The 57,671-nt window shown below is 64.7% G+C and carries 25 protein-coding genes, 2 tRNA genes and 6 pseudogenes (1 of these 33 running past the window's edge); 16 read left to right on the plus strand and 17 right to left on the minus strand.

Translation table 11 applies throughout. From position 1 onward, the window contains the following. From murJ to KIH79_RS12865, 3 genes are all read right to left on the minus strand, one after another. Positions 1–1,562: murein biosynthesis integral membrane protein MurJ (gene murJ / locus KIH79_RS07415; protein ID WP_236023691.1), on the minus strand; the 1,562-nt coding region annotated here is incomplete at its 3' end. Further along, entirely contained in the window at positions 1,559–3,718 is a 2,160-nt protein-coding gene (locus tag KIH79_RS07420; protein WP_338023127.1) for a DUF6049 family protein, read from the minus strand. The genes KIH79_RS07420 and murJ, both read right to left, overlap by 4 nt. A 1-nt stretch (position 3,719) precedes the next feature. After that, entirely contained in the window at positions 3,720–4,496 is a 777-nt protein-coding gene (locus tag KIH79_RS12865; protein WP_236023692.1) for an NUDIX hydrolase, read from the minus strand. A gap of 88 nt (positions 4,497–4,584) precedes the next feature. On the opposite strand from KIH79_RS12865, the gene KIH79_RS07435 reads away from it, so the two are divergent. Continuing rightward, positions 4,585–5,997, plus strand: coding sequence for a CCA tRNA nucleotidyltransferase (locus KIH79_RS07435; RefSeq protein ID WP_219058823.1), 1,413 nt, complete (start codon positions 4,585–4,587; stop codon positions 5,995–5,997). 65 nt (positions 5,998–6,062) lie between these two features. Here the strand turns inward: KIH79_RS07435 and KIH79_RS07440 are convergent, their stop codons facing one another. The 7 genes and pseudogenes from KIH79_RS07440 to KIH79_RS07470 all read right to left on the minus strand — a co-directional run bounded on the left by KIH79_RS07440 (position 6,063) and on the right by KIH79_RS07470 (position 15,240). Continuing rightward, positions 6,063–6,770 carry a LytR C-terminal domain-containing protein gene (locus tag KIH79_RS07440; protein ID WP_219058824.1) on the minus strand — a complete coding sequence of 236 codons (708 nt, stop codon included), beginning with the start codon at positions 6,768–6,770 and terminating at the stop codon, positions 6,063–6,065. Positions 6,771–6,858: 88 nt separating this feature from the next. Further along, positions 6,859–7,914, minus strand: coding sequence for a 4-(cytidine 5'-diphospho)-2-C-methyl-D-erythritol kinase (locus tag KIH79_RS07445; protein WP_219058825.1), 1,056 nt, complete (start codon positions 7,912–7,914; stop codon positions 6,859–6,861). Then, positions 7,907–8,869, minus strand: a pseudogene (gene rsmA / locus KIH79_RS07450) (16S rRNA (adenine(1518)-N(6)/adenine(1519)-N(6))-dimethyltransferase RsmA). Before rsmA (KIH79_RS07450) ends, KIH79_RS07445 begins: the two are co-directional and overlap by 8 nt. Before the next feature lie 135 nt (positions 8,870–9,004). Then, the gene (locus tag KIH79_RS07455; protein WP_219058826.1) at positions 9,005–10,816 is read right to left on the minus strand and encodes an aggregation-promoting factor C-terminal-like domain-containing protein; all 1,812 of its coding nucleotides are present in this window, start codon (positions 10,814–10,816) and stop codon (positions 9,005–9,007) included. 307 nt (positions 10,817–11,123) lie between these two features. Then, positions 11,124–11,197, minus strand: a tRNA-Thr gene (locus KIH79_RS07460). 417 nt (positions 11,198–11,614) lie between these two features. Beyond that, the gene (locus KIH79_RS07465) at positions 11,615–12,601 is read right to left on the minus strand and encodes a DsbA family protein (RefSeq protein ID WP_219058827.1); all 987 of its coding nucleotides are present in this window, start codon (positions 12,599–12,601) and stop codon (positions 11,615–11,617) included. A 206-nt stretch (positions 12,602–12,807) separates the two neighbouring features. After that, entirely contained in the window at positions 12,808–15,240 is a 2,433-nt protein-coding gene (locus KIH79_RS07470) for a serine/threonine-protein kinase (protein ID WP_219058828.1), read from the minus strand. 467 nt (positions 15,241–15,707) lie between these two features. Here KIH79_RS07470 and KIH79_RS07475 point away from each other — a divergent pair. The 5 genes and pseudogenes from KIH79_RS07475 (at position 15,708) to KIH79_RS07490 (ending at position 30,592) form a co-directional block, all read left to right on the plus strand. Next, a pseudogene (locus KIH79_RS07475) lies at positions 15,708–16,835 on the plus strand (ABC transporter ATP-binding protein). Between the two features lie 242 nt (positions 16,836–17,077). Continuing rightward, positions 17,078–18,511 carry a DUF4032 domain-containing protein gene (locus tag KIH79_RS07480; protein WP_219058829.1) on the plus strand — a complete coding sequence of 478 codons (1,434 nt, stop codon included), beginning with the start codon at positions 17,078–17,080 and terminating at the stop codon, positions 18,509–18,511. Positions 18,512–18,790: 279 nt separating this feature from the next. After that, positions 18,791–20,008, plus strand: a complete 1,218-nt coding sequence (locus KIH79_RS12870) for an Ig-like domain-containing protein (protein WP_236023693.1) — start codon at positions 18,791–18,793, stop codon at positions 20,006–20,008. Positions 20,009–21,395: 1,387 nt separating this feature from the next. After that, positions 21,396–26,117 (plus strand): Cna B-type domain-containing protein, encoded by a 4,722-nt coding sequence (locus tag KIH79_RS07485; RefSeq protein WP_274607629.1) that lies wholly within the window; start codon positions 21,396–21,398, stop codon positions 26,115–26,117. A gap of 134 nt (positions 26,118–26,251) precedes the next feature. Continuing rightward, positions 26,252–30,592 carry an InlB B-repeat-containing protein gene (locus KIH79_RS07490; RefSeq protein WP_219058831.1) on the plus strand — a complete coding sequence of 1,447 codons (4,341 nt, stop codon included), beginning with the start codon at positions 26,252–26,254 and terminating at the stop codon, positions 30,590–30,592. A gap of 170 nt (positions 30,593–30,762) precedes the next feature. Here KIH79_RS07490 and rlmB (KIH79_RS07495) read toward each other — a convergent pair whose 3' ends face one another. Continuing rightward, positions 30,763–31,758, minus strand: coding sequence for a 23S rRNA (guanosine(2251)-2'-O)-methyltransferase RlmB (gene rlmB, locus KIH79_RS07495; RefSeq protein WP_219058832.1), 996 nt, complete (start codon positions 31,756–31,758; stop codon positions 30,763–30,765). A gap of 78 nt (positions 31,759–31,836) precedes the next feature. On the opposite strand from rlmB (KIH79_RS07495), the gene KIH79_RS07500 reads away from it, so the two are divergent. Next, positions 31,837–32,049 (plus strand): hypothetical protein, encoded by a 213-nt coding sequence (locus KIH79_RS07500; protein WP_420829369.1) that lies wholly within the window; start codon positions 31,837–31,839, stop codon positions 32,047–32,049. On the opposite strand, the pseudogene KIH79_RS07505 reads toward KIH79_RS07500, so the two are convergent. Beyond that, a pseudogene (locus KIH79_RS07505) lies at positions 31,983–32,300 on the minus strand (MFS transporter); the annotation flags it as partial. The gene KIH79_RS07500 and the pseudogene KIH79_RS07505 sit on opposite strands and share 67 nt — an antisense overlap. A 156-nt stretch (positions 32,301–32,456) precedes the next feature. Between KIH79_RS07505 and rlmB (KIH79_RS07510) the strand changes: the two are divergent. Beyond that, positions 32,457–33,452: a 23S rRNA (guanosine(2251)-2'-O)-methyltransferase RlmB gene (rlmB, locus tag KIH79_RS07510; RefSeq protein ID WP_219058833.1), complete on the plus strand. Its 996-nt coding sequence runs from the start codon at positions 32,457–32,459 to the stop codon at positions 33,450–33,452. 170 nt (positions 33,453–33,622) lie between these two features. On the opposite strand, the gene KIH79_RS07515 is transcribed toward rlmB (KIH79_RS07510), so the two are convergent. The 5 genes from KIH79_RS07515 to KIH79_RS07535 form a co-directional block, all read right to left on the minus strand. Beyond that, entirely contained in the window at positions 33,623–37,963 is a 4,341-nt protein-coding gene (locus tag KIH79_RS07515; protein ID WP_219058834.1) for an InlB B-repeat-containing protein, read from the minus strand. Positions 37,964–38,097: 134 nt separating this feature from the next. Continuing rightward, positions 38,098–43,095 carry a Cna B-type domain-containing protein gene (locus KIH79_RS07520; protein WP_219058835.1) on the minus strand — a complete coding sequence of 1,666 codons (4,998 nt, stop codon included), beginning with the start codon at positions 43,093–43,095 and terminating at the stop codon, positions 38,098–38,100. Positions 43,096–44,206: 1,111 nt separating this feature from the next. Further along, complete coding sequence (locus KIH79_RS07525; protein ID WP_219058836.1) at positions 44,207–45,424, minus strand: Ig-like domain-containing protein; 1,218 nt, start codon at positions 45,422–45,424, stop codon at positions 44,207–44,209. A gap of 279 nt (positions 45,425–45,703) precedes the next feature. Continuing rightward, complete coding sequence (locus tag KIH79_RS07530; RefSeq protein ID WP_219058837.1) at positions 45,704–47,137, minus strand: DUF4032 domain-containing protein; 1,434 nt, start codon at positions 47,135–47,137, stop codon at positions 45,704–45,706. Between the two features lie 242 nt (positions 47,138–47,379). Then, positions 47,380–48,507, minus strand: coding sequence for an ABC transporter ATP-binding protein (locus KIH79_RS07535; RefSeq protein ID WP_219058838.1), 1,128 nt, complete (start codon positions 48,505–48,507; stop codon positions 47,380–47,382). 467 nt (positions 48,508–48,974) lie between these two features. On the opposite strand from KIH79_RS07535, the pseudogene KIH79_RS13225 reads away from it, so the two are divergent. From KIH79_RS13225 to KIH79_RS07570, 8 genes and pseudogenes are all read left to right on the plus strand, one after another. Beyond that, positions 48,975–50,498, plus strand: a pseudogene (locus tag KIH79_RS13225) (serine/threonine-protein kinase); the annotation flags it as partial. Positions 50,499–51,017: 519 nt separating this feature from the next. Beyond that, the gene (locus KIH79_RS12880; protein WP_236023694.1) at positions 51,018–51,407 is read left to right on the plus strand and encodes a hypothetical protein; all 390 of its coding nucleotides are present in this window, start codon (positions 51,018–51,020) and stop codon (positions 51,405–51,407) included. Positions 51,408–51,613: 206 nt separating this feature from the next. Further along, complete coding sequence (locus tag KIH79_RS07545; protein ID WP_219058827.1) at positions 51,614–52,600, plus strand: DsbA family protein; 987 nt, start codon at positions 51,614–51,616, stop codon at positions 52,598–52,600. A gap of 417 nt (positions 52,601–53,017) precedes the next feature. Further along, positions 53,018–53,091: transfer RNA gene (locus KIH79_RS07550), tRNA-Thr, on the plus strand. A gap of 307 nt (positions 53,092–53,398) precedes the next feature. Then, positions 53,399–55,210, plus strand: coding sequence for an aggregation-promoting factor C-terminal-like domain-containing protein (locus tag KIH79_RS07555; protein WP_219058826.1), 1,812 nt, complete (start codon positions 53,399–53,401; stop codon positions 55,208–55,210). A gap of 135 nt (positions 55,211–55,345) precedes the next feature. After that, positions 55,346–56,308 (plus strand): annotated as a pseudogene (rsmA, locus tag KIH79_RS07560) (16S rRNA (adenine(1518)-N(6)/adenine(1519)-N(6))-dimethyltransferase RsmA). Continuing rightward, positions 56,301–57,341, plus strand: a pseudogene (locus KIH79_RS07565) (4-(cytidine 5'-diphospho)-2-C-methyl-D-erythritol kinase); the annotation flags it as partial. The pseudogenes rsmA (KIH79_RS07560) and KIH79_RS07565, both read left to right, overlap by 8 nt. Positions 57,342–57,444: 103 nt before the next feature. Further along, positions 57,445–57,671 carry the 5' portion of a LytR C-terminal domain-containing protein gene (locus tag KIH79_RS07570; protein ID WP_219058840.1) on the plus strand. 481 nt of this gene lie beyond the right edge of the window, so the window shows 227 of its 708 coding nt (coding positions 1–227); its start codon is at positions 57,445–57,447; the stop codon falls past the right edge of the window.

Below are 57,671 nucleotides of genomic sequence, written 5' to 3' on the forward strand. Positions count from 1 at the left end.
TGCCCGCCGTCGGCCGCCGCGGCGTCGCGCGAACCGGCCGCCGCGCGATCGGCCGAGGACATCACGCCGAGCAGCGCATACACGGGACGTCGCAGCAGCACGCCGACGATCACCGCGGCCGAACCGGCGACGATCGCCTTGCCGTACGACGCGAGGATCCGGCGTCCGTCGAGACGCCCCTCGAACCGCCGTCGCAGCGACGGAATCAGGAACGGGAACGCGAGCAGGTGACCGACCGCGGAACCGACGCCGACGATCGCGACCCACATCGTCGGCGACGTCATCGCCGCGCCTCCCAGCACGAGCACGACGAACATCGCGTTGAACAGCAGCATGAACAGGAACGGCGTGCGGCCGTCCTCGAACGCGTAGAACGTGCGCTGGATGATCAGGTACGCGCTGGAAACGGGCAGGCCGAGGCCGAGCATCGTCAGCGGCGTGGCGATGAGCATCGCCTCCTTGACGCTCACTGACGGCAGCAGCGCGAGGATGATCGGCACCGGCATGACGATGAACGCGACCGTGAAGAACACCATGAGCACGCCCACGCTGCGCAGCGACTGGCTGAGCGCGTCGCGCGCGTCCGGAATGTCATGGTCGGCGATCGCGCGCGATATCTTCGGGAACAGGGCCGTCGCCACGGAGACGGCGATGAGCGAGTACGGCAGCATGTACAGCGTGAACGCGTTCTGGTACGTGGCGTTGCCGGCCACGTCGAGCATGTTCAGGCCCATCGTCGCGTGCGCCTGATCCGGTGCGGACGTGGTGATGTTCGTGGTGATGATGTTGACCAGCTGGTCGAGGATGACGATGCCGACGCTCCAGCCGGCCACCGATCCCATGGACTTGAGCCCGATGCCGGCCACGCCGAACCGCGGGCGGTAGCGGATGCCGCAGCGCGTGAGCGGCAGGAACAGGATCAGTGCCTGGAAGGCGACGCCCAGCGTCCACGTGCCGGCCGTGAGGGCCAGCTTGTTGGCCGTCCAGAATGCGACCGGCTGCTCGGTGGAACGGCCGAACAACACGATGAACGCGGTGAAGCCCGCGCAGCTGATCAGGTTCGCGCCCACCGAAGACCACGCGTACGTGCCGAAATGGTCCTTGGCGGCGAGAATCTGGCCGAGCACCGTGTACAGGCCGTAGAAGAAGATCTGCGGCATGCACCACAGCGTGAACGCGTTCGTGAGGGCCATCATCTCGGGGGTGCCGCGCACGTAGAGCATGGTGAGCAGCGGGGTGGCCGCGGCCATGATCAGCGTGATGCCGCCCAGCATCGCGATCGCCAGCGTGATGAGCTTGTTGAGCCGCTCCTCGGCGTCCTTCTGCTGCAGCGTGCGCACGATCTGCGGCACGAGCACCGCGTTGAAGATGCCGCCCGAAACGAGCGTGAACACGGCCTGCGGAATCATCGCGCCGGCCTGATAGGCGTTCGCCGCCATGCCGGTCGTGCCGAGCGCGGCCGCCAGCAGAATCGTGCGGACCTGCCCGGTCACGCGGGACGCCGCCGTGCCGGCGGCCATGATCATCGAATTGCGGCCGAGGGAGGAACTGCTGGAACTCATTCGTCGGGATCTTTCTTGCGATGGAACTGACGCCACAGGCCGAGCAGGCCGAGCACGACGGCGAATCCGATGATCACGAAACCGCTCATGTCGCTGATCTGCAGCACGCTGGTGATCTTCTTGGTCTGCGGCTCTCCGAACGCCTGCCCGTTGCGGTCTTGCAGCGCGATCGTCGCGTTTGCCGAACCGGACGTGGACACGCGGATCGAGAACGTGATCTGCGCCTCCGCATGCGCCGGAATCTCGGTTTCGGCGGTGCGCGAGGTGACGATCTCCATCGAATCGGTGATCGACGAGACCTTCACGTGCACCGCGTACGGGAGCGTGTTGCTCAGCGTGACCGGCATCTTCGCCGTTTCGCTGACCACCGTCAGCGATTCGGACGGGGTGATCGTCACGCCGCCGAGCAGACGGTCGACCAGACGCGCGGCGCCGTCCGTCATGCGTTTGGCGACGGTCGCGTTGCCGGACATCGCGTGCAGCGCGAGCGTCGACTGCGCGGCGAGCAGCTGGTTGCTCCACGCCGTCGACTTGCCGTCGGCGACGAGTACGGACGAAATGAACCGGCTGATCTGATCGCGGTCCGCGGCGAGCGTCGACAGCGTGCCCGTCAGCTCGTCCGACTGCGCGTCGGTCAGCTTCGTCGTCTCGTTCACCATGGCGAGCGCGTCGTCGCCGGACGCGAACGCATCCGCCCGGCTCAGCGTCGCGAGATCGGTCAGGTTCAGCCACGAGGCGTGCTCGGCCGCGCTCATCAGCGCGTCGACCATCGCGCCGTTCGCGTTCGCGTTCATGCACACCAGCAGGCTGCGCGTCGTGTACGGCTGCTCCATCTGATAGAACGCGCTCTGCGCGATGAACCGGGCGATGCGGCCCGCCATGCTGCCCTCGGCGTCGGCGCTCGCGCTCGTCGCCTTGCCCTGCGCGAGCCGGCTGAGCACGCGCTGCTGCGTGAGCACGGTCACGTCTCCCGCGTCGGTGGGCACGACGATTTTGCCCGTGTGCACGGTCGAATCGTCGCTGTTGTCGAACTCGTGGTTCGCGATCACGACCGAATAGCCCTGCCGCTTCGCCTGCGTGAGCGAGGCCAGCGACCAGTTCGCCCTGCCCTGCCACGCGACCACGTTCGTGGACGCCTTCTGGTCGCCCAGCGCCGAACGGTAATCGGCCAGCGCGGCGTCGGCGTTCCATGCGGAGCTCGTCACGCCGGCCGCCTCGTATGCGCCCGCGTTGTCCGAACCGTACGCGGACATGTCGAATCCGGACGGCTGCATGATGCCGTTGACCTGCGTGGGCATGTCCATTGCGTCCAGCAGTGTCGGGTCGGCGATGACCTGCAGCGTGGGATGCTTCGCGAGCAGCTGCTGGTAGACGCGGTCGGTTTTCGCCTCCTCGCCGAGCGTGACGATGGCCGAGCCGGCGTTCGACGAGCCGCTTGCCAGCGATTCGAACGCGGTGTCGCTGACCTGCCATGCGCCCGATCGCAGCGGCATGGCGATGGTCAGGTTGAGCGCCGGAGCGTCGATGGCGTTCATGCCGGCCGATGAGCGGGTCAGGAAGCTGTGCGTTTGCGCGAGCGGCCGGTCGCCGCTGACGTAGCTGACGAGGATCGGCTTGGGACCCCACGTCGCGATGCGTCCGAGCGACTCCTTGCTTGCCGAGACGGTCACGGACGCGGACGCGCCCGGCGTGAGCTCGGGCACGGAAACGCTGCCCAGATCGTCCATCATGGGGATGTTCGCGTCGCCCTGCGACCATTCCTGCATGTCGGTGCGCGAGTTGAAGATGTAGCCGAGATTCGCGGACAGGTTGAGCGTGCCGGCGTCCAGCGCGTCCTGCGAACCGTTGGACACGGTGGCTTTGAGCTGGTAGCCGGATGTGGCGGTGACGACCGCGGTGACCGCGTCGATGGCGATCGTGATGCCGGTGCCTTGGTCGTTGGTGTCCGTGCCGGTGCCGTCGGCGTTCGCGTCGTCGGCCGCATTGGCCGTGCCGGTATTGGTCGTGTCGGTCGTGCTGCCGTCCGTGTCGTCGGCGGACGCCGGCGTCGGCCATGCGACGAGCGCCGCGCACATCGCCACGGCGAGCGCCAAGGCCAGCAGTGCGCGCAGTGTCCTGGTGATCCGCGCGGTTGCGCGCGCTGCAGTGGGGTTCACGTCAAGCCTGCCTGTTCAGTTTCTTGGCATACAGCCATGCGATCTTGCGTTCATTAGGATAGCTGAGCACGCCGTCCAAATCCTCGAAGTCCACCCAGATCGCATCCTCGGCCTCATGGTCCGGGTCGCCGTCGACGCTGAGCTCGCCGCCCACCTGACGCAGCGCGAAATGATGGACGAGCTTGTGCACGCGCTGGCTCGTGCCCGTGAACCAGTAGTCGATGGTCGCGATCGAATCGACCACCTCGCCCAGAATGCCGGTTTCCTCGTGCACTTCGCGCACGGCGGTCTGCTGCGGCGTCTCGCCCTTTTCGATGTGGCCCTTCGGCAGGGGCCATTCGGGATGCGCGCTGCGGGACGTGCGAGGGATGATCGGCACGCGGGCGTGGCGGTCGAACGCGTGGCCGCCGGCGGAAGGCTCGCGGACGACGGGCAGGTCCTGCGCGTCGAGCGAGGCGAACGTGGTCGGGCCGTCCAGCGCGCGGCGCGGCGGCATGTTCGCGGGGGAAGGGCGTCGCGGATGCGGCGGCTCCGCGACGGCCGGCTGCTGCTCGGCCGGGGTGATCGTGCGGATTTCGACATGCTCGACGCGTTCGACCTGTTCGATCTGCGTCGCGGTGGATTCGGATCCGCGCCCGGAAGCCTGCTCTGCCTTGTGCACGGAAACCTGCGCGGACGACTCCGACGTGTACATCAATTCGTCCGGCGCCAGCGGATTTTGGGTATGACGACGCGACGCATGGTCGAGCATGCGTGCGAGGTCCGCTGGCGTAATCATGGTAACCACCTTACTCATACTTTGCGCTGGTGGGGTAACGCTATGCTGATAAGAGCAAAAGTTTCCTTGAGACCTGAAGAGGGTGAGCGTGAATTTCGAAGTCTGGCCGGAGGCCATTGAGCTGGGTCGTTTGTTCGCCGAACAGGGGTACGAGCTGGCGTTGGTGGGAGGTCCGGTGCGCGACCTGCTGCTGCACCGCAAGTCGCATGACCTTGATTTCTGCTCGTCGGCGCGGCCCGAGCAGTTCGAGCCGATCCTGCGCAAGTGGGGGCGCGACGGCTTCTGGGACATGGGCCGCAAGTTCGGCACGCTCGGCGCGATGCGCCGGCGCGAGGACGGCACCGAAGTCAAGGTCGAGATCACCACATACCGGTCGGATGTCTACGATCCGGACTCGCGCAAGCCGGAAGTCAGCTACGGCGACACGTTGGAGGGCGATCTGTCCCGCCGCGACTTCCCCGTCAATGCGATGGCGCTGCGCGTACCGCAGCTCGAATTCGTCGACCCGTTCGGCGGCGCGAACGACCTCGCCAAGGGCGTGCTGCGCACGCCGGTCGACCCGCGGCAGTCGTTCGACGAAGATCCGCTGCGCATGATGCGCGCCGTGCGCTTCGTCGCCCAGCTCGGCTTCTCGATCGAGCCGGAGACGGCCGCGGCGATCACCGACATGGTCGATCGCATCGAGATCGTCTCCGCCGAACGCGTGCGCGACGAACTCGTCAAGATGCTGCTGTCCGACCGTCCGCGCGCCGGCATCGAAGCGCTCGTCGACTCCGGCCTCGCGGACATCGTGTTCCCGGAAATCCCCGCGCTGCAGCTGGAAATCGACGAGCATCACCGTCACAAGGACGTCTTCGAGCACACGATGATCGTGCTCGACCGCGCGGTCGCGCTGGAAACCGACGACGACGGCCCCGTGCCGCGTCCGGACCTGACGCTGCGCCTCGCCGCGCTCATGCACGACATCGGCAAGCCGAAGACGCGCAAGTTCGAGCCGGGCGGCAAGGTCAGCTTCCACCACCACGACGCAGTCGGCGCGAAGATGACGCGCAAGCGGCTCAAGGCGCTGCACTTCGACCACCACATCATCGACGACGTGAGCGAGCTTGTGAACCTGCACCTGCGCTTCCACGGCTACGTGGACGAGCCGTGGACCGACTCGGCCGTGCGCCGGTACGTCAAGGACGCGGGGCCTCTGTACGAGCGGCTCAACCGGCTCACGCGCGCCGACGCGACCACGCAGAACAAGCGCAAGGCGATGGTGTTCTCATCCGCGATGGACGAGATGGAAGACCGCGTGCGCGAGCTCAAGAAGAAGGAGGACTTCGACGCGATCCGCCCGGACATCGACGGCAACGAGATCATGTCGCTGCTCGGCCTCGAACCCGGCCCGATGGTCGGCCGCGCGTACAAGCACATGCTCGAATACCGCCTCGATAACGGCCCCGTCGACCACGACGTCGCCGTCGCCGAGCTTAAGCGCTGGTATGAAGGCCTGTAACTCGTAAGTATGCGAAATGCCCGCTCCCTGTTCGGGGAGCGGGCATTTCGTTATCCTGATCCGGCTTACTGCTGGGTGGTGGCGGCTGCCTGGGCGGGCTCCACGGCGGTGTGTATGACGGACTTGGGCAGGTTGACCATCTTGTCGGCGGCGATGCAGCCGGAGATGCTTTCGATGGTGTCGCCGGTGGCCGGCACCGAATCCTTGGCGGTCAGATCGTTGAACGTCGCGCCGATCACCACCGTGATCAGCATGTCGCTGCGATCGTCCATGACCATCACCGCATCCGTGAAGTTCGCGTTCACCGTGTACGCCTGCGCGATCGCGTTCTTGCCGAAGTAGATGATCGTGCGCTGGACGTCGCTGTTCACGATCGGATTGCCGTCCTTGTCGAGGACTTCCTTGCCGTCCTTCTGCTTGGTCAGCGTGCCCGCATCCTGCATGACGAATCCGCGGTTTTCCATCGCATCGGTGACCGCGCCGGCCAATCCCAGATGGTCGGTGCCGTTCACCACCTGCACGGTGATGGTGTTGTTGGCCGGATACTTCGACGCCTTGCCGTCGGAGCCGTTCGGCACGCACGGCGCGGTCACGCCGTAGTTGGGCTGCACGGCCGCCGTCTTGGCGACGCCGAGACCGAACAGGTGGAAGTAGAACATCAGCGCCACCACCAGCGCCGCGGCCAGCAGCACGATGGTGACGGAGAACACCTTTACCTGACGCCGGCGCATGTAGACCTTGCGGGCCTGCCGCTCGTCGTATAGCTCACTCATGACCCGCTCCTCCGGTGTGTATGTGGTTCAGGCGCTTCGATTGTCTCAACCTTAGCTTCATCGTCTGACTCGCCCGTACTGGATTCGACTATCGTCTGATCCGCGGCGCGGCTGGGGCCTGGGCCATGATGATGCGGTCGACCGCGTGCGATGCGGTCCATGCGCGGCGCACGTCGGCGGCCGCCTGCTCGTCGGCGACGAACGCGATGACCGACGGTCCCGAGCCGGACACGAACGCCTGCCGCGCGCCGGCCGCGACCGCTTCGCGTATCGCGTCGCCGCTGCGCGGATGCAGCGCGATCGCCGCATGCTGCAAATGATTCTCCTCGCCGTCGCCGGCTCCCAGCCGATCGAACGCGGCGTACACGGCCGGCGTGCTCAACGCGTCCGCATACGCGCCGATCATCGCCAGTCCGGCGAAACCGCGCGACTTCAGCTGCCGTGCGGCAGGCGAATCGGCGGGAATGTCCTCGATCCGCTCGCCGAATCCGGTGCCGCGCGCGTACCCGCCGGTCAGGCAGAACGGCATGTCCGCGCCGAGTGTGGCCGCGATCTCGCGCAGCCGGGCGATCGGCCAATGCAGGTCCCACAGTTCGTCGAGCGCCAGCAGCGCGCCAGCGGCGTCGGCCGAACCGCCGCCCAGTCCGGCGGCCACGGGAATGCGCTTCTCGATGTTCAGCGACACGTCCGGTTCGCGGCCGCACGCTTCGGCGAGCGCGAACAGGGCCAGTACGGCGTGATTGCGCCGCATGTCGCTGCCGGTGCTCGCCAGATCGCCCAAGTGCTCGCCGGCAAGGTCGAGCGAGAAGCCGCTGCCGGGCTCCTTGCTCGTGACCGTGATCGTGTCGTAGACGCCCACGCCGCAGTAGATCGTATCGAGTTCGTGGCGCCCGCCCCATTCGGCGCGGGGCGCGCCGACGTGCAGGGTCAGGTTCGTTTTGGCCGGCACGTCGACGCTGACCGTGAGCGGGGGAACGTGCCGCGCGGCGTTCGGCTTGACAGCGGATGCTGCGGATGCAGCGGATGCAGCGGATGCAGCGGATGCTGCGGATGCAGCGGATGCAGCGGATGCTGCGGACGAGGCGGCGCTCGCCGTGCGGCGACGATCGGCGCGCGGACGGGCCGGAGTGAGCGTGTCAGTCATGGTCCGCTCCGGTGGTTGCGGACGCGGTCGACGCATCGTCGCCATGTTCGGTCGAGCATGCGGCGCCCGCGGCGGCCAGCAGCGAGACTTGGGCGTGCGTACGAGTCTCGCCGCGACGGGTAGGGTCGCTGCCGGCGCGTGCGAGCGCCTCCGCCGGCACGGTTTGCTACAATGCGGCGTGCAGCGTCTTGCGCCGCTGGCCGAACGCCTCGTCGATCAGGCGGAACGTGGCCTCGCGGTCGGCGCCGCCGGCCAGCGCGGCCTGCTCGTCGGGCGTGTGCCGATCGAAGCGCACGAGCGCGGAATCGACGTTCGGGGCCGGCCAAAACACGTTGCGGCCGATGTTGCCCACGCGGCGTGCCTTGCCGTACCATGCGAGCTTCACGCTCGGCGTGCCGTAGATCTTGTTGCCGGGTTCGGCGGCGAGCCGGTCGGCAGCCACCTTCTGCACCATCCCGGTGACCGAATCGAGGTTCGCGAAGCGTTCAAGCAGCGTCAGGATGATCGGCGTGGCCACGTTGTACGGCAGGTTGGCGACCAGCGTGAACGCCGCGTCGCCGTTGAAGTCGGGGACGTTGTCGGGAGTCACGGTGAGCGCGTCGCGGTTGACGACGCGGAACCGGTCGACCGCGTCCGGCATGAATTCTCCGATCGTGCGCGGCAGCCGTTCGGCGACCGGCGGATCGATCTCGATCGCGGTCATCGCCGCGCCCGTTTCGAGAATCGCGAGCGTGAGCGAACCGAGGCCGGGACCGACCTCCATGACGTGCGTGTCGGCCGTCACGTCGGCCTCGCGCACGATGCGGCGCACGGTGCCCGGGTCGATCACGAAATTCTGTCCGAACTTCTTGGTCGGGCTGATGCCCGCGTCGGCCGCGATGCGGCGGATATCGGCCGCGCCCAGCAGGCGTCCCTGCGGTTCCTGCGCCGCCGTCTGCTCCTGTTCTTCGCTCATGTTCACCTCTCGTTGCTGCGGTTGCCCGATTGCGCGCCCGGCCGCATGCTCAGCCGCGCGCCCGGCCGCTGCAGGGCCGGTGTTCGGGGTCGTGTCCTGCCTGCCATTGTCTCTCATGCGGGGGCGACGACGCGATCAGTACCAGCCTTCCTTTTCCGAATGCTCCCATGCCTTGGACGGAGTGCCGTAGCGCTGCGCGATGTAGGACAGCCCCCAGTCGATCTGGACCGCCGCGTCGTTCTTCCAGTCGGCGCCGAAATCCGCCATTTTGCTGCCGGGCAGCGCCTGGGGAATGCCGTAGGCGCCCGACGACGCGTTTTCGGCCGACCAGGACCAGCCGGATTCGCGGTTCCACAGTTTGACCAGCGCGGTCCAGTCATCGCCGGTCCAGCCGCGTTGGGCCGCGGCGCCGGCCGCGTATGCCTGCGCCTGCGCGGCGGTGGGGCGCCACAGGCGCGCGTTGGAGGCGTCGCTGCTGCCGGAGTCGCTGCCGGATCCGCTCGAACCGCTGCCGCTGTTGGTGTTGGACGACGAGTTGGAGTCGTTCGAGCTGCTGCCGGAATTGGTATTGGAGTTCGTGTTCGAGTTGCCCGAACCGCCGTTGTTGGTGCCGGAGCTGCCTGAGTTGCCCGAATTATTGGCGTTGGTGTTGCCGCTCGTGCCGTTGCCCGCGTTGTTCGAATTGCCGGAGTTGCCTGAGTTGCCCGCATTGCCGGACGACCCGTTGCCTGATGACGAGCCGCTGTTCGGCTTGCTGCCGTTGTTGCCGGTGCCGCCGTTCGTATTGCCGGACGTTCCGTTGCCGGAGTTGCCCGATCCGTTCGATCCCGACGCCGAACTGTCGGTCTTGCCCGACGTGCCGCCGTTCGACGATCCGTTGGACGACGATCCGTTGGACGACGTGCCGCTGCCGGAACCGGTGTTCTTGTCCGCGGACCCGTTCGACGACGAGCTGCTGCCCGTCGTGCCGTTCGAGCCGTTTGCGGACGATCCGTCGCCCGTCGCATCGTTCTTGCTCTCGGCATCGCCGTTCTCGTTGCTGTCCGCATTGCCGGACGTGTCGTTCGCGTCGTCGCTCTTGCTGGTTTCCGGCTGTTTCGTGCCGACCGCGACGATCGTGTCGATCGCGATCTTCGTCGTCGTTTCCGACTTGAGCTGTTCCGACTCCTTCTTGCCGTCCACGTACGTGACGCTGTACGTCTGCCGTTTCTCGCCGTCCTCGCCCTGCTGGCGCACGACGGTCGTGCCGGCCGCGAGCGACGGGTCCTCGATCGTCTGCGTGCCGTGCGGGATCGCGACCGTGCGCGTCTCCTCGCCGTGCGTGACGCGCTGCACGCGCAGGATCGTCTTGCCGCCGTCCTTCTCGACGCTCACGCGATCCTCCTTGCCGAGCGTGATGCCCTTCGAATCGAGGATCGACGCGGCCGGCAGCTTGCCGTTCGGCGCGACGGAGCTCTTGCCATCGGCGATGACGGTGACCGGGCCATCCGCGTTGATGACGAGGCCGCCGGTCAGTTTGCTGTAGATGTTGTCGATGTTGACGGTGACCTTCGCGGCGGCGTGCTCGTTCGCCTCGAAGAAGCCGAGCAGCTGCGCCGCGCTGGTGGCCGTGGTCCAGAACGGGACCTCCTGGCCGTCGATGCTGATGGTGGTCTGGTAGGCGCTCTGCACGGTCACGACCGAGTGGTTTGTGAGCTTTTCGCCGCCCGCGCTCGATTCGACGATGTCGTGCGTTTTGACGTCGATGCCCTGCGATTCGAGCAGTCGGGACGCGCTCATTGCATACGTGGTCACCGTCGTGGTTTCGCCGTTGACCGTAATCGCCACGGTTTTGCGCGCCGTGAGCTGGAACATGCCCAGAGACACCGCCAGAACGATGAGCGCACTGGCCGCGACGCGAATGCGACGCAACTTCACAAACCGTTGCGGGGTCCACCGTCTTGCCATCGTTACCATCTTTCCGTGTCGCAGCTTCGGGTCATCTGATTCATCTGGTTCATCTGAGAGTCGTCGTTACGTCACGCATTGTAACCGTTCGATCTGAAAGCGTTGGAGAAAAGAAAAAGGGGGCGGGAGAGAAGGGGAAATTCCCGCCCCCTTGATAAGGGGCAGAGCCGGTTGGGGGAATGCCCTGCCCTCGTCACCAGAAGCCACAAGTTGGGGGAAGACTTCTGGGACTCGCTTACTCGGGTTAAGTTTTGCTGTAACGCGGCATTGCGTACATATCTACTATACGACGTTTTGCCGCGCGACGAGCCTCTTGTCGGGATCGAACCGACGACCTGCCGCTTACAAGGCGGCCGCTCTGGCCATCTGAGCTAAAGAGGCGTTCCCGTTGCCACCCGGCAACCTTGGACGAATGACTAGCATACCAGCAAGTCCCGAATGTTCAATTCGGCCGGTGTCATGCCTATCGCATACCGTCTGCCGGCGATCCGCAGGAACCATCCGGAGCGTTTCGCGTGACATTGAGGTCGGTGGCGGATGGTTACTGGAAGGAATGTCACGCAAAACGGCCCGCTGGCGTGACATTCGCTCCAGTAGAGGACGCTTACTGTCGTCCATGTCACGCTACGAGGCACTTGTGCGTGACTTTGCGGCTGGTATCGGCGGGTTGCTATCCCCAATGTCACGCGGATCGGCCGCATGAGTGAGCATATGCGCGGGCCCGCCGTCCGAAACCGGAAACGGCGGGCCCGAGGCATCATCGCGACAGTCGTGCAACGGCGATAGCGCGGCGGCCGATCACTCGCCGGTCGTCAGCGAAATCGGCTTGTTGTCGGCGCCGATCGACGGCAGCGTGCTCGCGTCGCCGACCTTGCTCGAATCCAGGCCGATCGACTGCAGGAAGCCGTCCGTCACGGTCACGCCGGCCGTCGACACGTCCGACAGGTTCCAGCGCGTGCCGTTGATCATCACGGTCGGCGTGGTGAACGAGCCGGCGTACGAACCGCTCGTGTTCAGCAGTTCCTTGCGCTTCGGCGTGTACGTGTTCATCGCGTCCAGCCAATCCTGATAGTCGCGGCCGTACGCCTTGTCCGCCACGTCCTGCGGCACGCCCGCGGCCACGGCCTGCTCCTTGAGCTTGTCGTCGCTCACCGACTTGTACGAGCTGCCCTCGTCCGGCTGGAAGCCGTCGGCGTACACGTTCTTGATGTATTCGAGCAGGTGGTTCGGATCGTCGTCATGGTCGGCGATGTACAGCGCGGAGTTCGCCACGCGGCTCGAATAGTCGTCGGTCGAGTAGCTGTCCATGAACGAGAGGAAATGCAGATCCAGGTTGAGCTGGCCGGCGTTCATGAGCTTGATGAGCGTCGGGTCGAGCTGGCGGTTGAGCGAACCGCAGCCCGGGCAGATGAAGTCCATGTACACCTGCACGGTCGGCGCGCCCTCCACCGACTTGCCGTAGCCGTCCTTGGAGATGAGGATGCCGCCCTTCTTGTCGGCTCGCTCCGGCTTGACGGACACCGCCTGCACCGCGTTGTACGCCTCCGTGACGGACATGTTGGCCTTGGCCTGCTCCTCGGCGGACTTGCGCGTCGAATTGAACACGGCGATGCCCGCGACGATGATCAGCACGGCCACGATCGCCACGGCGATCACGCCGATGATGGTCTGCTGCTTGCGTTCCTTGGCCGCCTTCGCTTCAGCCGCGCGCGCGAGGGCCTCCTCGGCGGCGCGACGGTCGGCCCGCGATTTGCGTTTGACGGTTTTCTTCGGATCCTGAGCCATGATGAAAGTCCTTTCAACCCAACAATCTCGCTCATGATAGCCGATTGCCGCACGGCTCCGCCCAGGGCGTTCATGTGCTCACCATGTCCGGACGGGGCGTTTGCCGCGCGTTCACCAGATGCCGTATACCGTATGTAAGCGCCCCTGGGCAGGGGAGCTGGCAGCCGAAGGCTGACTGAGGGGTAGTCATGGCCGGTGTGCCGCTATCACCAGATGCCGCGGATCGGCGGCCACCAGTTGATGATCGGGTTCACGCCGAGCGCGATCGCGGCCGCGGCCGTCAGCGCCGCACAGATCACGCGCAGCACACGGGCGCGCGTGATCTGGGGGCCGTTGTCCCCGTCCGTGACGTCAGTCGTCGAGTCGTCTTCCTTCAGCCCGCGCAGCGTACCCGCGCCGAGCCGCACCGTCGCCGCGTTCGCGGAGAACACGGACAGCATCCAGCCGATCGCCGCGCCCGCGGCCAGTGTCATGCCGCTGGCCGACAGCGGCGACGCGTCCAGAATCGGGATCGACAGCCAGTGGCGGCCGAACAGTTCCATCGACGTCTTCGGCAGCCCCACCGCCCGCGTCGCCAGCAGCGTCATCACGCTCATCGGCACCGCGAACAGCTGCGCGCGCAACGCGGCGAACGGCAACGCCTTCACCAGATGGCACGGCAGGCTCGCCGCGCGCTTCCACACGTCGTGTGGCCGGCGCTCGGCGCCGCGGCGCGACTCGCGCAGCAGTTGCGCTTCGGTCGAGAATCCGGCTGCGATCATCAGCCAGAGCAGCACGGCCGCAAGCATCGCGGCGACCAGCGGCAGGGACGCGGCCAGCACGGCGACCGGAATCGTCAGCGCCCACAGCGGCAGCAGCCCGCGCGAACGGTACTGTCCGCGGCGAATCGCCACCGATTCGGGGGAAGGGGCCTCGAACGTCGGTTGCTGCCATTGCGACTGTTCGTCCTGCGGCGGCAGGGACGGCGGTTGCTGATCGGTCGGCTGAAGTTCGGCGCTGATGGTGCCGTCCGTGTCGTCAGCCATGCGGCTGGCCGGTTCGGTCGTCGGCATCGGTCGCATGGCCTGCGTGGCCTCCGGCTCTCCTCCCGTGCGCGTCGTGCGCACGTTGGCATCGGGATTCGCGACGGGTGACGATATGACCTGCGTGGCGTCGGTCGCGAGCGTTTCGGTCGGCAGGTCGCCGATGGTCTGCGTGCGCGCGGGATCGTCGTCGGCAGCGTCCGTTCGTTGCGACATACCGTCCGGCATGACCGTGGTGCGTGGCACGGACGGCGCGGGACGGTTCGGAATGACGATGGTCGCCACGTTCGGAATGGCCGACGATGACGGCGGGCGCGACGGTTCGGCGGCTGTGCCCAGGCTCGCCGGTGTTTCGGAGGTGCCTGCGAGCCTGCGCAGGGCCGGTCGGCCACCCGCTGCGGTCGGCTGGAACCGGTCGACGGGATGCTCCGATGCTGCGTGTTCGACGTCGGACCGTTGCGGCGGCTGCGGTGGTTGCGCCGACTGCAGCGGCATGGTCGCCGACGGTTCGATCGGAGGCAGGATCGCCGTGCTTGCGTTGCCCGCCCCGGCTAGTCCGGTGCCGAGAGGGTGCGGCTGGGGCTGCCTGCTGATCGGCGCGTTCGGCCTCGTGATCGCACTATTGCGTACGGCGGCGATGATTGTCGGTTCGTCGCGCCACATCAGGCGCGGATTGCCCGCGCCCGTCGCGTCAACAGGACGCACCACCTCCGTCTCACCGCTGTCCAGCGCCGCCTCCTGCCACACGGTCGGATTCAACGCATCGACTGCAATCGCATGCAGCAATTCGTCCGGTGTACAACGTTTGCTGCGATCGGGGTTCAATGCCGAACGGAACGCGGCCATCGTGCCCGCCGGCAGTCCCACCAGATTCGCATTGCCACGGGCCGCGCGCTCCAGCACCGCCATCATCGGCTTCGTGCCGAACACCGGCGAGCCGGTCGCGGCGAACGCGAGCACCGACGCGACGGACCACCAGTCCGTCACATCGTCCGCCTCCTCGCCGTCGATGATCTCCGGCGCGATGAAGCCCGGCGTGCCCATCACCAGACCGGTGCGCGTCACATGGCTCTCGCCGCCCGTCATCGCAATGCCGAAATCCACCAACACCGGGCCGGACGCCGACACCATCACGTTCGTCGGCTTGATGTCGCGGTGCACGATCCCGGCCGCATGCACGGCCTTCACCGCGTCGATCAGCTTGCGCGCCAACCGTTCCAGATCGTCGCCGACATACCGGCCGTTCGCCTTCACGTCGTCGCGCAGGTTGCGGCCCTCGATCAGCTCGGTCACGATGAACGCGAGCGAATCGTCCAGCTCCATGTCGACGATCCCGCACACGCCCGGGTGATCGACCTTCTTCAACGCCATCGCCTCGCGGCGCAACCGTTCGCGGGCAGTCACGCGTTCGCGAACGTCGTCATCGTCCATGTCGGCGTTCTCGTCGTCCGCCAGCGAATCGCGCAGAATCTTCATCGCGTACTCCTGGCCGCCGTCGTCGCGGGCGCGCCAGACGGAGCCCATCGCCCCCGCCCCCAGACGGGACACCAGCGTATAGCCGCCGACGATGTCGCCCGTCTGCAAATTCAACGCGTTCAAGTCACTCATGGCTCCCATCCTAGCCAAACATCCGTTCGACTGGCAGGGTGTGCCGTGACGCCGATCGTATTGCCGCACTTCTCAAAATTGTCGAGAAGTTAGGAGGAAAACTGCTCAACAATTTTGAGAAGTGATGGGCGAACGGGGGCGCTTTCCGATCCTTCTCGATTTTATGGGCGCGTGTCCATTGACCGTGTGGCAGGGGAGCATCCCAGGGGTCGCGTGTGTGTGATCGCAAACAATTATATCGATATGATTTGCAAATCGGCGGCAAATACGTCGAAACACGCCGTTGACGCGGGCGCGGCGGCGTGTATAGTGGAACGTGGCTCAGCGAAGAGATCTTCAACGAACCGAAGATAACTGAACGCCGAGGTTTGAGACTTAGCCAATGTGGGAAGTCGTGGACTGAAGCACAGCAACAACCAAAATCCCTTTCCAACGGATCGTGAGACACGTACCTGGCGCTGAAAGGATGAAACATTATGGCAGAAGTCGTTTTTGACCATGTCACTCGTATCTACCCGGGCAACGACAAGCCGTCGGTGGATGATCTGAATCTGGATATCAAGGACGGCGAGTTCCTGGTGCTGGTTGGCCCGTCTGGCTGCGGTAAGTCGACGACCCTGCGCATGCTCGCTGGTCTGGAAGAGGTCAACAAGGGCCGCATCCTCATCGGTGGCAAGGACGTCACCACGATGCAGCCGAAGGACCGCGACATCGCCATGGTTGTCACGCATTAGTCTCTGTACGCGCACATGACCGTCGCCGACAACATGGGCTTCGCCCTTAAGATCGCCGGCACCCCTAAGGACGAGATCCGCAAGCGCGTCGAGAAGGCCGCCGAGATCCTCGACCTGACCGAGTACCTCGCCCGCAAGCCGAAGGCTCTGTCCGGTGGTCAGCGTCAGCGTGTCGCCATGGGCCGTGAAATCGTCCGTGAGCCGAAGGTCTTCCTCATGGATGAGCCGCTGTCCAACCTCGACGCCAAGCTCCGTGTCCAGACCCGTACCCAGATCGCCGCTCTGCAGCGCCAGCTGGGTGTCACCACCCTGTACGTGACCCACGATCAGACCGAGGCTCTGACGATGGGCGATCGCATCGCCGTCATCAAGCTCGGCATCCTGCAGCAGGTCGGCGCCCCGACCGAGCTGTACGATCGTCCGGCCAACGTCTTCGTCGCCGGCTTCATCGGCTCCCCGTCGATGAACCTGAACACCCACCCGGTGGTCAACGGCAAGGCGAAGATCGGTGAGGACACCGTCGATCTGCCGAAGGAAGCGGTCGCCAAGCTGACCGTCGAGGACGGCAACAAGATCGTCGTCGGCTTCCGTCCGGAGGACGCCTCCCTGGCCACCCCGGATGACCCGAACGCGTTCTCGCTGAAGGTCGTCAACGTCGAGGATCTGGGTTCCGACGGCTACATCTACGGCAACATCATCACCGATGGCTCCGCCGCCGAGGCCTCTCAGGTCATGTCGGACCAGAACGAGCTCACCACGAGTCGTGTGACCCCGCGTGCGCTTCCTAAGGTCGGCGACACCTGCAAGATCAAGATCGATCCGTCCAAGATGCACCTGTTCGCTCCGTCGACCGAGCTGCGTCTGAACTAGTCGATCGGCCTCTTGGCTCGATAGATACTTGGCATGGGAGAAAACCATGTCAACCATTAAACGAGGCACTTCTCTTCCTCTCTTAGGCCTCGTTGGAAAGGCCCCGCGTGGTAGCGGGGCCTTTCTTTGTTTGCTATGGCTGCGTGGTGGTGCGATAGGTGACACGCGCCAGCCTGCCGCAGCCGACGCTCCGGTCCACACATCCGCAAGCCGTTCCATGTGCCCAAGTACGATAGAAGGCTATGGAAGTTAACGATTTGACCCAACTGGATCCGCGTGCGCTCAAGGCCACGTCCGTCAAAGCCGAGGACGTGTCCGCTGAAACTCCCGAGCCGCAGGCCCTGAAGATCACCGCCGCCAGCTCGAACCCGAAGATGTTCACCCTCCCGTGGGAGAAGCCGCTCGCCACTTGGCCGCAGGAGCTCCTCGCCAACCTACCGCGAGGCATCTCCCGCCACGTCGTGCGCTTCGTGCACGTGGGCGACGGGGTCTACGCGATGAAGGAAATCACCCGTCAGGTCGCCGAGCGTGAGTACGAGCTGCTGCGCCGACTGCAGAAGCTCGACCTGCCCCCCGTCCAGCCGATCGCGGTCGTCACCGGCCGTCACGACCGTGCTGGCGAGCCGCTCGAGGCGATCCTCGTCACCAAGCATCTCAAGTTCTCGCTGCCGTACCGTGCGCTGTTCGCCCGCAACCTGCGCCCGGACACCGCCGAGCGACTCATCGACGCGCTGGCCGTCCTCATGGTGCGCCTGCATCTGGCCGGCTTCTACTGGGGTGACGTCTCGCTGTCGAACGTCCTGTTCCTGCGCGACGCCGACGCGTTCTCCGCGTTCCTGGTCGACGCCGAAACCGGTGATCTGCACGTCAACCTGACCGAGGGCCAGCGCGAGTACGACATCGACCTCGCGCGCACGAACATCATCGGCGAACTCATGGATCTCGCCTCCGGCCGCCTGCTGCCGAGCGACGTCGACGAAATCGAGGTCGGCAACCGTCTCGCCGACCGCTACCACTCGCTGTGGAGCGCGCTGACGGACACCGACAAGTTCGGTCCGGACGAGATGTGGAAGATCGAGAAGCGCGTGAACAAGCTCAACGAGCTCGGCTTCGACGTGGACGAGCTGGAGATGAAGACCGCGGACGACGGCAAGCGCGTGCTCGTGCGGCCGCGCGTGGTCGACGCGGGCTACGCGTCGCGCAAGCTGCTGCGTCTGACCGGCCTCGACGTGCAGGAGAATCAGGCTCGCCGACTGCTCAACGATCTGGATGCGTACCGTGCGTCGACGTGGCGCGAAGGCGAGGAGCTGGAGATCGTCGCGACGGACTGGATGCGTGAAGTGTACGAGCCGACCGTGCGCATGATCCCGCGCGAGTACCGCTCGCAGATCGAGCCGGCGCAGTTCTTCCACGAAGTGCTCGACCACCGCTGGTTCCTGGCGGAGAAGGCCGGCCACGACGTGCCGATGGCCGAGGCCGTGAAGAGCTACATCGAGAACGTGCTGCCGCAGTACAAGCTCGACAAGAAGGATCTCGACGCGCTCAACGCGGAGGCCGATTCCGGCGTGGTCGACGACGAGTACACGTACAACGAGAACTCCGCGTCGCACTACGACGACGATGACGACGACTACAACCCGGACGACGATCCGGATGCGGCGGTGTGGAGCCATTAAAAGCCGTTAAAGGATTACAGCGAGTAAGCGAAATTGCGGAAGCCCCTCTTCGGAGGGGCTGCCGTTGTTGTTGGGGCAATGACGAAACGTGCTGGAATCGTGCTGATTGATTACGTATTCATGTGGAATATGTGACGAGAGGGGAAAGTCTGCGGAGGTAAGGGGGGCATCTTGCGGATTGATGCCCAATTTGGCGTTTTGCGTCAAAAGGGTTTATTCTTGCCGATAAGAGTGTCGTTCGGGGTCGAACGACGGGAGATGCGCTGCGGAAGGAAGTTCATGGACCGGCAAGAGAAGACGGGTTCTGTCTGCACATTGTTGCAAACGTTATCAGCAGTGATCGTGGTGCTGGGCATGATGCTGGCCAGCGTGCTGGTCGCCGTGCCCACCGCGCAGGCCGCCACCACCTACGAGATCGGCAGCAGTCAGGCCCCGGTGGACAAGGCCGCCACGATCATCACCATCAACGGCAAGCCGTACACCACCGGCATGAAGGTGAACTACGGCGACTCGGTCAAGGTGCAGCTGCACTGGTCCGTGCCCAACGGCACCGTCATCAACGAGGGGGACCAGTTCACCTACGACCTGCCCAAGGGCATCACGTTCGAAAAGGGCAAGACCTACGCCATCTACGGCGACGACGGCGTCGAACGCGGCTCCTTCACCGTCAACGGCAGCCGCATCGTCGCCACCTATACGCGCGCCGACACCAGCGGTGGCAGCGCAGGCACCAACATCAAGGCATACGTCACCGTCAACGGCACCATCGCCGAATCGTCGACCGGCGGCAACAACGGCGGCAAAGCCAACTTCGAATTCCCCGGCATCGGCGATCTGGAAGTCGACGTCAACGAACGGCACGGCCTGTGGGCGCAGAAGAACGGCGCCATCTCCACCGACGATCCGACCGTGTTCGACTTCGTGGTCGAAGTCCACTCGACCGGTTCCAACAAGAACGTCAAACTTGAGGATACCATGGGCAATCTGCTCACGCTGCAGCCGGGCACGCTCAAGCTGTACACGGACGCGAACTGCACGCAGGAATACACCGGCAAGTGGGAGCACGCGGACAACGCCGACCTCAAGGGATTCACCGCCAACATCGACCAGATGACCGACGGGACAGGCGCTCTACGCGCGTTACAGCGTGAAGATCAACCGTCAGGACGTCATCGACGCTGTCAAGAACGGCAAGGGCGACCTCGTCAAGAACAAGGTCAAGTACTACAGCGACGACGTCACGAACAAGAAGACCACCGAACAGAGCATCTGGCTGAACGGCGGCTGGTCCGTGAACAAAAACGGCAAAGCCGGCACCGTCAAGGACGCCAACGGCAAGGAATCCACCGTGATCACCTGGACGATCACCGTGAACGCCGATCCCGAGTCCAGCGTGCCCAACGCGACGACGATCAAGGACGCACTTGGCGCCAACCTCAAGGCGCCGACCGGTGCCGTGAAGGTCGTGTACACCGACGTGAACTGGCAGAAGCATGAGACCACCCTCAACTGGGCCGATCTGGCGAGCGGCAAGGCCGAGCTGCCGAGCGACAACGGCAAACCGTACCGTCAGTACGAGATCACGTACTCCACCGAAGTCACGAAACTGCCTGAGACGGGCAGCGGCGACAAGCTGACGTATACGAACGACGTGACGGTCACGCCCGGCGACGGCAGCGGCGAACTGCCCGGCAGCGGCACGGTGACGATCGGCAAGGACGCCGTGGACCTGAGCAAGAAGTATGTGGGAGACAAGAACGCGACCAAGACGCTGAAGTGGCTCACCACGTTCACCGCCAAGGAGGACCTGCCCGCCGGCAAGCAGCTGACGGACTCGCTCGACGACGACGGCAAGAACCACACGAACGACAAGAACTACACCAAGCCCGACTGGCAGGTGCTCGACGCGGACGTCAGCAACATCACGATCTACACCGACAAGGACCTGAAGACGTCGTACACGGGCAGTGTCACCAAGAAGATCGCCGACGACCGCAAGTCGTTCACGATCACGTTCAACGACGCCATCGCGAAGGGCACCAAGCTGTATATCTCGTACACGTCCACCGTGCTCGGCTCCGCGCCGGCCAGCGCCACGTTCTACAACACGGCGCGTTTCGTGAACAAAGAGGCCACGGACAGCCACAAGCCGGTGGTCGACAACATGGACAAGTCCAACGGTCCGTCGTGGGCCGACGACGGCAACGGCACGCCGCTGAGCCGCAACCTCATGCGCTGGCGCCTGACCGTGCACGACATCGCCAAGGACGCGCAGTCGGTGACCATCACCGATACGATGTCCGACAACCAGCGGTACGTTGCCGGCTCGATGGTGGTCAAGGACTCCAAGGGCAGCACCTATGACGGCGTGACCGTCACCGACAACGGCGACCACACGCTTACCTTCGTCATCGCCAAGGGCAGCAAGGCGTTCGCCAAGGCGCAAAGCGGCTCGCTGTACATCGAATACGACACCACGTTCGCGAACTTCGACGAGGCGCTGAAGGACCCCAACAACAAGCAGTACAAGAACGAGGCCGTCATCCACATCGACGGCGAAGCCCAGCTGCCCGACTCTGCGGACATCTGGACCAAGCCTGGCAAACTGGTGACCAAGAAGGGCACGTACGACAAGAGCACCGCACCCTTCATCAACTACACGGTGACCGTGAACGCGGGCGCCAACACGCTCAACAAGGGCAACGCGCTCACGCTCACCGACACGCTCGGCGCGGCGCTCGACCTGCGCATGGACAGCGTGGTCATCTCCGATGCGCGCACCAAGACGGACGTCGCCGGCGCCACGTACGCGTACGATCCGACGACGAAGAAGATCACGTTCACCGTGCCCGACGCGCGCGCGATCACGATCACGTACAAGGCGATGGTGAACCTCAAGCCGGGGCAGGACTTCGGCTCACTCGGCAACAACACGATCGTGCTCGCCGGCTACGATCAGAACGGCGGTTCGTCCAGTACGGACCAGACCGGCAAAGTTCTCGAAGCACAGGGCGGCATCAGCTACGACCTGAACTCGCTGCAGATCTACAAGTACGCCGACGGCGACACCACCAAGCCGCTCAACGGCGCGCAATTCAAGGTCGAGAAGCTCAATGTCGCCATGGACGCCAACTCGTCGGCCTGGACGTCGACCGGCACCGCCGAAACCGTGATCGACACCCTGAAATCCGGTACCAGCGGCTACACGTCGACGGTTGGTCTGCGCGCGGACACGATCTATCGGGTCACTGAAGCCGAGGCTCCGGAAGGATACGGCAAGAGCTCCGCCAAACTGTACGTCGTGTTCCCGGGCAACAGCCCGCAAGGTCATCCCACGTCGTTCTACCAAGGCAAGACCGTGGACGGTACGTCCCTGACCGTCGCCGCGGCGGGCAACACGACGCTGCAAACCTATCTGTGGTCGGTGAGCAACACGAGTGACAAGAAGGGTTCGTTCAAGCTCGACAAGAAGGACGAGCAGGGCCACTGGCTGAACGGCGCCACGTTCACGCTGACCAAGGACGGCGACAGCTCGTTCAAGCAGGAGCGGACGACCGCCAACAACACTGCGATCGAGTTCACGGAACTCGCTCCCGGCTCGTACACGCTCACCGAAACCAAGGCTCCGGACGGCTACCAGCCGGCCAATCCGATCGCCGTGACCGTGACGAACGCCGGCAAGGTGATCGTCAACGGCAAGACCGTCTCGTCGAACGACAGCGAGCATCTGACCGTCACCGATCGTTCGGACGTCACGTCGATCCGCGCCCGCAAGGTGTGGAACGACGGCAACAATCAGGACGGCAAGCGTCAGCCGGCCCGGTTCCAGCTGCAGAAGTCTGTGGACGGTGGCGCGTGGACCAACGTTGGTCAGGAGAAAGTGATCAACGAGAGCACGCCGGAAGTGCAGGCCGTGGTCGAATGGACCGATCTGCCGGTGCGTGAAGGCGGCAAGGAAGTCAAGTATCAGGTTATCGAGGTCAACGCGGATAAAAACGGGTATAAGACCACATCTGCAGACACCACCGCAACCGAATCTGACAAGGTGCCGACCACCACGTTCACCAACACGTACACGCCGGAAACCATCTCCGTGCCGGTCGCCAAGAAGTGGAACGACGCCAACAACGTCGACAAGCTGCGCCCGACCGCAATCACCGTGCAGCTGTACGCCAACGGCGTCGCGGTGTCCGGCAAGACACTGACCCTTAACGAGACCAGCCAATGGAAGGGCACGTTCATCGGTCTGCCGAAGTACGCCAACGGCGGTTTGATCACGTACACCGTGCAGGAAGTCAACCCGTCGAAGGACTACACGGCGTCGACCAGCGGCAGCGCGACCGACAAGAACGGCATCACCATCACCAATACGCACTATCCGACCGACACGAAGATCCGCGTTTCCAAGCGCGACATCGGCGGCGCGGAGATCGCGGGCGCGACGATGGAGATCAACGGCAAGACCGAGGCCGGCAAGACCGTCACCGAACGGTGGACGAGCGAAGCCGGCAAGTCGCACGAAGTCGAGCTTGAGCCCGGCTCGTACACGCTGAGCGAAACCAAGGCCCCGACCGGTTATCGCGTGGCCGATCCGGTCAAGTTCACCGTCGTGCGCAACGACGACAAGACGCTGGCCGTCAAGGACGCCGACGGCAATGTAGTCAACGGCAACGTGATCGTTATGACCGATATCTACAAGCAGGTCGACGTGAAGGTCTCCAAGGTGAGCCTGACCAACGGTGTCGGTGAGATCGCCGGCGCGAAGCTCACCGTCACCGGCACCACGCTGGCCGGCGAGACGATCAATCCGATCCCGTTGGTGTCCACCGGCGAATCGCGCGAGATCACTCTTGTGCCCGGCACGTACACGTTGCACGAGTCCGAAGCGCCGTCCGGCTACCAGCCGGCGCGCGACATCACGTTCACCGTGAACCTCGACGGCACGGTGACGGTCGGCAAGGACACCGCCAAGGACAACACGGTCGTGATGACCGACGAGCTCAACACCACCAACGTGACCGTCTCCAAGACGGCCGTGGCCGGCGTGGCCGAACTCGCGGGCGCGACGTTCGAACTGACCGGCACCACGTTCGAAGGCGACGACGACCCGTTCAGCGCCGACGCATTCCAGAGCTTGGACGGCGTGACGGTGTCCAAGGACGGCAAGACGCTCACGTGGACGTCCTCCGAGGACGGCCCGCGCACGTTCCAGCTGCCCAACGGCACGTACAAGTTGCACGAAACCAAGGCGCCGGAAGGCTACGACGTGATCGCCAAGCCGATCGCGTTCCGCGTGGAGAACGGCAAGGTGACCGTCGGCGACGTGCTTTCCAGCGGCAATCTGGTGCGCGTGGAGGATGCGGTCAAGTCGTACACGGCCGTGTCCGTGACCAAGCGCTGGGAGGACAACAACGACTCCGACGGATTCCGCAAGGACGTGAAGGTGACCGCCGTGCTGTACGCGAACGGCGAAAAGATGACCGGCAAGGAATACAGCGTGGAGCTGAACGCCGACGACAACCACTGGACGCACGATTGGGTGGGACTTCCCGCCAAGGACGATAACGGCGACCCGATCACGTACACCGTGAACGAGGAAACCTCTGGCATCAAGAAGGACGAGTACCACGCCTCGATCGTCAAGAAGCCGACCGCCAACGGCTACGAGTTCACGCTGTACAACATCCACCAGCCGGATGCGATCAGCCTCGAACTTGTCAAGGACTGGGACGACGCCGACAATCAGGACGGCAAGCGCCCGCAGTCGATCCAGGTGACGGTCACCGGCATCAGCAAGCGACCCAAGACCGACGGCACCGCCGGAACGGAAAAGTATTCCGAAACGCTGATCAACACCGTGCTCAAGGCTCCGAGCGACCCCAACGAAAATGAGTGGAAGTGGACGCTCGAAAACCTGCCGAAGAAGAACTCGTACGGCAACGATTACACGTACATCGTGCAGGAGACGCCGGTGCCCGGATACAACGGGTACGACGACAACGGCACGTGCACATTAGAGGGAGGCTGCGCCACGCAGTTCACCTCCAAGAAGCGCACGGAGGAAACAGTTCGCAAGTCCAAGTCCGTGGAAGATCCCGCCGAGACGCTCTACCTCAAGAACACGCACACGCCGGAAACCACGGCCGTAACCGTGAACAAGGTGTGGGACGATGCGCAGAACTTCAACGGCCAGCGTCCCCAGAGCGTTACCGTTTGGTTGCTCACCAGCCTGTGGTCGCAGTCCAACGGCTGGCCCGAACCGCAGGGCGACTCCTGCGCTGGTGACCTCGTCGGCAAGAGCTGCGCCGTCCTGACCGAAGCCAACAAGGTCAAGACTGACGACAACAAGACCAAGTCCGACGCCGCCGACAAGACCGAAACCAACAAGGACGCCGCGGACAAGGACTCCGCCGAGTCCACGCCGGCCGAGTCCGATCAGGCCAAGTCTGATCAGGCCGATCAGTCCGAGTCGGCCGATCAGTCCGCAACGACCGATCAGACCGCCGCCGACGCGACCGGTGAGTCCGAGCCCGCGACGGCCGCCGACGAGGCGGCCGCGGACGGCACGGACACTGCAGACAGCACGGATGCCGCGACGACGACCGATCAGAAGAACAGTTCGACTGAAGCCGGAGACGTCACCGCCGGTGACGCGGATCAATCCGCCGCCGCTGATGCGACCGACAAGACCGACGCCGCCGACGCGACCGACGGTTCGAGCGCGACGGACACGGACAGCAAGGCCGATACGTCGGGCAAGACCGACACCACCGACCAGACGGCGACCGCCGACACGTGGACGTACACGTTCAAGAACCTGCCGAAGTACCGCAACGGTAAGCTGCTGCGCTACTCCGTCACCGAAGAGGCCGTGAACAACTACACCGCCACCTTCACCGACACCACGCAGTATCCGTCCACCTCCGCCCCGAACGGCGGCACCGACGGAACCGATGCCGGCAACGGCGAGGCGACCGCCCAAGCAACCACCGACGAGCCGGAGTCGTACTCCTTCACGCTGTCCAACCGCAACGTGCCCAACAAGACCGACCTCAACGTGCGCAAGGTGTGGGACGACAACGACAACGCCTATCAGAAGCGTCCGGGTTCGATCTGGGTGCAGCTGTACGAAAAGAAGCTCGGCACCACCGCCACCGCGTTCACCGACGCGGCGGGCGGAGCCGCCGGCCGCGCCGGCACCGGAACCGGAACCGACGGATCGGCGTTCTCCAACACTGACATCGCCAACCTGACCGCCGTCGGCGACCCGGTCGAACTGACCGCTCAGAACAACTGGGCGTACACGTTCGCCGAACTGCACGCGAACAAGTCGTACGAAGTGCGCGAAGTCGCCAAGAACAGCGACGGCAAGTTCGTGCCGGTCTCCGCAATCGACGGCTACCAGTCGCCGATCATCACCGGCGACCAAACCAAGGGCTACACCATCACCAACTCCGTTGAACCGGTCATGCCGGAAACCGGCGGCGAAGGCACCGCCCGCATCATGCTGGCGGGTCTGCTGCTCGTCGCCATGAGCGGCGCGTTCTTCACGCGCAAGGCGCTCGCCACCGCAGGCAAGCGCAACAAGAAGGGAGACATCCGATGAGCCGGAATCTTCGGAACCATGCCGCGTCTTGGCTGCAGAGGCTGTCGACGAAACTGACTGCCCTGCTGTCTGCACAATCGACTGAAGCTGGCGGAGCCTCGGCCTCCTCGGGTGAGGGGGCTGTCACGCGCAGCGTGACCGGGGGAGCGTCCAAGCTGCTCGCATTCCTCCTGGGTACGGCGATGGCGGTCGGTTCGACTGCGGTCGCGGCACCTGTCACGCTCGCCGACGAACCGTCATCGAACGCAACGGCCAACGCGACGCAAGCCGCCGCGGACAAGACGATCGACCCGACCAAGGCGCAGTCCGACGTCACCGTCGTCGCCTTCCAGCAGTCGTGGAACACCATCGCCAAGGAGTGCAAGAGCACGTACGGGCCGGAGGGCGTCGGCTACATCCAGATCTCCCCACCTGAGGAATCCGTGCAGGGCACCCAGTGGTGGACCGTCTACCAGCCGATCAGCTACTCGCTCAACTCGCGCTTCGGCACCGAATCCGAGCTGAAGAGCATGATCCAGACCTGCAACGCGCAAGGCGTGCAGATCATCGCCGACGTCGTGCTCAACCACACGTCCGGCCACGACGTCTCGTGGGTCGACGACCAGCGCGGCGTCGCCGGAACCGCCTACAACGGCACGTACGGACGCTACCCGGGCATCGGCATCTACCAGTACGAGGAAAGCGGCAACAACCACCAGTACGGCCTCGCCTCCGGCGACTTCCACTCCTGCCGCACCAACATCGCCGACTATACGAACGCCGACGAAGTGCAGGACTGCCGACTGTCGACCATGTGGGACATCAACACCGGCTCCAGCCGCGTGCAGACCATCCAGGCCGAATACCTCGCCAAACTGTGGAACCTCGGCGTGCGCGGCTTCCGCATCGACTCCGCGAAGCACATCAACACGCTCGACCTGAAGGCCATCAAGGCGAAGCTCGCGCAGAAGATCGACGTGAAGGCGGCCGACATCCCGTTCCAGCAGGAGGTCATCTACCATCAGGGCGAATCCTCGCTGCTCGCGCCGAAAAACTACACGGTCAACGGCGACGTCACCGAATTCTCGTACTCGTACCAGCTGCGCCAGTACTTCAACGGCGACGTGTCGAACCTGAAGAACATCAGCAACGGCCTGCTGCCGAGCGACAAGGCCACCGTGTTCGTCTCCAACTGGGACACCGCGCGCGGCTCCGAAACGCTCACGGTCGACTCCGGTTCCCGCTACGAGCTCGCCAACGCGTTCATGCTCGCCTATGACTACGGCAAGCCGAAGATCATGTCCGACTACTACTTCACGTCCGCCAACTCCGACGCCGGCCCGACCGGCACCACCGACACGCGCGTGCCCGACGTCGACTTCGACGCCGCGTGCAAGACGAGCGGCAAGCGCGAACAGGGCCAGTGGCTGTGCGAGCAGCGCTGGGCGTCCGTGCGCGGCATGATCGGCTTCCACAACGCGGTCGCCGGCACGACCGTCGGCCGCTGGCAGGACAACGGCACCGGCAACATCGGTTTCGCCCGTCAGGACAAGGACGGCAACGATCAGGGCTTCCTCGCGATCAACAACACGCTGCAGGAGCACGAGAAGACGTACGAGACGAACCTGCCCGACGGCGAATACTGCGACGTGTACTCGTCCGGTGAAACCTGCAACAAGGTGACCGTCAAGAACGGCAAGCTCACGGTCACGATCGGCAAGCGCTCGGCCGTGGCGATCTACGCGGCGGCCGACAAGCCGAACGCGTGGAAGGGCTACCAGACGGCGGCCACCGGCTACGACGATCAGGTCAACACCGACCGCATCGGCGACGGCACGGCCACGATCTACTACAAGCCGGCCTCCAGCTGGGGCGACAACGTGTACATCCAGTACGCGATCGGCGACACGCTGCTCAACGACACGCCGGTGAAGATGGCCAAGGCCAACGGCGCCGACTGCAAGGCTGCGGACGGCTGGTACACGATCACCATCAAGGACGCCACGGCGAAGCGGCTCAAGTACCGCTTCACCAATGATCCGAACGGCGGCGCGAACGCGCTGTGGGACTACCGCGACGGCTATTCGACCGACGGCGGCAGCAAGCCGTACGAGAACGCGGTCGGCACGGCCATCACTGCGGTCGAGAACCACGACGAGACGATCGGCATGCCGTTCGTGTGCGCGGCCGCGTCCAAGACCACGTTCACCGTACACTTCAAGGCCGCGACCGACGTGCAGCGGCAGGCGACCGGCGTGGTCGTCTGGGGCACCGACGTATTCGGCAAGGCGCGCGGCAAGTCGTATCACGCGTTCGACAAGAACGCCGATACGTACGGCAAGCGCATGACCGCAACGATCGACGGCGACTTCACGACGCTGAACTACCGCATCGTCGCCTCCGCCGACGGCTCGGTCGACGCGGCCGCGGTCGCCGGTACGAGCGATTCGTACGCGGCGTCCGTGATCGACGAGACGAACGGCAGCGTGGTCGCCAAGGTGCGCGGCTCCATCGAGGCATGGGCCGACGGTTCCGACGGCAAGTCGTACGACGCGTCCGAGGAATCGCGTAACCCGGCTTCCGTGCCCACGCCGAACGACGTGAAGAACCCGAAGAAGCTCACCGTGATCATGCACTACATGCGCGCCGACGGCAATTACCAGGAGTACGACCTCGACACGGACGCCTGGAAGGGCTGGGACGTGTGGATGTGGTCGGGCGAACAGTCCGGCTCGCCGGTTTCGTTCACCGATCACGACGACTACGGCATGATCGCGCGCTACACGCTCGACCAGCCGACCAAGGGCAACCGCACGCCCGAGTTCGTCCTGCGTCAGGGCGGCGACTCGTGGATGGGCAAGGATCCGGACGGCAACGACCGACTGATCCCGGAATCGGCGATCACCGTCGCCGCCGGACAGGTGGAAACCGGCACGGCGGAAATCTGGCTGGTCAGCGGCGATCCGACGATCTACACGCATCGCCCGTCGGTGCTCGGCGTGACGTTCGAAACCGGCTTCGACTGGAACGTCAGCCCGCAGTCCGTGGTGTACGGCGGCACGGTCCGCCCGATCGCCGACAACCAGATTCCGCAGCGCGAAGGCTACGTCCTCACCGGCTGGGCCACCGACGAGGCCGGCACCGAGCCGTTCGAGATCGGCAAGACGCCGGTGACCGAGCGACTCAAGCTGTGGGCCCAGTACGAGAAGGCGAACGTGGTGCGCTTCGACACGGGCATCGACTGGAACGTCTCGTCGCAGTCCGTGAAGACCGGCGGCACGGTTCACGCGATCGCCGACAATCAGGTGCCGCGCCGCGACGGCTACGAGCTGCTCGGTTGGAGCACCGAAGCCGGCGCGACCGAACCGAACTTCACGATCGACGGCGGTGATACTCCGGGCACGCCGGTGACCGGCGACATCACGCTGCACGCGGTGTGGAAGATCAAGCAGTACAAGGTTACGTTCGTGACCGGCGAGGGCGGGCCTGCGGTCGATCCGCAGACCGTCGACCACGACGGCACGGTCACGCGGCCGACCGACCCGACGATGGACGGCAAGACGTTCGTCGGCTGGACGACGGACGCCGACGGCACGACGCCGTACGTGTTCGGTTCGGCGGTGACCGGCGACCTGACGCTGTACGCCAAGTGGAGCAACGAGCCGGAAGCGACGTACTACCTGGTGATGTTCCACCGCAACGACGGCACGACCGGCGCCGACGAGGCCACGGCGATGTACGTCAAGTCCGGCGAGAAGCTGACCGCGCCTTCGCTGACCCGTGACGGGTATCGTCTGACCGGCTGGAACACGGCGGCTGACGGCAGCGGTGCGACGTACGACTTTGCGACGGGCGTGACCGGCGACCTGACGCTGTACGCGCAGTGGAAGCAGGCGTGGAAGGTGACGTTCGACCTCAACTACGAGGGTGCTCCGGCGGCCGGCGAGACCGGTTCGGTGCCCGCGCAGATGGTGGATGTCGCCGGCGACGGCGAGAACGTCTGCGCCACGGAACCGTCGCCTGCGCCGACGCGCGAGGGATACACGTTCGAAGGCTGGTATGCGGATGCCGAGCTGACCACTTCGTTCGTGTTCGAGGGCAGCAAGGACGGGGAGCCTTCGTCGGTGACGGCCGACATCACCCTCTATGCCAAGTGGGTGAAGGAAGGCCAGAAGTGGACGATCACGTTCAACGCCAACGGAGGTTCGCTCGGTGACGGCATGGCTTCCACGCAGGTGGTGCCGGACGGCGAGTACCTGACCAAGCCGAAGAAGAACCCGACCCGTACGGGCTACATCTTCCAAGGCTGGACCACTGTGAAGAACGACGCCTTCGCGTCGGGATCGTATGACGGCAACACCTTCACCGGCGGCAGCGCCTTCGGGTTCGACGCCAGCGGCAAGAGCCTCATCCCGATCGACCGCGACGGCACGCTCTACGCCCTCTGGGCCAAGGCCGAATCCAGCTCCGGTTCTGGCTCCGGCTCGCAGAGCTGACGCCCCTCCCGCGTGGCGGAAAACGCTCGCTGAGACATGTCTCAGCGAGCGTTTTCCGCCACTGTTCGGGTTGTAACGCAAAAAGGCCGTAACCCAAGCATCATGACGTTGATGATGCGGGGTTACGGCCTTTCGTATTGCAGGAACTGCAGGGATGCGCCCGGCGTACGTCACGCCTGCGCGGCGGCTGCCTCGCGACGGGCGCGCGCGACCGCGTACAGGCTGATGCCTGCCGCGACCGACGCGTTGAGCGATTCGACCATGTTCGTGATCGGGATGCCGGCGATCGCGTCGCACGCTTCGCGCACGAGACGGCTCAGGCCGCTGCCTTCCGAACCGAGCACCACCACGAGCGGATCGGTCTCAAAGCCGGTCTCGCCGACCAGTTTGTCGCCGCCGCCGTCAAGGCCGACCACATAATAGCCGCGCTCCTTGAGACCGTCGATCGCCTTGTTGAGGTTCACCACGCGAGCCACCGGCATGTGCGCGGCCGCACCGGCCGACACCTTCCATGCGGCGGCCGTCACCGAAGCGGACCGGCGTTCCGGCAGGATCAAGCCAGTCGCGCCGAACGCGGCAGCCACACGGATCACCGCGCCCAGGTTCTGCGCGTCGGTCACGCCGTCCAGCGCGATGAACAGCGGACGCGCGTTAATGCGCGCGGAAGCCGAATTCGCGGCCTCCATCGCGCGGGCCTTCTTCTCCGCACGATCGGCGAGCTCGGCCAACGACGAATACTCGAACGGCTGCACCTTGAGCACCACGCCCTGATGATTCGACGAGCGGGCGATGCGGTCCATTTCCAGACGGTCCGCCTCCAGCAGGTGCAGGCCGTGCACGCCGGCGAGCTTCACGATCTCGCGCGTGCGGTCATCATGCTCGATGCGCGCGGCGATGTACAGCTGCGAGCTCGGCACGCCGACGCGCAGCGCCTCGAGCACCGCGTTGCGGCCGATGACCAGCTCATCCGAATCGGACGCGAACTTGGCCGCCCGGCGACGGTCCGCAATCCGCGGATCCGCCCTTTTGCGCCGACCGGCGACCTTCTTCGCGCGGGATGCCTTGTGATAGACGCGGTCCTCGGCCTTGGGAGTCGCTCCCTTGCCGCGAAGCGCGTTGCGATGCTTTCCACCCGACCCCTTGGTCGGTCCTTTCTTAATAGCCATAGGGGCCATTCTCCCAGCACCCCGCGCCAAACCGGGCGTGGCGGGGCAGCGGGCGCGGCTGCGAGTAAGGTATGCGACGTGAAGAAGCAAGCGAGAGAGATTTTCGGGCTGCCCCTGCTGTTTTGGGGACTGTGGCTGGCCCTGCTGATCCTGTGGATGGGCCGTTTCGTCATTTCGTTCATGTCGATGTACCTGGTCAAGGATCTGCACGTCGACGCGGGCGTCGCCGGCACGATCGTGTCGATGTACGCGGCGACGGCCGGCGTCGGGATCGACGAGATCGCGCCGTAGACAAGCAGCATCGCGCCCATGACGAACGGGTCGCCGATGAACGAGAGGATCACGAGCATGACGGCCGCGCCGATCTCGCCGCCGATGATCATCGACTGGCGGCCGAACCGGTCGGACAGCGAACCGCCGAACAGGCAGCCGAAGATGCCGCCGAAACCGTACATCGACACGATCGTGCCGGCGACGCCCGCGTCGACGTGCAGATCCTTGACCAGGTACATCGACATGAACGAAATGACGAAACGGCCCATCCACAGGATCAGCAGGGCCAGCCACAGTCCCCAAAACAGCAGGGGCAGCCCGAAAATCTCTCTCGCTTGCTTCTTCACGTCGCATACCTTACTCGCAGCCGCGCCCGCTGCCCCGCCACGCCCGGTTTGGCGCGGGGTGCTGGGAGAATGGCCCCTATGGCTATTAAGAAAGGACCGACCAAGGGGTCGGGTGGAAAGCATCGCAACGCGCTTCGCGGCAAGGGAGCGACTCCCAAGGCCGAGGACCGCGTCTATCACAAGGCATACCGCGCGAAGAAGGTCGCCGATCGGCGCAAAATGGCGGATCCGCGTCTTGCGGCCCGTCGCCGTGCGGCCAAGTTCGCGTCCGATTCGGATGATCTGGTCATCGGCCGCAACGCGGTGCTCGAGGCGCTGCGCGTCGGCGTGCCGAGCTCGCAGCTGTACATCGCCGCGCGCATCGAGCATGATGACCGCACGCGCGAGATCGTGAAGCTCGCCGGCGTGCACGGCCTGCACCTGCTGGAGGCGGACCGTCTGGAAATGGACCGCATCGCCCGCTCGTCGAATCATCAGGGCGTGGTGCTCAAGGTGCAGCCGTTCGAGTATTCGTCGTTGGCCGAGCTCGCCGATCGTGCGGAGAAGAAGGCCCGCGCGATGGAGGCCGCGAATTCGGCTTCCGCGCGCATTAACGCGCGTCCGCTGTTCATCGCGCTGGAAGGCGTGACCGACCCGCAGAGCCTGGGCGCGGGGATCCGTTCGGCCGCGGCGTTCGGCGCGAACGGCGTGATCCTGCCGGAACGCCGGTCCGCTTCGGTGACGGCCGCCGCATGGAAGGTGTCGGCCGGTGCGGCCGCGCACATGCCGGTGGCTCGCGTGGTGAACCTCAACAAGGCGATCGACGGTCTCAAGGGGCGCGGCTATTATGTGGTCGGCCTTGACGGCGGCGGCGACAAACTGGTCGGCGAGACCGGCTTTGAGACCGCCCCGCTCGTGGTGGTGCTCGGTTCGGAAGGCAGCGGCCTGAGCCGTCTCGTGCGCGAAGCGTGCGACGCGATCGCCGGCATCCCGATCACGAACATGGTCGAATCGCTCAACGCGTCGGTCGCGGCAGGCATCAGCCTGTACGCGGTCGCGCGCGCCCGTCGCGAGGCAGCCGCCGCGCAGGCGTGACGTACGCCGGGCGCATCCCTGCAGTTCCTGCAATACGAAAGGCCGTAACCCCGCATCATCAACGTCATGATGCTTGGGTTACGGCCTTTTTGCGTTACAACCCGAACAGTGGCGGAAAACGCTCGCTGAGACATGTCTCAGCGAGCGTTTTCCGCCACGCGGGAGGGGCGTCAGCTCTGCGAGCCGGAGCCAGAACCGGAGCTGGATTCGGCCTTGGCCCAGAGGGCGTAGAGCGTGCCGTCGCGGTCGATCGGGATGAGGCTCTTGCCGCTGGCGTCGAACCCGAAGGCGCTGCCGCCGGTGAAGGTGTTGCCGTCATACGATCCCGACGCGAAGGCGTCGTTCTTCACAGTGGTCCAGCCTTGGAAGATGTAGCCCGTACGGGTCGGGTTCTTCTTCGGCTTGGTCAGGTACTCGCCGTCCGGCACCACCTGCGTGGAAGCCATGCCGTCACCGAGCGAACCTCCGTTGGCGTTGAACGTGATCGTCCACTTCTGGCCTTCCTTCACCCACTTGGCATAGAGGGTGATGTCGGCCGTCACCGACGAAGGCTCCCCGTCCTTGCTGCCCTCGAACACGAACGAAGTGGTCAGCTCGGCATCCGCATACCAGCCTTCGAACGTGTATCCCTCGCGCGTCGGCGCAGGCGACGGTTCCGTGGCGCAGACGTTCTCGCCGTCGCCGGCGACATCCACCATCTGCGCGGGCACCGAACCGGTCTCGCCGGCCGCCGGAGCACCCTCGTAGTTGAGGTCGAACGTCACCTTCCACGCCTGCTTCCACTGCGCGTACAGCGTCAGGTCGCCGGTCACGCCCGTCGCAAAGTCGTACGTCGCACCGCTGCCGTCAGCCGCCGTGTTCCAGCCGGTCAGACGATACCCGTCACGGGTCAGCGAAGGCGCGGTCAGCTTCTCGCCGGACTTGACGTACATCGCCGTGGCCTCGTCGGCGCCGGTCGTGCCGTCGTTGCGGTGGAACATCACCAGGTAGTACGTCGCTTCCGGCTCGTTGCTCCACTTGGCGTACAGCGTCAGGTCGCCGGTCACCGCCGAACCGAACACGTACGGCGTCGTGCCGTCGGCGTCCGTCGTCCAGCCGACGAACGTCTTGCCGTCCATCGTCGGGTCGGTCGGCCGCGTGACCGTGCCGTCGTGGTCGACGGTCTGCGGATCGACCGCAGGCCCGCCCTCGCCGGTCACGAACGTAACCTTGTACTGCTTGATCTTCCACACCGCGTGCAGCGTGATGTCGCCGGTCACCGGCGTGCCCGGAGTATCACCGCCGTCGATCGTGAAGTTCGGTTCGGTCGCGCCGGCTTCGGTGCTCCAACCGAGCAGCTCGTAGCCGTCGCGGCGCGGCACCTGATTGTCGGCGATCGCGTGAACCGTGCCGCCGGTCTTCACGGACTGCGACGAGACGTTCCAGTCGATGCCCGTGTCGAAGCGCACCACGTTCGCCTTCTCGTACTGGGCCCACAGCTTGAGTCGCTCGGTCACCGGCGTCTTGCCGATCTCGAACGGCTCGGTGCCGGCCTCGTCGGTGGCCCAGCCGGTGAGGACGTAGCCTTCGCGCTGCGGAATCTGGTTGTCGGCGATCGGGCGGACCGTGCCGCCGTACACCACGGACTGCGGGCTGACGTTCCAGTCGAAGCCGGTTTCGAACGTCACGCCGAGCACCGACGGGCGATGCGTGTAGATCGTCGGATCGCCGCTGACCAGCCAGATTTCCGCCGTGCCGGTTTCCACCTGTCCGGCGGCGACGGTGATCGCCGATTCCGGGATCAGTCGGTCGTTGCCGTCCGGATCCTTGCCCATCCACGAGTCGCCGCCCTGACGCAGGACGAACTCGGGCGTGCGGTTGCCCTTGGTCGGCTGGTCGAGCGTGTAGCGCGCGATCATGCCGTAGTCGTCGTGATCGGTGAACGAAACCGGCGAGCCGGACTGTTCGCCCGACCACATCCACACGTCCCAGCCCTTCCAGGCGTCCGTGTCGAGGTCGTACTCCTGGTAATTGCCGTCGGCGCGCATGTAGTGCATGATCACGGTGAGCTTCTTCGGGTTCTTCACGTCGTTCGGCGTGGGCACGGAAGCCGGGTTACGCGATTCCTCGGACGCGTCGTACGACTTGCCGTCGGAACCGTCGGCCCATGCCTCGATGGAGCCGCGCACCTTGGCGACCACGCTGCCGTTCGTCTCGTCGATCACGGACGCCGCGTACGAATCGCTCGTACCGGCGACCGCGGCCGCGTCGACCGAGCCGTCGGCGGAGGCGACGATGCGGTAGTTCAGCGTCGTGAAGTCGCCGTCGATCGTTGCGGTCATGCGCTTGCCGTACGTATCGGCGTTCTTGTCGAACGCGTGATACGACTTGCCGCGCGCCTTGCCGAATACGTCGGTGCCCCAGACGACCACGCCGGTCGCCTGCCGCTGCACGTCGGTCGCGGCCTTGAAGTGTACGGTGAACGTGGTCTTGGACGCGGCCGCGCACACGAACGGCATGCCGATCGTCTCGTCGTGGTTCTCGACCGCAGTGATGGCCGTGCCGACCGCGTTCTCGTACGGCGTGCTGCAGCCGTCGGTCGAATAGCCGTCGCGGTAGGCCCACAGCGCGTTGGCGCCGCCGTTCGGATCATTGGTGACGCGGTACTTTAGCCGCTTCGCCGGGGCGTCCTTGATGGTGATCGGGTACCAGCCGTCCGCAGCCTTGCAGTCGGCGCCGTTGGCCTTGGCCATCTTCACCGGCGTGTCGTTGAGCAGCGTGTCGCCGATCGCGTACTGGATGTACACGTTGTCGCCCCAGCTGGAGGCCGGCTTGTAGTAGATCGTGGCCGTGCCGTCGCCGATGCGGTCGGTGTTGACCTGATCGTCGTAGCCGGTGGCCGCCGTCTGGTAGCCCTTCCACGCGTTCGGCTTGTCGGCCGCCGCGTAGATCGCCACGGCCGAGCGCTTGCCGATCGTGACCGTGAGCTTGCCGTTCTTGACGGTCACCTTGTTGCAGGTTTCACCGGACGAGTACACGTCGCAGTATTCGCCGTCGGGCAGGTTCGTCTCGTACGTCTTCTCGTGCTCCTGCAGCGTGTTGTTGATCGCGAGGAAGCCCTGATCGTTGCCGTCCTTGTCCTGACGGGCGAAACCGATGTTGCCGGTGCCGTTGTCCTGCCAGCGGCCGACGGTCGTGCCGGCGACCGCGTTGTGGAAGCCGATCATGCCGCGCACGGACGCCCAGCGCTGCTCGCACAGCCACTGGCCCTGTTCGCGCTTGCCGCTCGTCTTGCACGCGGCGTCGAAGTCGACGTCGGGCACGCGCGTGTCGGTGGTGCCGGTCGGGCCGGCGTCGGAGTTGGCGGACGTGAAGTAGTAGTCGGACATGATCTTCGGCTTGCCGTAGTCATAGGCGAGCATGAACGCGTTGGCGAGCTCGTAGCGGGAACCGGAGTCGACCGTGAGCGTTTCGGAGCCGCGCGCGGTGTCCCAGTTGGAGACGAACACGTTGGCCTTGTCGCTCGGCAGCAGGCCGTTGCTGATGTTCTTCAGGTTCGACACGTCGCCGTTGAAGTACTGGCGCAGCTGGTACGAGTACGAGAAGTCGGTGACGTCGCCGTTGACCGTGTAGTTTTTCGGCGCGAGCAGCGAGGATTCGCCCTGATGGTAGATGACCTCCTGCTGGAACGGGATGTCGGCCGCCTTCACGTCGATCTTCTGCGCGAGCTTCGCCTTGATGGCCTTCAGGTCGAGCGTGTTGATGTGCTTCGCGGAGTCGATGCGGAAGCCGCGCACGCCGAGGTTCCACAGTTTGGCGAGGTATTCGGCCTGGATGGTCTGCACGCGGCTGGAGCCGGTGTTGATGTCCCACATGGTCGACAGTCGGCAGTCCTGCACTTCGTCGGCGTTCGTATAGTCGGCGATGTTGGTGCGGCAGGAGTGGAAGTCGCCGGAGGCGAGGCCGTACTGGTGGTTGTTGCCGCTTTCCTCGTACTGGTAGATGCCGATGCCCGGGTAGCGTCCGTACGTGCCGTTGTAGGCGGTTCCGGCGACGCCGCGCTGGTCGTCGACCCACGAGACGTCGTGGCCGGACGTGTGGTTGAGCACGACGTCGGCGATGATCTGCACGCCTTGCGCGTTGCAGGTCTGGATCATGCTCTTCAGCTCGGATTCGGTGCCGAAGCGCGAGTTGAGCGAGTAGCTGATCGGCTGGTAGACGGTCCACCACTGGGTGCCCTGCACGGATTCCTCAGGTGGGGAGATCTGGATGTAGCCGACGCCCTCCGGCCCGTACGTGCTCTTGCACTCCTTGGCGATGGTGTTCCACGACTGCTGGAAGGCGACGACGGTGACGTCGGACTGCGCCTTGGTCGGGTCGATCGTCTTGTCCGCGGCGGCTTGCGTCGCGTTGGCCGTTGCGTTCGATGACGGTTCGTCGGCGAGCGTGACAGGTGCCGCGACCGCAGTCGAACCGACCGCCATCGCCGTACCCAGGAGGAATGCGAGCAGCTTGGACGCTCCCCCGGTCACGCTGCGCGTGACAGCCCCCTCACCCGAGGAGGCCGAGGCTCCGCCAGCTTCAGTCGATTGTGCAGACAGCAGGGCAGTCAGTTTCGTCGACAGCCTCTGCAGCCAAGACGCGGCATGGTTCCGAAGATTCCGGCTCATCGGATGTCTCCCTTCTTGTTGCGCTTGCCTGCGGTGGCGAGCGCCTTGCGCGTGAAGAACGCGCCGCTCATGGCGACGAGCAGCAGACCCGCCAGCATGATGCGGGCGGTGCCTTCGCCGCCGGTTTCCGGCATGACCGGTTCAACGGAGTTGGTGATGGTGTAGCCCTTGGTTTGGTCGCCGGTGATGATCGGCGACTGGTAGCCGTCGATTGCGGAGACCGGCACGAACTTGCCGTCGCTGTTCTTGGCGACTTCGCGCACTTCGTACGACTTGTTCGCGTGCAGTTCGGCGAACGTGTACGCCCAGTTGTTCTGAGCGGTCAGTTCGACCGGGTCGCCGACGGCGGTCAGGTTGGCGATGTCAGTGTTGGAGAACGCCGATCCGTCGGTTCCGGTTCCGGTGCCGGCGCGGCCGGCGGCTCCGCCCGCCGCGTCGGTGAACGCGGTGGCGGTGGTGCCGAGCTTCTTTTCGTACAGCTGCACCCAGATCGAACCCGGACGCTTCTGATAGGCGTTGTCGTTGTCGTCCCACACCTTGCGCACGTTGAGGTCGGTCTTGTTGGGCACGTTGCGGTTGGACAGCGTGAAGGAGTACGACTCCGGCTCGTCGGTGGTTGCTTGGGCGGTCGCCTCGCCGTTGCCGGCATCGGTTCCGTCGGTGCCGCCGTTCGGGGCGGAGGTGGACGGATACTGCGTGGTGTCGGTGAAGGTGGCGGTGTAGTTGTTCACGGCCTCTTCGGTGACGGAGTAGCGCAGCAGCTTACCGTTGCGGTACTTCGGCAGGTTCTTGAACGTGTACGTCCACGTGTCGGCGGTCGCCGTCTGGTCGGTGGTGTCGGTCTTGCCCGACGTATCGGCCTTGCTGTCCGTGTCCGTCGCGCTCGAACCGTCGGTCGCGTCGGCGGCGTCGGTCTTGTCGGTCGCATCAGCGGCGGCGGATTGATCCGCGTCACCGGCGGTGACGTCTCCGGCTTCAGTCGAACTGTTCTTCTGATCGGTCGTCGTCGCGGCATCCGTGCTGTCTGCAGTGTCCGTGCCGTCCGCGGCCGCCTCGTCGGCGGCCGTCGCGGGCTCGGACTCACCGGTCGCGTCGGCGGCGGTCTGATCGGTCGTTGCGGACTGATCGGCCGACTCGGACTGATCGGCCTGATCAGACTTGGCCTGATCGGACTCGGCCGGCGTGGACTCGGCGGAGTCCTTGTCCGCGGCGTCCTTGTTGGTTTCGGTCTTGTCGGCGGCGTCGGACTTGGTCTTGTTGTCGTCAGTCTTGACCTTGTTGGCTTCGGTCAGGACGGCGCAGCTCTTGCCGACGAGGTCACCAGCGCAGGAGTCGCCCTGCGGTTCGGGCCAGCCGTTGGACTGCGACCACAGGCTGGTGAGCAACCAAACGGTAACGCTCTGGGGACGCTGGCCGTTGAAGTTCTGCGCATCGTCCCACACCTTGTTCACGGTTACGGCCGTGGTTTCCGGCGTGTGCGTGTTCTTGAGGTAGAGCGTCTCGGCGGGATCTTCCACGGACTTGGACTTGCGAACTGTTTCCTCCGTGCGCTTCTTGGAGGTGAACTGCGTGGCGCAGCCTCCCTCTAATGTGCACGTGCCGTTGTCGTCGTACCCGTTGTATCCGGGCACCGGCGTCTCCTGCACGATGTACGTGTAATCGTTGCCGTACGAGTTCTTCTTCGGCAGGTTTTCGAGCGTCCACTTCCACTCATTTTCGTTGGGGTCGCTCGGAGCCTTGAGCACGGTGTTGATCAGCGTTTCGGAATACTTTTCCGTTCCGGCGGTGCCGTCGGTCTTGGGTCGCTTGCTGATGCCGGTGACCGTCACCTGGATCGACTGCGGGCGCTTGCCGTCCTGATTGTCGGCGTCGTCCCAGTCCTTGACAAGTTCGAGGCTGATCGCATCCGGCTGGTGGATGTTGTACAGCGTGAACTCGTAGCCGTTGGCGGTCGGCTTCTTGACGATCGAGGCGTGGTACTCGTCCTTCTTGATGCCAGAGGTTTCCTCGTTCACGGTGTACGTGATCGGGTCGCCGTTATCGTCCTTGGCGGGAAGTCCCACCCAATCGTGCGTCCAGTGGTTGTCGTCGGCGTTCAGCTCCACGCTGTATTCCTTGCCGGTCATCTTTTCGCCGTTCGCGTACAGCACGGCGGTCACCTTCACGTCCTTGCGGAATCCGTCGGAGTCGTTGTTGTCCTCCCAGCGCTTGGTCACGGACACGGCCGTGTACGACTTGACCGCATCCTCCACGCGCACCAGATTGCCGCTGGAAAGCACGTCGCCGACGGTCACCTTGCCGTTCTCCACGCGGAACGCGATCGGCTTGGCGATCACGTCGTAGCCTTCCGGCGCCTTGGTTTCGTGCAACTTGTACGTGCCGTTGGGCAGCTGGAACGTGCGCGGGCCGTCCTCGGAGGACGTCCACGTGAGCGTCTTGCCGTCCTTGGACACCGTCACGCCGTCCAAGCTCTGGAATGCGTCGGCGCTGAACGGGTCGTCGTCGCCTTCGAACGTGGTGCCGGTCAGTTCGAACGTCGCGCCCGCGAGTTCGGCCACGCCGGCCACGGCCGTCTTGGAGACGGTCACGTTGGTGGTGTTGAGCTCGTCGGTCATCACGACCGTGTTGTCCTTGGCGGTGTCCTTGCCGACCGTCACCGTGCCGTCGAGGTTCACGGTGAACGTGATGTCGCGCGCCGGCTGGTAGCCGGACGGCGCTTCGGACTCGTGCAACGTGTACGTGCCGGGCACAAGAGTGATCTCGCGCGATTCGCCGGTGGACACCAACGGGATCGGATTGATCGTCTCGCCGGCCAGCGTGGTGCCGGTGACGGTGAGCTTCGCGCCGGCGATCTCACCGACACCGTTGGTCAGGCTCACCTTGGAGACCTTCACGTCGACCTGCTTGTAGATATCGGTCATAACGATCACGTTGCCGTTGACTACATTGCCGTCGGCGTCCTTGACGGCCAGCGTCTTGTCGTCGTTGCGCACGACGGTGAACTTGACCGGATCGGCCACGCGATAACCGGTCGGGGCCTTGGTTTCGCTCAGCGTGTACGAGCCGGGCTCAAGCTCGACTTCGTGCGACTTGCCGGCTTCGCTCGTCCACCGTTCGGTGACGGTCTTGCCGGCCTCGGTCTTGCCGTTGATCTCCATCGTCGCGCCCGCGATCTCCGCGCCGCCGATGTCGCGCTTGGAAACGCGGATCTTCGTGTCGGTCGGATAGTGCGTATTGGTGATGGTGATGCCGTTCTTGTCGGTCGCGCTGCCGCTGGTCGACGCCGTGTAGTCCTTCGACGGGTTGACTTCCTGCACGGTGTACGTGATCAAACCGCCGTTGGCGTACTTCGGCAGACCGATGAACGTGCCCTTCCATTGGCTGGTCTCGTTAAGGGTCAGTGTCTTGCCGGACACCGCGACGCCGTTGGCGTACAGCTGCACGGTGATTGCGGTCGGGCGCAGCTTGTCGACGTTGTTGGCGTCGTTCCACTTCTTGGCGACCGGCACGGAGATGGTTTCCGGCGTGTACGTGTTGGTGAACGTGGTGGTCGGCACCTTGTCAGATTCGGTTGCGGTGGTGTCTGCAGATGTGGTCTTATACCCGTTTTTATCCGCGTTGACCTCGATAACCTGATACTTGACTTCCTTGCCGCCTTCACGCACCGGCAGATCGGTCCATTCGACCACGGCCTGCACTTCCGGCGTGCTCTCGTTGATCACTTTCTCCTGACCAACGTTGGTCCACGCGCCACCGTCCACAGACTTATGCAGCTGGAACCGGGCCGGCTGACGCTTGCCGTCCTGATTGTGGCCGTCGTTCCACACCTTGCGGGCGCGGATCGACGTGACGTCCGAACGATCGGTGACGGTCAGATGCTCGCTGTCGTTCGACGAGACGGTCTTGCCGTTGACGATCACCTTGCCGGCGTTCGTCACGGTCACGGCGATCGGATTGGCCGGCTGGTAGCCGTCCGGAGCCTTGGTTTCGGTGAGCGTGTACGAGCCGGGAGCGAGTTCCGTGAACTCGATCGCAGTGTTGTTGGCGGTCGTCCGCTCCTGCTTGAACGAGCTGTCGCCGTCCTTGGTCAGCGTGAACGTGGCGCCGTTCAGCCAGTGGCCCTGCTCGTCCTTCTTGTCGAGCTTGAACGAACCCTTCTTGTCACTCGTGTTGCTCACCGACCACAGATAGGTTTGCAGCGTCGTGTTGCCCGCCGCGGCGACGGTCAGGGACGTACCGTCCACGGTCTTGCCTTGGTAGAACGACGTGGGATGACCTTGCGGGCTGTTGCCCGGGAACACGACGTACAGTTTGGCGGAGCTCTTGCCGTATCCTTCCGGAGCCTCGGCTTCAGTGACCCGATAGATCGTGTCCGCGCGCAGACCAACCGTCGACGTGTAGCCGCTGGTACCGGATTTCAGGGTGTCGATCACGGTTTCGGCGGTGCCGGTCGACGTCCAGGCCGACGAGTTGGCGTCCATGGCGACATTGAGCTTCTCGACCTTGAATTGCGCGCCGTTGAGCGGCTTGGTGGTGTCGCCGTCGGCGTACTTGTAGATCTGCAGCGAGTTCAGGTCGTAGCTGATGCCGCCCTGTGCTTCGAGAACTTTGCCGGTCTGGTCCGTACTGGACGAACCGCCGTTCTGATCGTAGCCGGCGAGCACGATCGTGTTGTTGCCGAGTGAGCCGAAGTCCTGCCCCGGCTTGAGGTTCACCATCGCCTTGTACGTGATCGTGATCGCGCGCGCGTCGGGCACGGTGAACGTGATCTTCTTCGTCGTCGGATCGTACGCGTACGTGGCGCCGGCGACGTCCGTCTTGGTGCGCGCATCGGAGATGACCACGCTGTCCATGCGCAGGTCGAGCGCCGCGCCGAGCGTGTCGGTGAGCGTGAGCGCGTTGCCCTTGTTGAGCGTGTTGGCGCCCGCGTTCACGGTCACCGTGTAGTTGATGAAGGGTGCGGTGCTCTTGTCGTACGTGCCCTTCTTGGTCACCAGTTTGCCAGGCTTGGTCCAGATGTCCGCAGAGTCGGGAAGCTGGGCTTAGCCGTCGATGTGGATGACGGCCTCGTTCTTGTACTGCTTGTTGTTGGGGTCCTTCAGCGCCTCGTCGAAGTTCGCGAACGTGGTGTCGTATTCGATGTACAGCGAGCCGCTTTGCGCCTTGGCGAACGCCTTGCTGCCCTTGGCGATGACGAAGGTAAGCGTGTGGTCGCCGTTGTCGGTGACGGTCACGCCGTCATAGGTGCTGCCCTTGGAGTCCTTGACCACCATCGAGCCGGCAACGTACCGCTGGTTGTCGGACATCGTATCGGTGATGGTCACCGACTGCGCGTCCTTGGCGATGTCGTGCACGGTCAGGCGCCAGCGCATGAGGTTGCGGCTCAGCGGCGTGCCGTTGCCGTCGTCGGCCCACGACGGACCGTTGGACTTGTCCATGTTGTCGACCACCGGCTTGTGGCTGTCCGTGGCCTCTTTGTTCACGAAACGCGCCGTGTTGTAGAACGTGGCGCTGGCCGGCGCGGAGCCGAGCACGGTGGACGTGTACGAGATATACAGCTTGGTGCCCTTCGCGATGGCGTCGTTGAACGTGATCGTGAACGACTTGCGGTCGTCGGCGATCTTCTTGGTGACACTGCCCGTGTACGACGTCTTCAGGTCCTTGTCGGTGTAGATCGTGATGTTGCTGACGTCCGCGTCGAGCACCTGCCAGTCGGGCTTGGTGTAGTTCTTGTCGTTCGTGTGGTTCTTGCCGTCGTCGTCGAGCGAGTCCGTCAGCTGCTTGCCGGCGGGCAGGTCCTCCTTGGCGGTGAACGTGGTGAGCCACTTCAGCGTCTTGGTCGCGTTCTTGTCTCCCACATACTTCTTGCTCAGGTCCACGGCGTCCTTGCCGATCGTCACCGTGCCGCTGCCGGGCAGTTCGCCGCTGCCGTCGCCGGGCGTGACCGTCACGTCGTTCGTATACGTCAGCTTGTCGCCGCTGCCCGTCTCAGGCAGTTTCGTGACTTCGGTGGAGTACGTGATCTCGTACTGACGGTACGGTTTGCCGTTGTCGCTCGGCAGCTCGGCCTTGCCGCTCGCCAGATCGGCCCAGTTGAGGGTGGTCTCATGCTTCTGCCAGTTCACGTCGGTGTACACGACCTTCACGGCACCGGTCGGCGCCTTGAGGTTGGCGCCAAGTGCGTCCTTGATCGTCGTCGCGTTGGGCACGCTGGACTCGGGATCGGCGTTCACGGTGATCGTCCAGGTGATCACGGTGGATTCCTTGCCGTTGGCGTCCTTGACGGTGCCGGCTTTGCCGTTTTTGTTCACGGACCAGCCGCCGTTTAGCCAGATGCTCTGTTCGGTGGTCTTCTTGTTCGTGACGTCGTCGCTGTAGTACTTGACCTTGTTCTTGACGAGGTAGACCTTGCCGTTCTTGACAGCGTCGATGACGTCCTGACGGTTGATCTTCACGCTGTAACGCGCGTAGAGCGCCTGTCCCGTCGGTCATCTGGTCGATGTTGGCGGTGAATCCCTTGAGGTCGGCGTTGTCCGCGTGCTCCCACTTGCCGGTGTATTCCTGCGTGCAGTTCGCGTCCGTGTACAGCTTGAGCGTGCCCGGCTGCAGCGTGAGCAGATTGCCCATGGTATCCTCAAGTTTGACGTTCTTGTTGGAACCGGTCGAGTGGACTTCGACCACGAAGTCGAACACGGTCGGATCGTCGGTGGAGATGGCGCCGTTCTTCTGCGCCCACAGGCCGTGCCGTTCGTTGACGTCGACTTCCAGATCGCCGATGCCGGGGAATTCGAAGTTGGCTTTGCCGCCGTTGTTGCCGCCGGTCGACGATTCGGCGATGGTGCCGTTGACGGTGACGTATGCCTTGATGTTGGTGCCTGCGCTGCCACCGCTGGTGTCGGCGCGCGTATAGGTGGCGACGATGCGGCTGCCGTTGACGGTGAAGGAGCCGCGTTCGACGCCGTCGTCGCCGTAGATGGCGTAGGTCTTGCCCTTTTCGAACGTGATGCCCTTGGGCAGGTCGTAGGTGAACTGGTCCCCCTCGTTGATGACGGTGCCGTTGGGCACGGACCAGTGCAGCTGCACCTTGACCGAGTCGCCGTAGTTCACCTTCATGCCGGTGGTGTACGGCTTGCCGTTGATGGTGATGATCGTGGCGGCCTTGTCCACCGGGGCCTGACTGCTGCCGATCTCGTAGGTGGTGGCGGCCTGCGCGGTGGGCACGGCGACCAGCACGCTGGCCAGCATCATGCCCAGCACCACGATCACTGCTGATAACGTTTGCAACAATGTGCAGACAGAACCCGTCTTCTCTTGCCGGTCCATGAACTTCCTTCCGCAGCGCATCTCCCGTCGTTCGACCCCGAACGACACTCTTATCGGCAAGAATAAACCCTTTTGACGCAAAACGCCAAATTGGGCATCAATCCGCAAGATGCCCCCCTTACCTCCGCAGACTTTCCCCTCTCGTCACATATTCCACATGAATACGTAATCAATCAGCACGATTCCAGCACGTTTCGTCATTGCCCCAACAACAACGGAAGCCCCTCCGAAGAGGGGCTTCCGCAATTTCGCTTACGCGCTGTAATCCTTTAACGGCTTTTAATGGCTCCACACCGCCGCATCCGGATCGTCGTCCGGGTTGTAGTCGTCGTCATCGTCGTCGTAGTGCGACGCGGAGTTCTCGTTGTACGTGTACTCGTCGTCGACCACGCCGGAATCGGCCTCCGCGTTGAGCGCGTCGAGATCCTTCTTGTCGAGCTTGTACTGCGGCAGCACGTTCTCGATGTAGCTCTTCACGGCCTCGGCCATCGGCACGTCGTGGCCGGCCTTCTCCGCCAGGAACCAGCGGTGGTCGAGCACTTCGTGGAAGAACTGCGCCGGCTCGATCTGCGAGCGGTACTCGCGCGGGATCATGCGCACGGTCGGCTCGTACACTTCACGCATCCAGTCCGTCGCGACGATCTCCAGCTCCTCGCCTTCGCGCCACGTCGACGCACGGTACGCATCCAGATCGTTGAGCAGTCGGCGAGCCTGATTCTCCTGCACGTCGAGGCCGGTCAGACGCAGCAGCTTGCGCGACGCGTAGCCCGCGTCGACCACGCGCGGCCGCACGAGCACGCGCTTGCCGTCGTCCGCGGTCTTCATCTCCAGCTCGTCCACGTCGAAGCCGAGCTCGTTGAGCTTGTTCACGCGCTTCTCGATCTTCCACATCTCGTCCGGACCGAACTTGTCGGTGTCCGTCAGCGCGCTCCACAGCGAGTGGTAGCGGTCGGCGAGACGGTTGCCGACCTCGATTTCGTCGACGTCGCTCGGCAGCAGGCGGCCGGAGGCGAGATCCATGAGTTCGCCGATGATGTTCGTGCGCGCGAGGTCGATGTCGTACTCGCGCTGGCCCTCGGTCAGGTTGACGTGCAGATCACCGGTTTCGGCGTCGACCAGGAACGCGGAGAACGCGTCGGCGTCGCGCAGGAACAGGACGTTCGACAGCGAGACGTCACCCCAGTAGAAGCCGGCCAGATGCAGGCGCACCATGAGGACGGCCAGCGCGTCGATGAGTCGCTCGGCGGTGTCCGGGCGCAGGTTGCGGGCGAACAGCGCACGGTACGGCAGCGAGAACTTGAGATGCTTGGTGACGAGGATCGCCTCGAGCGGCTCGCCAGCACGGTCGTGACGGCCGGTGACGACCGCGATCGGCTGGACGGTGGGCAGGTCGAGCTTCTGCAGTCGGCGCAGCAGCTCGTACTCACGCTCGGCGACCTGACGGGTGATTTCCTTCATCGCGTAGACCTCGTCGCCCACGTGCACGAAGCGCACGACGTGGCGGGAGATGCCTCGCGGTAGGTTGGCGAGGAGCTCCTGCGGCCAAGTGGCGAGCGGCTTCTCCCACGGGAGGGTGAACATCTGCGGGTTCGAGCTGGCGGCGGTGATCTTCAGGGCCTGCGGCTCGGGAGTTTCAGCGGACACGTCCTCGGCTTTGACGGACGTGGCCTTGAGCGCACGCGGATCCAGTTGGGTCAAATCGTTAACTTCCATAGCCTTCTATCGTACTTGGGCACATGGAACGGCTTGCGGATGTGTGGACCGGAGCGTCGGCTGCGGCAGGCTGGCGCGTGTCACCTATCGCACCACCACGCAGCCATAGCAAACAAAGAAAGGCCCCGCTACCACGCGGGGCCTTTCCAACGAGGCCTAAGAGAGGAAGAGAAGTGCCTCGTTTAATGGTTGACATGGTTTTCTCCCATGCCAAGTATCTATCGGGCCAAGAGGCCGATCGACTAGTTCAGACGCAGCTCGGTCGACGGAGCGAACAGGTGCATCTTGGACGGATCGATCTTGATCTTGACGGTGTCGCCGACCTTCGGAAGCGCACGCGGGTTCACACGAATCGTGGTGAGCTTGTTCTGGTCGGACATGACCTGAGAGGCCTCGGCGGCGGAGCCATCGGTGATGATGTTGCCGTAGATGTAGCCGTCGGAACCCAGATCCTCGACGTTGACGACCTTCAGCGAGAACGCGTTCGGGTCATCCGGGGTGGCCAGGGAGGCGTCCTCCGGACGGAAGCCGACGACGATCTTGTTGCCGTCCTCGACGGTCAGCTTGGCGACCGCTTCCTTCGGCAGATCGACGGTGTCCTCACCGATCTTCGCCTTGCCGTTGACCACCGGGTGGGTGTTCAGGTTCATCGACGGGGAGCCGATGAAGCCGGCGACGAAGACGTTGGCCGGACGATCGTACAGCTCGGTCGGGGCGCCGACCTGCTGCAGGATGCCGAGCTTGATGACGGCGATGCGATCGCCCATCGTCAGAGCCTCGGTCTGATCGTGGGTCACGTACAGGGTGGTGACACCCAGCTGGCGCTGCAGAGCGGCGATCTGGGTACGGGTCTGGACACGGAGCTTGGCGTCGAGGTTGGACAGCGGCTCATCCATGAGGAAGACCTTCGGCTCACGGACGATTGCACGGCCCATGGCGACACGCTGACGCTGACCACCGGACAGAGCCTTCGGCTTGCGGTCGAGGTACTCGGTCAGGTCGAGGATCTCGGCGGCCTTCTCGACGCGCTTGCGGATCTCGTCCTTCGGGGTGCCGGCGATCTTCAGGGCGAAGCCCATGTTGTCGGCGACGGTCATGTGCGGGTACAGAGCGTAGTTCTGGAACACCATGGCGATGTCGCGGTCCTTCGGCTGCATCGTGGTGACGTCCTTGCCACCGATGAGGATGCGGCCCTTGTTGACCTCTTCCAGACCAGCGAGCATGCGCAGGGTCGTCGACTTACCGCAGCCAGACGGGCCAACCAGCACCAGGAACTCGCCGTCCTTGATATCCAGATTCAGATCATCCACCGACGGCTTGTCGTTGCCCGGGTAGATACGAGTGACATGGTCAAAAACGACTTCTGCCATAATGTTTCATCCTTTCAGAGACAGGTACGTGTCTCACGATCCGTTGTAAAGGGATTTTGGTTGTTGCTGTGCTTCAGTCCACGACTTCCCACATTGGCTAAGTCTCAAACCTCGGCGTTCAGTTATCTTCGGTTCGTTGAAGAGCTCTTCGCTGAGCCACGTTCCACTATACACGCCGCCGCGCCCGCGTCAACGGCGTGTTTCGACGTATTTGCCGCCGATTTGCAAATCATATCGATATAATTGTTTGCGATCACACACACGCGACCCCTGGGATGCTCCCCTGCCACACGGTCAATGGACACGCGCCCATAAAATCGAGAAGGATCGGAAAGCGCCCCCGTTCGCCCATCACTTCTCAAAATTGTTGAGCAGTTTTCCTCCTAACTTCTCGACAATTTTGAGAAGTGCGGCAATACGATCGGCGTCACGGCACACCCTGCCAGTCGAACGGATGTTTGGCTAGGATGGGAGCCATGAGTGACTTGAACGCGTTGAATTTGCAGACGGGCGACATCGTCGGCGGCTATACGCTGGTGTCCCGTCTGGGGGCGGGGGCGATGGGCTCCGTCTGGCGCGCCCGCGACGACGGCGGCCAGGAGTACGCGATGAAGATTCTGCGCGATTCGCTGGCGGACGACGAGAACGCCGACATGGACGATGACGACGTTCGCGAACGCGTGACTGCCCGCGAACGGTTGCGCCGCGAGGCGATGGCGTTGAAGAAGGTCGATCACCCGGGCGTGTGCGGGATCGTCGACATGGAGCTGGACGATTCGCTCGCGTTCATCGTGACCGAGCTGATCGAGGGCCGCAACCTGCGCGACGACGTGAAGGCGAACGGCCGGTATGTCGGCGACGATCTGGAACGGTTGGCGCGCAAGCTGATCGACGCGGTGAAGGCCGTGCATGCGGCCGGGATCGTGCACCGCGACATCAAGCCGACGAACGTGATGGTGTCGGCGTCCGGCCCGGTGTTGGTGGATTTCGGCATTGCGATGACGGGCGGCGAGAGCCATGTGACGCGCACCGGTCTGGTGATGGGCACGCCGGGCTTCATCGCGCCGGAGATCATCGACGGCTAGGAGTCGGACGATGGGACGGCCTGGTGGCACGTCGCGTCGGTGCTCGCGTTCGCCGCGACCGGCTCGCCGGTGTTCGGCACGAAGCCGATGATGGCGGTGCTGGAGCGCGCGGCCCGTGGCAATGCGAATCTGGTGGGACTGCCGGCGGGCAAGATGGCAGCGTTCCGTTCGGCATTGAACCCCGATCGCAGCAAACGTTGTACACCGGACGAATTGCTGCATGCGATTGCAGTCGATGCGTTGAATCCGACCGTGTGGCAGGAGGCGGCGCTGGACAGCGGTGAGACGGAGGTGGTGCGCCCTTTTGACGCGACGGGCGCGGGCAATCCGCGCCTGTTGTGGCGCGACGAACCGACCATCATCGCCGCCGAACGCAATCGTGCGATCACGCGGCCGAACGCGCCGATCAGCATGCAGACCCAGCCGAACGCTCCCGGCACCGGACTAGCCGCGGCGAGCAACGAAAGCACGGCGATCCTGCCTCCGATCGAACCGTCGGCGACCATGCCGCTGCAGTCGGCGCAACCACCGCAGCCGCCGCAACGGTCCGACGTCGAACACGCAGCATCGGAGCATCCCGTCGACCGGTTCCAGCCGACCGCAGCGGGTGGCCGACCGGCCCTGCGCAGGCTCGCAGGCACCTCCGAAACACCGGCGAGCCTGGGCACAGCCGCCGAACCGTCGCGCCCGCCGTCATCGTCGGCCATTCCGAACGTGGCGACCATCGTCATTCCGAACCGTCCCGCGCCGTCCGTGCCACGCACCACGGTCATGCCGGACGGTATGTCGCAACGAACGGACGCTGCCGACGACGATCCCGCGCGCACGCAGACCATCGGCGACCTGCCGACCGAAACGCTCGCGACCGACGCCACGCAGGTCATATCGTCACCCGTCGCGAATCCCGATGCCAACGTGCGCACGACGCGCACGGGAGGAGAGCCGGAGGCCACGCAGGCCATGCGACCGATGCCGACGACCGAACCGGCCAGCCGCATGGCTGACGACACGGACGGCACCATCAGCGCCGAACTTCAGCCGACCGATCAGCAACCGCCGTCCCTGCCGCCGCAGGACGAACAGTCGCAATGGCAGCAACCGACGTTCGAGGCCCCTTCCCCCGAATCGGTGGCGATTCGCCGCGGACAGTACCGTTCGCGCGGGCTGCTGCCGCTGTGGGCGCTGACGATTCCGGTCGCCGTGCTGGCCGCGTCCCTGCCGCTGGTCGCCGCGATGCTTGCGGCCGTGCTGCTCTGGATGATGTTCGCAGCCGGCTCCTCGACCGAAGCGGAACTGGTGGTCGCTTCCAGCCGCGGCGGCGGGCGCCGGCCAAGCGCCGTGAGGAGGCGCGCGCGTCTCCTGCCGAGGCATCTCGTGATGGCGTTACCGTTCGCCGCGTAGCGCACGGCGCTGTTCGCGGTGACGATGAGCGTTGTGACGCTGCTGGCGTCGTTGGAGTTGGGGCTGCAGATGACGTCGTTGGAACTGTTCGGCGTCGACTGGCTGTCGATCCCGATTCTGGACGCGTCGCCGCTGTCGGCCAGCGGCATGACACTGGCCGCGGGCGCGGCGATCGGCTGGATGCTGTCCGTGTTCTCCGCGAACGCGGCGACGGTGCGGCTCGGCGCGGGTACGCTGCGCGGGCTGAAGGAAGACGACTCGACGACTGACGTCACGGACGGGGACAACGGCCCCCAGATCACGCGCGCCCGTGTGCTGCGCGTGATCTGGGCGGCGCTGACGGCCGCGGCCGCGATCGCGCTCGGCGTGAACCCGATCATCAACTGGTGGCCGCTGATCAGCGGCATCTGGTGATAGCGGCACACCGGGCATGACTACCCCTCAGTCAGCCTTCGGCTGCCAGCTCCCCTGACAAGGGGAGCTTAAATACGGTATACGGCATCTGGTGAACGCGCGGCAAACGCGCCGTCCGGACATGGTGAGGACATGAACGCTCTGGGCGGAGCCGTGCGGCAATCGGCTATCATGAGCGAGATTGTTGGGTTGAAAGGACTTTCATCATGGCTCAGGATCCGAAGAAAACCGTCAAACGCAAATCGCGGGCCGACCGTCGCGCCGCCGAGGAGGCCCTCGCGCGCGCGGCTGAAGCGAAGGCGGCCAAGGAACGCAAGCAGCAGACCATCATCGGCGTGATCGCCGTGGCGATCGTGGCCGTGCTGATCATCGTCGCGGGCATCGCCGTGTTCAATTCGACGCGCAAGTCCGCCGAGGAGCAGGCCAAGGCCAACATGTCCGTCACGGAGGCGTACAACGCGGTGCAGGCGGTGTCCGTCAAGCCGGAGCGAGCCGACAAGAAGGGCGGCATCCTCATCTCCAAGGACGGCTACGGCAAGTCGGTGGAGGGCGCGCCGACCGTGCAGGTGTACATGGACTTCATCTGCCCGGGCTGCGGTTCGCTCAACCGCCAGCTCGACCCGACGCTCATCAAGCTCATGAACGCCGGCCAGCTCAACCTGGATCTGCATTTCCTCTCGTTCATGGACAGCTACTCGACCGACGACTATTCGAGCCGCGTGGCGAACTCCGCGCTGTACATCGCCGACCATGACGACGATCCGAACCACCTGCTCGAATACATCAAGAACGTGTACGCCGACGGCTTCCAGCCGGACGAGGGCAGCTCGTACAAGTCGGTGAGCGACGACAAGCTCAAGGAGCAGGCCGTGGCCGCGGGCGTGCCGCAGGACGTGGCGGACAAGGCGTACGGCCGCGACTATCAGGATTGGCTGGACGCGATGAACACGTACACGCCGAAGCGCAAGGAACTGCTGAACACGAGCGGTTCGTACGCCGGCTCGTTCACCACGCCGACCGTGATGATCAACGGCACGCGCTGGAACCTGTCGGACGTGTCGACGGCCGGCGTGACCGTGACGGACGGCTTCCTGCAGTCGATCGGCCTGGATTCGAGCAAGGTCGGCGACGCGAGCACGCTGCCGTCGATCGGCGCCGACAACAAGCCGATTTCGCTGACGACCGGCGAGTGATCGGCCGCCGCGCTATCGCCGTTGCACGACTGTCGCGATGATGCCTCGGGCCCGCCGTTTCCGGTTTCGGACGGCGGGCCCGCGCATATGCTCACTCATGCGGCCGATCCGCGTGACATTGGGGATAGCAACCCGCCGATACCAGCCGCAAAGTCACGCACAAGTGCCTCGTAGCGTGACATGGACGACAGTAAGCGTCCTCTACTGGAGCGAATGTCACGCCAGCGGGCCGTTTTGCGTGACATTCCTTCCAGTAACCATCCGCCACCGACCTCAATGTCACGCGAAACGCTCCGGATGGTTCCTGCGGATCGCCGGCAGACGGTATGCGATAGGCATGACACCGGCCGAATTGAACATTCGGGACTTGCTGGTATGCTAGTCATTCGTCCAAGGTTGCCGGGTGGCAACGGGAACGCCTCTTTAGCTCAGATGGCCAGAGCGGCCGCCTTGTAAGCGGCAGGTCGTCGGTTCGATCCCGACAAGAGGCTCGTCGCGCGGCAAAACGTCGTATAGTAGATATGTACGCAATGCCGCGTTACAGCAAAACTTAACCCGAGTAAGCGAGTCCCAGAAGTCTTCCCCCAACTTGTGGCTTCTGGTGACGAGGGCAGGGCATTCCCCCAACCGGCTCTGCCCCTTATCAAGGGGGCGGGAATTTCCCCTTCTCTCCCGCCCCCTTTTTCTTTTCTCCAACGCTTTCAGATCGAACGGTTACAATGCGTGACGTAACGACGACTCTCAGATGAACCAGATGAATCAGATGACCCGAAGCTGCGACACGGAAAGATGGTAACGATGGCAAGACGGTGGACCCCGCAACGGTTTGTGAAGTTGCGTCGCATTCGCGTCGCGGCCAGTGCGCTCATCGTTCTGGCGGTGTCTCTGGGCATGTTCCAGCTCACGGCGCGCAAAACCGTGGCGATTACGGTCAACGGCGAAACCACGACGGTGACCACGTATGCAATGAGCGCGTCCCGACTGCTCGAATCGCAGGGCATCGACGTCAAAACGCACGACATCGTCGAATCGAGCGCGGGCGGCGAAAAGCTCACAAACCACTCGGTCGTGACCGTGCAGAGCGCCTACCAGACCACCATCAGCATCGACGGCCAGGAGGTCCCGTTCTGGACCACGGCCACCAGCGCGGCGCAGCTGCTCGGCTTCTTCGAGGCGAACGAGCACGCCGCCGCGAAGGTCACCGTCAACATCGACAACATCTACAGCAAACTGACCGGCGGCCTCGTCATCAACGCGGATGGCCCGGTCACCGTCATCGCCGATGGCAAGAGCTCCGTCGCGCCGAACGGCAAGCTGCCGGCCGCGTCGATCCTCGATTCGAAGGGCATCACGCTCGGCAAGGAGGATCGCGTGAGCGTCGAGAAGGACGGCGGCAAGACGATCCTGCGCGTGCAGCGCGTCACGCACGGCGAGGAGACGCGCACGGTCGCGATCCCGCACGGCACGCAGACGATCGAGGACCCGTCGCTCGCGGCCGGCACGACCGTCGTGCGCCAGCAGGGCGAGGACGGCGAGAAACGGCAGACGTACAGCGTCACGTACGTGGACGGCAAGAAGGAGTCGGAACAGCTCAAGTCGGAAACGACGACGAAGATCGCGATCGACACGATCGTCGCGGTCGGCACGAAACAGCCGGAAACCAGCAAGAGCGACGACGCGAACGACACGTCCGGCAATGCGGACAGCAACGAGAACGGCGATGCCGAGAGCAAGAACGATGCGACGGGCGACGGATCGTCCGCAAACGGCTCGAACGGCACGACGGGCAGCAGCTCGTCGTCGAACGGGTCCGCGGACAAGAACACCGGTTCCGGCAGCGGCACGTCGTCCAACGGATCGTCGTCCAACGGATCGTCGAACGGCGGCACGTCGGGCAAGACCGACAGTTCGGCGTCGGGATCGAACGGATCGGGCAACTCCGGCAACGGAACGTCCGGCAATACGAACGGCGGCACCGGCAACAACGGCAGCAAGCCGAACAGCGGCTCGTCATCAGGCAACGGGTCGTCCGGCAATGCGGGCAACTCAGGCAACTCCGGCAATTCGAACAACGCGGGCAACGGCACGAGCGGCAACACCAACGCCAATAATTCGGGCAACTCAGGCAGCTCCGGCACCAACAACGGCGGTTCGGGCAACTCGAACACGAACTCCAATACCAATTCCGGCAGCAGCTCGAACGACTCCAACTCGTCGTCCAACACCAACAGCGGCAGCGGTTCGAGCGGATCCGGCAGCGACTCCGGCAGCAGCGACGCCTCCAACGCGCGCCTGTGGCGCCCCACCGCCGCGCAGGCGCAGGCATACGCGGCCGGCGCCGCGGCCCAACGCGGCTGGACCGGCGATGACTGGACCGCGCTGGTCAAACTGTGGAACCGCGAATCCGGCTGGTCCTGGTCGGCCGAAAACGCGTCGTCGGGCGCCTACGGCATTCCCCAGGCGCTGCCCGGCAGCAAAATGGCGGATTTCGGCGCCGACTGGAAGAACGACGCGGCGGTCCAGATCGACTGGGGGCTGTCCTACATCGCGCAGCGCTACGGCACTCCGTCCAAGGCATGGGAGCATTCGGAAAAGGAAGGCTGGTACTGATCGCGTCGTCGCCCCCGCATGAGAGACAATGGCAGGCAGGACACGACCCCGAACACCGGCCCTGCAGCGGCCGGGCGCGCGGCTGAGCATGCGGCCGGGCGCGCAATCGGGCAACCGCAGCAACGAGAGGTGAACATGAGCGAAGAACAGGAGCAGACGGCGGCGCAGGAACCGCAGGGACGCCTGCTGGGCGCGGCCGATATCCGCCGCATCGCGGCCGACGCGGGCATCAGCCCGACCAAGAAGTTCGGACAGAATTTCGTGATCGACCCGGGCACCGTGCGCCGCATCGTGCGCGAGGCCGACGTGACGGCCGACACGCACGTCATGGAGGTCGGTCCCGGCCTCGGTTCGCTCACGCTCGCGATTCTCGAAACGGGCGCGGCGATGACCGCGATCGAGATCGATCCGCCGGTCGCCGAACGGCTGCCGCGCACGATCGGAGAATTCATGCCGGACGCGGTCGACCGGTTCCGCGTCGTCAACCGCGACGCGCTCACCGTGACTCCCGACAACGTCCCCGACTTCAACGGCGACGCGGCGTTCACGCTGGTCGCCAACCTGCCGTACAACGTGGCCACGCCGATCATCCTGACGCTGCTGGAACGCTTCGCGAACCTCGATTCGTTCCTCGTGATGGTGCAGAAGGAGGTTGCCGACCGGCTCGCCGCCGAACCCGGCAACAAGATCTACGGCACGCCGAGCGTGAATGTCGCATAGTACGGCAAGGAACGCCGCGTGGGCAACATCGGCCGCAACGTTTTTTGGACGGCCCCGACCGTCGATGCCGCGCTCGTGCGCTTCGTTCGGCACACGCCCGACGAGCAGGCCGCGCTGGCCGGCGGCGCCGACCGCGAGGCCACGTTCCGCCTGATCGACGAGGCGTTCGGCCAGCGGCGCAAGACGCTGCACGCCGAATTGAAGAAAACCGTGCCGGCGGAGGCGTTCGAACGCGCCGGCATCGACCCGACCCGTCGCGGCGAGACGCTCACGATCGCCGATTTCGCGCGGCTGGCCGCCGCGTGCGCCGCATGCGCGACCGAACATGGCGACGATTCGTCGGCCGCGTCCGCAACCACCGGAGCGGACCATGACTGACACGCTCACTCCGGCCCGTCCGCGCGCCGATCGTCGCCGCACGGCGAGCGCCGCCTCGTCCGCAGCATCCGCTGCATCCGCTGCATCCGCAGCATCCGCTGCATCCGCTGCATCCGCTGCATCCGCAGCATCCGCTGTCAAGCCGAACGCCGCGCGGCACGTTCCCCCGCTCACGGTCAGCGTCGACGTGCCGGCCAAAACGAACCTGACCCTGCACGTCGGCGCGCCCCGCGCCGAATGGGGCGGGCGCCACGAACTCGATACGATCTACTGCGGCGTGGGCGTCTACGACACGATCACGGTCACGAGCAAGGAGCCCGGCAGCGGCTTCTCGCTCGACCTTGCCGGCGAGCACTTGGGCGATCTGGCGAGCACCGGCAGCGACATGCGGCGCAATCACGCCGTACTGGCCCTGTTCGCGCTCGCCGAAGCGTGCGGCCGCGAACCGGACGTGTCGCTGAACATCGAGAAGCGCATTCCCGTGGCCGCCGGACTGGGCGGCGGTTCGGCCGACGCCGCTGGCGCGCTGCTGGCGCTCGACGAACTGTGGGACCTGCATTGGCCGATCGCCCGGCTGCGCGAGATCGCGGCCACACTCGGCGCGGACATGCCGTTCTGCCTGACCGGCGGGTACGCGCGCGGCACCGGATTCGGCGAGCGGATCGAGGACATTCCCGCCGATTCGCCTGCCGCACGGCAGCTGAAGTCGCGCGGTTTCGCCGGACTGGCGATGATCGGCGCGTATGCGGACGCGTTGAGCACGCCGGCCGTGTACGCCGCGTTCGATCGGCTGGGAGCCGGCGACGGCGAGGAGAATCATTTGCAGCATGCGGCGATCGCGCTGCATCCGCGCAGCGGCGACGCGATACGCGAAGCGGTCGCGGCCGGCGCGCGGCAGGCGTTCGTGTCCGGCTCGGGACCGTCGGTCATCGCGTTCGTCGCCGACGAGCAGGCGGCCGCCGACGGGCGCCGCGCATGGACCGCATCGCACGCGGTCGACCGCATCCTCATGGCCCAGGCCCCAGCCGCGCCGCGGAGCAGAAGATTGTCGAATCCAGTACGGGCGAGTCAGACGATGAAGCTAAGGTTGAGACAATCGAAGCGCCTGAACCACATACATACCGGAGGAGCGGGTCATGAGTGAGCTATACGACGAGCGGCAGGCCCGCAAGGTCTACATGCGCCGGCGTCAGGTAAAGGTGTTCTCCGTCACCATCGTGCTGCTGGCCGCGGCGCTGGTGGTGGCGCTGATGTTCTACTTCCACCTGTTCGGTCTCGGCGTCGCCAAGACGGCGGCCGTGCAGCCCAACTACGGCGTGACCGCGCCGTGCGTGCCGAACGGCTCCGACGGCAAGGCGTCGAA

This window comes from Bifidobacterium miconis, from assembly GCF_019331735.1.
Classification (GTDB): Bacteria; Actinomycetota; Actinomycetes; order Actinomycetales; family Bifidobacteriaceae; genus Bifidobacterium; species Bifidobacterium miconis.

What these genes read in the sequence shown, in the direction of transcription:
- KIH79_RS12865 (WP_236023692.1), bottom strand. Translation starts at nt 4,496, where the DNA reads ATGATTACGCCAGCGGACCTCGCACGCATGCTCGACCATGCGTCGCGT.
- KIH79_RS07440 (WP_219058824.1), bottom strand. Translation starts at nt 6,770, where the DNA reads ATGAGTGAGCTATACGACGAGCGGCAGGCCCGCAAGGTCTACATGCGC.
- KIH79_RS07445 (WP_219058825.1), bottom strand. Translation starts at nt 7,914, where the DNA reads ATGACTGACACGCTCACTCCGGCCCGTCCGCGCGCCGATCGTCGCCGC.
- KIH79_RS07455 (WP_219058826.1), bottom strand. Translation starts at nt 10,816, where the DNA reads ATGGCAAGACGGTGGACCCCGCAACGGTTTGTGAAGTTGCGTCGCATT.
- KIH79_RS07465 (WP_219058827.1), bottom strand. Translation starts at nt 12,601, where the DNA reads ATGGCTCAGGATCCGAAGAAAACCGTCAAACGCAAATCGCGGGCCGAC.
- KIH79_RS07470 (WP_219058828.1), bottom strand. Translation starts at nt 15,240, where the DNA reads ATGGGAGCCATGAGTGACTTGAACGCGTTGAATTTGCAGACGGGCGAC.
- KIH79_RS07480 (WP_219058829.1), top strand. Translation starts at nt 17,078, where the DNA reads ATGGAAGTTAACGATTTGACCCAACTGGATCCGCGTGCGCTCAAGGCC.
- KIH79_RS12870 (WP_236023693.1), top strand. Translation starts at nt 18,791, where the DNA reads ATGGACCGGCAAGAGAAGACGGGTTCTGTCTGCACATTGTTGCAAACG.
- KIH79_RS07485 (WP_274607629.1), top strand. Translation starts at nt 21,396, where the DNA reads ATGGTGAACCTCAAGCCGGGGCAGGACTTCGGCTCACTCGGCAACAAC.
- rlmB (WP_219058832.1), bottom strand. Translation starts at nt 31,758, where the DNA reads ATGGCTATTAAGAAAGGACCGACCAAGGGGTCGGGTGGAAAGCATCGC.
- rlmB (WP_219058833.1), top strand. Translation starts at nt 32,457, where the DNA reads ATGGCTATTAAGAAAGGACCGACCAAGGGGTCGGGTGGAAAGCATCGC.
- KIH79_RS07525 (WP_219058836.1), bottom strand. Translation starts at nt 45,424, where the DNA reads ATGGACCGGCAAGAGAAGACGGGTTCTGTCTGCACATTGTTGCAAACG.
- KIH79_RS07530 (WP_219058837.1), bottom strand. Translation starts at nt 47,137, where the DNA reads ATGGAAGTTAACGATTTGACCCAACTGGATCCGCGTGCGCTCAAGGCC.
- KIH79_RS07535 (WP_219058838.1), bottom strand. Translation starts at nt 48,507, where the DNA reads ATGGCAGAAGTCGTTTTTGACCATGTCACTCGTATCTACCCGGGCAAC.
- KIH79_RS12880 (WP_236023694.1), top strand. Translation starts at nt 51,018, where the DNA reads ATGAGCGTTGTGACGCTGCTGGCGTCGTTGGAGTTGGGGCTGCAGATG.
- KIH79_RS07545 (WP_219058827.1), top strand. Translation starts at nt 51,614, where the DNA reads ATGGCTCAGGATCCGAAGAAAACCGTCAAACGCAAATCGCGGGCCGAC.
- KIH79_RS07555 (WP_219058826.1), top strand. Translation starts at nt 53,399, where the DNA reads ATGGCAAGACGGTGGACCCCGCAACGGTTTGTGAAGTTGCGTCGCATT.